The organism is Thalassovita autumnalis, from assembly GCF_001458255.1.
Taxonomy (GTDB): domain Bacteria; phylum Pseudomonadota; class Alphaproteobacteria; order Rhodobacterales; family Rhodobacteraceae; genus Thalassobius; species Thalassobius autumnalis.
In genome coordinates, this window is the sequence record NZ_CYSB01000026.1 from 111,297 (window position 1) to 168,372 (window position 57,076).

The window sequence follows — 57,076 nt, forward strand, 5'->3', positions numbered from 1 at the left end:
CCGCTTTGCCAGTAAAGGCGTTGGAGTTGCCTGAATTGACGATGATCGCCGCGCCAGCGTCACTGTCAGCGCCGATTTTGGCCTGACAGTCGAGCACATTGGCCGACCGCGTGGCGGAGCGGGTGAAAACGCCCGCCATTGTGGTGCCGGGCTGCAAAAGCGCCAGCATCACATCGGTGCGGCCCTGATATTTCACACCCGCTGCGGTGGCGGCAAATGTCGCCCCCGCCACAACCGGCAGCTCAGGGAAGCTGGCAGGGGCCAGCGGCGAAACCGGGATCGTTCCAGCCATGGGTTATTCCGCCTCAAACGACAGGGTGTTCAGGATCGCGGGGTCCAGACCATCGGCCACACCACGCTCAATAGCCGCAGCGGTGGTCAGTTCGGCGATCTTGGCTTCTACCGCTTCCTGCTGCACCTGACCGGCCAGTTCGCCAGCAACCTCTTCAAAGGTGGGGGCGGCAACATCACGGGTTTCGTTCAGCTTGATGACGTGCCAGCCAAACTGGGTTTGTACCGGATCGGAAATGGCCCCAACCTCCAGCGCGAAAGTGGCTTCTTCGAAGGGGGGCACCATCATGCCGGCACCGAACCAACCCAGCGAACCACCGTTGGGGCCGGACGGGCCGGTGGAGTTTGCCTTGGCCAGCTCCGCGAAATCTGCGCCACCACGGGCCTCAGCCACCAGTTCATTCGCTTTCTCTTCGGTTTCCACCAGAATGTGGGCGGCGTTGTATTCCTTGGTCGGCTCAACGTTGCTGTAGGCCGCGTCATAAGCGGCGCGCAGGGCCTCTTCGGTGGTTGCGCTGTCGACCACACCTTCGAGGGTGATGTTGGCCATCAGGGCGCGCTGCTGGTTTTCAACGGCAATCGCCACGGCTTTCGGTTCGTCACCTGCGGCTTCGGCCAGCACGGTCTGCTGGATCAGCTGGTCCAGAATGCCAGGAAACAGGGTTTCAGCGGGCAGCTGCTGATATTGCGCGGGCAGGGCGTCCCGAGTGGCCAGCATGTGGCCCAGGGTGATCTCCACACCATTCACCGTGGCAACTACGGTATCGATGCCCGGGGCCTCCTCAGCCTGAGCCGGCATCATCAAAGTGAGCGAAAGCGCGGCGGCTGACAGGAAAGTGAGGCGTTTTGACACGAGATTTGCCATGGGAATGGTCCTTTGGAGGCGCGCAAATGGTGCGCGACGTTGACACTGCACCAGCCGCCCCTTACATCGCTTTGAGGCCATTAAATTGCTGGGTTTCGCAATTGTTTTATGCGTTGCAAGAAGAACCGGCAAGCAAATGCCACACACGTTATAGTCAACGACCGGATCGGAAAGAAAATGTTGGGTTTCGGAACGCTTACCAAGAAGATCTTCGGCACGCCGAATGACCGCAAGATCAAGGCAACCCGCCCGTTGGTGGAGCAGATCAACGCGCTGGAACCCGAGTTTGAAAAACTGTCCGACGAGGCCCTGATCGAAAAGACGGCCGAGTTCAAAAAGCGCGTCGAAGCCGGTGAAGATCTGGACAAGCTGCTGCCCGAGGCGTTTGCGAACTGTCGCGAAGCGGCCAAGCGGTCGCTGGGGCTGCGGGCGTTTGACACCCAGCTGATGGGCGGCATCTTCCTGCATCAGGGCAATATCTCGGAAATGAAAACCGGTGAGGGTAAAACCCTCGTCGCGACCTTCCCGGCCTATCTGAACGCACTGACCGGTCGTGGCGTTCATATTGTGACCGTGAACGACTATCTGGCCAAACGTGACGCCGAATGGATGAGCAAGGTCTACGGTGCTCTGGGCATGACCACCGGTGTGGTCTACCCGCAGCAGCCCGAAGATGAGAAGAAACAGGCCTACGCCTGTGACGTGACCTACGCCACCAACAATGAGCTGGGCTTTGACTACCTGCGCGACAACATGAAGTCGGAACTGACCGACATGGCGCAGCGTGATCACTATTTCGCGGTTGTCGATGAAGTTGACTCGATCCTGATCGATGAGGCGCGGACGCCGCTGATCATCTCGGGCCCTGCCGAGGACCGGACCGAACTCTACGTCTCGATCGACCAGATCATCCCGCAGCTGCAGGACGATCACTATACGCTGGACGAAAAAACCAAGAACGTGTCCTTCACCGATGAGGGCAACGAATACTTGGAGCAGCTGCTGCAGAAGGCGGAAATCCTGCCCGAAGAGCAGAGCCTTTATGACCCCGAAAGCACCACCATCGTGCACCACGTGAACCAGGGTCTGCGGGCGCATAAGCTGTTCACCAAAGACAAAGATTACATCGTGCGCGACGGCAATGTTGTGCTGATCGATGAATTCACCGGCCGTATGATGGCCGGGCGCCGTCTGTCCGAAGGTCTGCATCAGGCGATTGAAGCCAAAGAAGGCTGCCAAATTCAGCCCGAAAACGTGACGCTGGCGCAGGTGACCTTCCAGAACTACTTCCGCCTCTATGACAAACTGGGCGGCATGACCGGCACCGCGGCAACTGAAGCCGAAGAATTCGCCGAGATTTACGGTCTGGGCGTGGTCGAAGTGCCCACCAACCGCCCGGTGGCCCGGAAAGACGAGGACGATCAGGTCTACCGCACCGCGCGCGAAAAATTCGACGCTGTGGTCAAATCGATCAAAGAGGCCCATGAGGCCGGTCAGCCGGTTCTGGTCGGCACCACCTCGATTGAGAAGTCCGAATTCCTCAGCCAGCTGCTGACCGCTGCGGATGTGCCGCACAATGTTCTGAACGCGCGTCAGCACGAACAGGAAGCGCAGATCGTTGCGGATGCCGGTAAGCTGGGCGCGGTGACCATTGCCACCAATATGGCGGGCCGCGGCACCGATATTAAGCTGGGCGGCAACGTCGAGTTCAAGATCATGGAAGCCATCGCCGCCAACCCCGAAGGCGATCACAGCGCCATTCGCGATCAGATCGAAGAATCGCACAAGGCTGATGAGCAGGCGGTCAAAGACGCCGGCGGTCTGTTTGTTCTGGCCACAGAACGTCACGAAAGCCGCCGCATCGACAACCAGCTGCGCGGCCGTTCTGGCCGTCAGGGCGATCCCGGTCGCTCGGTCTTCTTCCTGTCGCTGGAAGATGATCTGATGCGCATCTTCGGCTCGGAACGTCTGGATGCTGTTCTGTCCAAACTGGGCATGAAAGAAGGCGAAGCGATTGTGCACCCCTGGGTCAACAAATCGCTGGAGCGGGCACAGGCCAAGGTCGAAGGGCGCAACTTCGACATTCGTAAACAGCTGCTGAAATTCGATGACGTGATGAACGAGCAGCGGAAGGTGATCTTCAGCCAGCGTCGCGAAATCATGGAAGCGGAGGATCTGTCGGAAATCGCCAAGGACATGCGCGATCAGGTGATCGACGATCTGGTGGACCTGCACATTCCGCCGAAATCCTACGCTGACCAGTGGGATACCGAAGGGCTCTATGCTGCGGCGATTGAGAAGCTGAACCTGGATGTGCCTGTGATCACCTGGGGTGATGAGGAAGGCGTCGACGGTGACGTGATTGCCGAACGTATGGAAGAGGCCGCCGATAAGGCGATGGCTGAAAAAGCCGAAGCCTTTGGCCCGGAAAACATGCGCAACATCGAAAAGCAGATCCTGCTGCAGACCATCGACGCCAAGTGGCGCGAACATCTGCTGAAGCTGGAACACCTGCGGTCGGTTGTGGGCTTCCGTGGTTATGCGCAGCGCGACCCGCTGAACGAATATAAGACCGAGAGCTTCCAGCTGTTTGAATCGCTGCTGGATGGTCTGCGTGAAGATGTTTCGCAGAAGCTGGGCCAGGTGCGCCCGATGACCGAGGATGAGCAGCGCGCCATCATGGAACAGATGATGGCCCAGCAGGCGCAGATGCAGCAACAGGCCGCCGCTGCTAGCGCACCCGCAGCTGAGCCTGCAGGCGACCCGATCGAAGGCTTTGACGAAAACGATCCGTCGACCTGGGGCAATCCCAGCCGCAACGATCAGTGCCCCTGTGGTTCGGGCAAGAAGTTCAAACACTGCCACGGTCGTCTGGCCTAACGGCACCTGACATCTAGAAATTTGGCGCAGGCGCGGGGTCCCCAAAGACTCCGCGCCTGCGCCCTTTTTCTGCCCCTTTTCAACGGTCAAATCAGCCTTGGGTACATCTATGACCGGAGGCCGTGACTATGGCTCTGACAAACCGATTTCTGATGGGATGCGCATCCCTTTCGATGGTTTTCGCCATTGGATTTGTGATGCAGAACGGGGCTGAGGTTCCGGGCAAACGCACGGCACAGGCGCCCCGTCTGGCCGCTGATGCGCCTGTGGCTGCACAGGATGACCGGTTTGAACTGTCCGGGATCACCCTGACCGTCGGCAGCCCAGAAAGTGCGCCGGATTTGCCTGCCTCAACCCTGGTTGAGGGCGACCTGGGCGAAGCGCCGGTTGAACGCCTGGCCGCCGCGCCGCAGCTGGATGGTCCGGGATTTGAGGTGCCAGTGCTTGAAGTGCCGTCGCGCGCCTGTGATCCGGTGATGCAGCTTAGCCCGCAGCCGGGTGCGATGGTTCTGATTTCTATCGATGCGCCCTGTCTGCCGGAACAGCGGGTGACCCTTCATCACAACGGGCTGATGTTCACCCATATCAGCGATGCGGAGGGTCAATTGGTTGTGACAGCCCCTGCATTGGCCGAGTCCGCTGTGTTCATCGCAGATTTCAGCAATGGTGACGGCGCTGTGGGCCATATCATGGTGCCCGATATGCCGCTCTACCAGCGTGCTGCCGCGCAGTGGCGGGGCGATCTGGGGATCGAATTGCACGCCCGTGAATTTGGCGCCGGCTACGGCGATGCTGGCCACGTCTGGAGTGGGGCGCTTGATGCCACACAGGCCGCCGCCAGCTTTGTCCTGCTGGGCGACCGGTCGCTGCCCGAAAGCTACCGCGCGGAGGTCTATACCGTCGCGGCCGCAACAGCGCAGGGCGGCGACATCCAGCTGTCGATTGAGGCTGAGGTGACCGAGGCCAACTGCAACCGTGATATTCAGGCCGAAGCGATCCAATGGTCCCCGAGCGGCCGCTTGGATGTGCGCGAACTGTCGCTGGCGGTTCCGGGCTGTGAAACGGTTGGTGACTTTCTGTTGTTGAAAAACCTGTTACAAGACCTGAAAATCGCCGCCAAGTAAGCGGCGCAGATCAGATCGGGCAGGGCACAGCAATGATCATTTTGCGTGCGGCGACACTCGCCGCACTTTTTCTTGTCAGCATGACCGCTGGAGTGTGGGCGCAGGACGTGACCCTGACCTCCACCGATGGCACGGTTGAAATCTCAGGCGACCTCCTGGGGTTTGATGGTGAGTTTTATCGGGTCCAGACCATCTATGGTGAGCTGACCGTCGATGGCTCAGGCGTGCTGTGTGAGGGGCCTGCCTGCCCGAATCTGGAAGATTACGTGGCCGAGCTGACCCTGGCCGGATCCGACACCATGGGCCGGGTGCTGATGCCCGCGCTGGTGCAGGCCTTTGCCGAACGCAGCGGCTACCGGGTGCGCCGGGCGCATCCTGAGGAGGGCCAGCTGCAGATGACCCTGAGTGAGCGGACAACCGGCCGGGTTGTGGGCATCCTGACGCTGAAACTCAGCAACACCGACGAAGGCTTCTTTGATCTGATGGCCAATGAGGCCGACATCGTCATGGCGCTGCGCGAAGTGCGGCCCGCGGAACAGACCCGTGCCAAAGAGGCCGGTCTGGGCGATCTGAGCGACCCGCGCCGGGGCCGTGTGCTGGCGCTGGATGCGCTGGTGCCCGTGGTGGCGCCGGACAATCCGCTGCTGAAAATCTCAACCCCGGATCTGGCCCGGGTGATCGCCGGTGAGATCACCAATTGGAACCAGCTGGGCGGCCCTGACGCGCCGATCACCCTGCATCTGCGGCAGCAGGGATCGGGTCTGTGGCAGGTGGTGGAGGATCGCCTGCTGTCCCCAGCCGGTGTTGCCGTGGCAGAGGGTGCCCTGCGCTATGACAGTGATCCGGCCCTGTCTGAGGCGGTGCTGCGCGATCCCTTTGGTCTGGGTCTGACCAGTGTCAGTGGCCATGGCCAGACCAAACAGGTGGCGCTGAGCGGCGCCTGTGGCTTTAGCCTGAAGGCGGACCGGTTGAGCCTGAAGACCGAGGATTATCCGCTGTCCGCGCCGATGTTCCTGTACCTGCCTGCGCGCCGTCTGCCCAAGCTGGGGCGGGATTTCATCGCCTTCACCCGCTCAGACACGGCGCAACTGGTCATTCGCCGCGCAGGGCTGACAGATCAGGCGCCGGAAGAAATCGCCATCAACGCGCAGGGCAACCGCTTTGCCAATGCCATTGCGCAGGCCGGTGAGGAGATCGGGCTGGAGGTGCTGCAGGACATGGTGACGGTGCTGTCTGACAAGCGCCGCCTGTCGCTGTCCTTCCGGTTTGAGGCGGGATCGGCCCGGTTGGATGCGCAGTCACGGTCTAACGTGGAGCTGCTGGCGCAGGCTTTGGAAGCTGGCCTCTATGACACCCGCGACATGGTGTTTGCCGGGTTCAGTGATGGCGACGGCGGGGCTGCAGCCAACCAGCGCATCGCGCAAAAACGGGCCGAAACGGTGCTGGCGGCGGTGCGCAAAGCGGCGGAGACCGCCAGTTTTGAGCGTGTGACCCTCAGCGCCGAAGGGTTTGGCGAGGCAATGCCGATGGCCTGTGATGACAGCGCCTGGGGCCGTCAGGTGAACCGGCGGGTTGAGGTTTGGCTGCGCTGATCAGCTATAGCAGACCCTCCGCACGGAATGAGATTTCCTGCGATTTTCCGATGATCAGATGATCATGTAGCGTGACGCTCAGCGCCTCAGCCGCGCGGTGGATCTGCTGTGTCATGCTGATGTCCGCCTCTGACGGGGTGGGATCGCCTGAGGGGTGGTTGTGCACCAGGATGAGGGCCGAGGCGTTAAGCTCCAGCGCCCGTTTCACCACCTCACGCGGGTAGACAGGGACGTGATCCACCGTGCCGCGCGCCTGCGCCTCATCCGCGATCAGGGTGTTTTTGCGGTCCAGATATAGCACGCGAAACTGCTCAATGTCCTGATGCGCCATCGCGGTGTGGCAGTAATCCAGTAAGGCGTCCCAGCTGCTGACCACGGGGCGCTGCATCACTCGGGCCCGCGACAGGCGGTGCGCCGCGGCCTCCACCAGTTTCAGCTCACAGATCACGGCATCGCCCACCCCCGATACCTTCGCCAGGCGCGGGATCGGGGCGGAAAGGGTGCGGTTGAAGTCCCCAAAGGTGTCCAGCAGCAGCCGGGCCAAGGGTTTCACATCCTGCCGCGGAATGGCGCGAAACAGCACCAGTTCCAAGAGTTCGTAATCCGGCAGAGCATCCGCGCCCCCGGCGAGAAATCTTTCGCGCAGCCGCTTGCGATGGTCGCGGATGTAGCTGGGGAGTTTTTGGGCGGTTTTACGTGGGCGGGACGCAGGGACAGGTGCCGCGTCATCAAACAGAGGCAACGGGGATTCGCGGAAATGGCTCATGGTCCCAGCGTTGCGCAGATTGGTTAGCAAAGGGTTAAGGGCGCTGCCCTCTGCGGTCAAATCTGCGATTTGCCCCCATTCACCCGGAGTATTTTGGGAACGTTGAAAAGAGGCTGCAATACGCGCTGCAACGAGAGGGGAGCCAATAAAAAAGGGCGCCGGAGCGCCCTTTTGCCGGATCAGCCTTTCATGCTGTCCCAGAAGTTTTTCACCGAAGAGAAGAAGCTGGAGCTTTCGGGGTTGTTGTCCTCGGACAGTTCCTCAAACTCTTTCAGCAGCTCTTTCTGGCGGGCGGTCAGGTTGACCGGTGTTTCCACCGCCAGCTCGATGAACATGTCACCAGTGTGGTTGCCACGCAGGGCGGGCATGCCCTTGCCGCGCAGGCGCATCTGGCGGCCGGATTGGCTGCCTGCGGGGATCTTCACGCGTGAGCGGCCCCCGTCGATGGTGGGCACTTCGATGTCGCCGCCCATGGCCGCCACGGTCATCGAGACCGGCACACGGCAGAACAGATCGCTGTCCTCACGTTCAAAGATGTCGTGTTTGCCGACCTCAATGAAGATGTAGAGATCGCCCGCCGGCCCGCCGCGCATGCCAGCTTCGCCTTCGCCAGCCAGACGGATGCGGGTGCCGGTTTCCACACCTGCAGGGATGTTCACGCTGAGGGAGCGATCCTTTTCAACACGGCCCTGACCGCCACAGCCCTTACAGGGGTTCTGGATGATCTGACCCAGACCGGAACAGGTTGGGCAGGTGCGTTCAACGGTAAAGAAACCCTGCTGCGCCCGCACCTTACCGATGCCGGAACAGGTTGGGCATACCTGCGGTTCTGCGCCACCTTCGGCGCCGGAGCCGTCACAGGAGCCACAGGCAACCGAAGTCGGCACCTTGATGGTTTTCTGCTGACCGTTAAACGCCTCTTCGAGCGAGATTCGCAGATTGTAGCGCAGGTCTGCGCCACGGGCCGCGCGGGAGCGTCCACCGCCACCGCGGCCGCCACCCATCATATCGCCAAAGAGATCGTCAAACACATCCGAGAAGGCCGAGGCGAAATCGCCCTGGCCACCGCCACGGTGGAAGCCACCGCCGCCGCCACCGCCCATGCCACCTTCGAAGGCAGCATGACCAAAGCGGTCGTAGGCGGCTTTCTTCTCGGCGTCTTTCAGGACGTCATAGGCTTCGTTGACTTCTTTGAACTGCGCTTCCGCGTCCGGGTTGTCCTTGTTGCGGTCCGGGTGCAGTTCTTTGGCCTTCTTGCGATAGGCCTTTTTCAACTCATCGGCCGAGGCCCCTTTGGCCGCGCCCAGTGTTTCGTAATAATCCCGTTTTGCCATTGGGTTACCCCTTCTTGCGGAACGTCGAAGGCCGGCCCGGAAAGGCCGGCCCCCGAATTGTTCCTAGGAAAACGCGGATTACGCGCGCTTGTCGTCGTCCAGATCCTCGAAGTCGGCGTCAACGATATCGTCGTCACCGGCCGGACCTGCGGCTTCGTCCACATCCACCGGACCTTCTTCGGCGTCGCCCTCTTCCTGGGCGGCCTTGTAGATGGCTTCACCCAGTTTCATGGCCGATTCGGTCACGTTCTGGATGCCGGACTGGATCTTCTCAGCCTTGACGTCGTCTTTGGCCAGGTCGTCCTTCAGGGCGGCGATGGCCAGTTCGATGGCTTCGATGGTGGTCGGATCCACTTTGTCAGCGTGCTCTTCCATCGACTTTTCGGTCGACAGGATCAGGCTTTCGGCCTGGTTGCGCGCTTCGACCAGCTCACGACGTTCCTTATCGGCTTCGGCGTTCTCTTCCGCGTCTTTGACCATCTGTTCGATGTCATCCTCGCTGAGGCCGCCCGAGGCCTGGATGGTGATCTGCTGTTCTTTGCCGGTGGCCTTGTCTTTGGCGCCTACGGAAACGATGCCGTTTGCGTCAATGTCGAAGGTCACTTCGATCTGCGGCATGCCACGCGGTGCCGGCGGGATATCCTCGAGGTTGAACTGGCCGAGGATCTTGTTGTCCGCTGCCATTTCACGTTCACCCTGGAAGACCCGGATGGTCACGGCCGACTGGTTGTCTTCGGCGGTCGAGAAGACCTGAGACTTCTTGGTCGGGATGGTGGTGTTGCGGTCGATCAGACGGGTGAAGACACCGCCCAGGGTTTCGATGCCCAGGGACAGCGGGGTCACGTCCAGAAGAACAACGTCTTTCACGTCGCCCTGCAGAACACCGGCCTGAATGGCGGCGCCCATGGCCACAACTTCGTCCGGGTTCACACCTTTGTGGGGCTCTTTGCCGAAGAATTTGGTCACTTCTTCGATGACCTTCGGCATACGGGTCATACCGCCAACCAGAACAACTTCGTCGATGTCGCTTGTGGTCAGACCGGCGTCTTTCAGCGCGGCCTGGCACGGCTTGATCGAGTTTTTGATCAGGTCACCCACCAGGCTTTCCAGCTTGGCGCGGGTCAGTTTGACAACCAGGTGCAGCGGCTGACCGGTGGCAGCGTCCATCGAGATGAACGGCTGGTTGATTTCGGTCTGCTGCGCCGAAGACAGTTCGATTTTGGCTTTTTCAGCAGCTTCTTTCAGACGCTGCAGGGCCATCTTGTCTTTGGTCAGGTCAACGCCATGCTCTTTTTTGAACTCATCGGCCAGGTAGCTGACGATGCGCATGTCGAAGTCTTCACCACCCAGGAAGGTGTCACCGTTGGTCGACTTCACCTCAAACAGGCCTTCGTCGATTTCCAGGATGGTCACGTCGAAGGTACCGCCGCCAAGGTCATAAACGGCGATGGTTTGGGTTTCTTCTTTGTCCAGACCGTAGGCCAGCGCGGCGGCGGTCGGTTCGTTGATGATGCGCAGCACTTCGAGGCCAGCGATCTTGCCGGCGTCTTTGGTGGCCTGACGCTGAGCGTCGTTGAAGTAGGCAGGAACCGTGATCACCGCCTGGGAAACTTCCTCACCCAGGTAGGACTCTGCGGTTTCTTTCATTTTGCCCAGGATGAAGGCCGAGATCTGCGACGGGGAGTACTGCTCACCCTTGGCTTCGACCCATGCATCACCGTTGCCGCCGTTTACGACTTCGAAGGGCAGGTTTTTCTTGTCTTTGGCCAGATGTGCGTCATCTGCGCGACGGCCGATCAGACGTTTTACACCGAAAATGGTGTTGGCGGGGTTGGTGACGGCCTGACGTTTTGCCGGCTGGCCCACCAGGCGCTCATCGTCGGTGAAGGCGACGATCGACGGGGTGGTGCGTGCCCCTTCCGCGTTTTCGATTACTTTGGCTTGCGAGCCATCCATCAGCGCAACGCAGCTGTTGGTGGTCCCCAGGTCAATACCGATGACTTTCGACATGTTTTGATCCCTTTTTACTTCAAGGCGATTGCACGAGGCGATGGACCCATTGCGGCATCCTGCCCCGATCTGGTTTGTGCAGGGTCCGGAGTGGATCCCTACGCTTCCCGGCGTATATAGGGAGGGCGGAGGCACCCTGCAAGCACTGCAAAAGGAGGGAATCAGCGATTCCGATGGGATTCTTTCAGCTTTGGCCGTCTGACGGCGAAAAGGGCCGTAGATGAGCCGTGGATCCGCCCCAACCGCGGGCCCCGCGATCAACTTGCGCGGGGTGCAGATCTACCCCGGGTATCTGGATCCAGAGGCGCAGGCTGAATTAGTGGCCGCCTTGCGGGATTGCGCTAAACAGGCGCCGTTTTTCGCCCCTGTTACGGCACGGGGCAAACCGATGTCGGTGCGCATGACCTCAGCCGGTCGGCTGGGTTGGGTCAGTGACCGCAAGGGCTATCGCTATGAACCCCGCCATCCTGGTGGCGCGGCATGGCCCGCGATCCCGCAACAGGTGCTGGATCTGTGGCGCGCCCTTGGCAGCGATCAGCGCGATCCCGATTGCTGCCTGATCAATTTCTACGGCGAAGGCACCCGGATGGGGATGCATCAGGATCGCGACGAAGGTGATTTTAGCTGGCCGGTCCTGTCGGTGTCACTCGGGGATGAGGCGCTGTTTCGCGTCGGCAATCTGGACCGCGGCGGCAGCACCGAATCGATCTGGCTGCGCTCAGGCGATGTGCTGGTGATGGGCGGCGAGGCCCGGTTGCTGCATCACGGCGTCGATAAGATCCGCTTCGGCTCCTCCACCTTGTTGCCACAGGGGGGGCGTATCAACCTGACCTGTCGGGTGGTGGGATAGCGGTGCTGAGCGGTCTGCGCTGGCGCGCAGGCAGGATACCTCGGGCCCCGAAGGGCCCTCAGGCAATGCCATGTCTAGCGCCGTGCGCCCCAGCTGAGTGAGGAATGGCGGCGGGTGTAAAATTCGCCAATCAGGCCCAGCATCAAGATCACACCGTAACAGATCAGCGCATATTTGATTGAGGAATAGCGCGGCACATAGTTGATGAAAACAAAGCCCCGGGCCTGATCGATGGCGTGGAACAACGGGTTCCAGTCAAACATCGCCAGCATGAAGCCGGGTAGGGAGTTTGCCAGGAACATCTTGCCCGATGCGATCATATTGGCCCGCTGGTAGATCAGCGTGATGATCTGCACCGCGGCGGGAAACCAGGGTTTCAGGGCCAAAAGCACCGTGCCAATGGCCAGACCGCCAAACCAGGCCAGCAGCAACATGCCAAAGGCACCGGCGGCATCTTCGATCACGAACTTATTGAAGCCCATGTAGTAGATGAACAGGATCAGCGACAGGGCCAGCACCTGCAGATAGAGCGCGCTGAGCGCAGAGGACATGATGGCGATGATGGTGTTCATCGGGGCATGCAGCATCATTGCTGAGGTTGGCCCTTCGGAGCCGACCACCGCGCCAAGGGTTTTGGCGTGGGTCATGTAGAGGAAGATCCCCGACATCAGGTAGAGCATGAAGTCACCGCGCACGGCGACGCTGCGCAGGCCCAGCAGGGTGAACATCGCATAAAAGGCGATCACCATGATCATCAGCTGCATCAGGTTCACAAGGATCGACAGCACCGCATTACCATGGGTGTTGCGGATCTTTCGCGCAATCGAGTGGTAGGTCAGCTCGGCCATCATGACCGCCGCTTCCAGCCCCGTTTCTTTGCGACTCTTGTAAAACATTTGCGCCTGCTCCCGCTTGCTGCGGTTATTACAACGGTCAATCCTTGCCGTTTGCTTAGCCTAAGACCATAAGAGGGTGGCGTATTTATGGCAATAATCGCCCGGGGGTCGGCCTGTGACCCTATTTGGGTGGCTCCTCTGAAAGGAATACAGGTTTGGATTACCAAAAGCTGAGTGAAGTGATGCGCCGTCTCGCGCTTGAGGCCGGTGACAAGATTATGGAAATCTACAATTCCGACAGTTTCGAAGTGAAAGTGAAGTCGGACGAAAGCCCGGTGACCGAAGCGGATGAAGCGGCGGATGCGCTGATCTCGGCCGGGCTGCGCGCGGCGTTCCCTGATGTGTTGCTGGTGACCGAGGAGCAGGCCGAGTCGCATAGCGAAAAAGCGGATACATTTCTGATTGTTGACCCGCTGGACGGCACCAAGGAATTTGTCCACCGTCGTGGCGATTTCACCGTCAATATCGCCTATGTGGAAAACGGTGTGCCGACCCGTGGCGTGGTCTTCGCCCCGGCGCGCAACCGGATGTTCTACACCCTGGCAGATGGCGCCGCGGTGGAAGAAACAGGCGCATTGGAAAAGGATCAGATCGGTGAGACCAAAACGATCAAGGTTTCGGATGCGGACAATGAGGCGCTGCTGGTTGTGGCGTCGAAATCGCACCGGGATCAGGCGACTGATGATTACATCAACAAATATAGCGTTGCAGACAGCAAAAGCGCGGGTTCGTCGCTGAAATTCTGTCTGGTGGCGACGGGTGAAGCCGATATTTACCCCCGCGTTGGCCGGACGATGGAATGGGACACCGCTGCAGGCCATGCTGTGCTGCATGGGGCAGGGGGCAAAGTGGTGCGCTTTGATGATCACAGCCCCTTGGCCTATGGCAAAGACGGCTACGCCAACCCGTTCTTCATCGCCTATTCGCCCAGCGTTGTGCTGAAAGAGGCGTGATGACGCCGCCCACCATGACAGTTTCGCAGACGGCGGCACAGACGGGCGGTCGCCCGTCTGTTTCCGTTGTTGTGGTGAGTCGTGGTCGAGCAGAGGATCTGGCGCGCTGCCTCTCCGGGCTCAGCCGGCTCTATTATGACGCCTATGAGATTGTGGTGGTCACGGACCCTGAGGGCGAGGCCGCAGTTGCTGCGGCAGGTCTGGCGGATATGGTGACATTGGTTGGCTTCGATCAGCCCAATATCTCTGCCGCACGCAATCTGGGCATCGCGGCCTCAGCTGGGGAGGTTGTGGCCTTCATCGATGATGATGCGGTGCCTGAACCGACATGGCTCTGCCATCTGGTGGGGCCTTTTGCCGGGTCTGGGGTGGCGGTCACCGGCGGATATGTGCGCGGGCGCAACGGGATCAGCTACCAATGGCGGGCCCGGGTGATTGATCCTCAGGGCAAAGCACACCCGATTTCTGTTGAGGGGGAGGCGCCGCAGATCATCACGCCACCGCCGGGGCATGTGGTGAAGACCGAAGGCACCAATATGGCGGTGCGGCGGGATTGGCTGCAGCGTTTGGGTGGGTTTGATGAGGCGTTTCATTTCTATCAGGATGAAACCGACCTAAACCTGCGGTTGGCAGCAGCTGGCGGGCAGGTGGCTTTGGTGCCGCTGGCAGAGGTGCATCATGCCTATGCGCCCAGCCCGCGCCGCAAGCAAAACCGGGCGGTGACCGATCTGTTTGATGTGGGTGCTAGCAGCATGGTGTTCCTGCGCAAACATGATCCCGACGGTGATCATGAGCGGGCCCTGACCGAATTGCGACAGGAACAATGGGACCGGCTGCAGCGGCAGGTGCGTCAGAAGCTGATCAGCCGCAGTGATCTTGCCGATGTTCTGGAAACCCTGGAGGCCGGGATCGCCGCGGGGGCCACGCGCGCCGTAGATCAGCAGGCCGAGGCGCTGGAGCCGCGCGGTACGTTCCGCGCGTTTGAGAGCAAGGCCAATGGGGACCATTTGGTGCTGAGCGGCTGGATCTGGCGGCGCCGTACGCTCTGGGCAGAGGCCGAGGCGGCCGCGGCGCGGGGCACCACGGTTTCGCTTTATCTGTTTTCGCCAACCTCACGGTTCCACCGACTGGGCTATCATCTGCCGGGCATATGGCTGCAGCGGGGTGGCTTGTTTGGCAGAAGCGTTCGAAATCAGAGACTTGTGCGCCTGATCCGGTTTCAAAACCGCGTTGCGGAAGAGGCACAGCGCGTGGGTGAGCGGCGCGAAGTGAATTGAATTTTGGGTGAAAATCGGGTTCTTCCGGTTGCAGTGTTTAGGCCACTGTGCGCCAGTGTGAACCGATTTCGGACCTTAGCTTTATTTCGGGTTTGAATAAGTCTATTTTGATTTTGCAGTTATGAGGTCGGCATGAAACAAAAAATAACCAAAGCAATTTTCCCGGTCGCCGGTTTGGGCACGCGATTCCTGCCTGCAACCAAATCCGTTCCGAAGGAAATTATGACCTTGGTGGATCGCCCGCTGATCCAATATGCGATTGATGAGGCGCGCGAGGCAGGGATCAAAGAGTTCATCTTTGTGACCTCGCGCGGGAAATCCGCGTTGGAAGATTATTTCGATCATGCCCATCAGCTGGAACATGATCTGGCCAGCAAAGGCAAAACCGAGCTGCTGGACATCCTGAAAGCCACCAATATGGACAGCGGGCAGATCGCCTATCTGCGCCAGCACAAGGCGCTGGGCCTCGGCCATGCCGTCTGGTGTGCCCGCCGTATGATCCATGATGAGCCTTTCGCGGTTATCCTGCCCGATGATGTGATCGCGGCGGAAAAGCCCTGCCTGAAGCAGATGGTCGAAGCCTATGAGGAGACCGGCGGCTCCATGGTGGCCACGATGGAAGTGCCGCCAGAGAAAGCCCATGCTTACGGTGTGCTGGACGTTGCCGATGATCGTGGCGCCGTGGTCAAAGCAAAGGGTATGGTGGAAAAGCCTGCACCGGGCACCGAGCCGTCCAATCTGGCGGTGATCGGCCGTTACATCCTGCATCCGAATGTGCTGACCTCCCTGAACTCGAAGGAGGCCGGTGCTGGTGGTGAGATTCAGCTGACTGATGCCATCGCCAAAGAGATCGGCACCGACCGTGGCGTTTATGGCTACCGGTTCAACGGTCAACGGTTTGATTGTGGCTCCAAGGCGGGGTTCCTGCAGGCAACGGTTTCCTTTGGCCTGTCGCGTCCTGAGTTGCGTGATGAATTGCGTGACTACCTGCAAGAGGTGCTGACCCTTGATAAGGCAGCTCAGTAAGCGCTTGTCATTTAAACAGGTTCTGCGGATCATGGCCCGGCATTTGTCCGGGCCTTTTCTTTGCCCGCTGACCCAGGATGGACCCAACAGCTGATGACGCCGCAGCCTCTTGCCGACAGCCCCACTGCCAGCGCCTATCTGCTGGATGTGACGCGCAGCCTGCGCCGGGCTGGGCGGTTGCCCACCGGTGTCGACCGGGTGGAACGGGCCTATCTGCGGGCGTTGCTGGATCAGGATCGGCTGGTGTTTGGTCTTGTCCGCACCCGCTTGGGGTATCTCCTGCTGGATCGGGCGGGCTTGCAGCGATTTCAGGACCGGTTGGAGGGGCAGTTGCCCTGGGGCCGGCTGGGGGCGCTGGCCCTGATCGGACGGGGTGACAGCGAGCGGCGGCGGGCCGAAAGCAGCCTGAGGCGTGATGCAATTGCCCGTGGTGTGCCGCGCCGATTGCCTGCAATGCTGGCCCGCCACCTGCCTCAGGGGGTGAGCTACGTGAACGTCGGGCATTCCAACCTGACCGATCGTGTGCTGCAGGCCGTCGAGGCGCAGGGCGCGCGGGTGGTGGTGATGCTGCACGATCTGATCCCGCTGACCCACCCCGAAACCCAACGACCCGAGACAGCGGAGCGCTTTGCCAACAAGGTTGAACGGGTGCGTAAACACAGCGATCTGATCCTCTGCAATTCTATCGCGACGGAGGCTGAGGTTGTCACCCATATGGCCAAGGTGGGGGCTGTGCCGCCCTGTCTGGTGGCGCCGCTGGGGGTGGAGATGCAGGATGTGGTGCCCGAACCGTTTGAGATGCCAGACGGGTTTGATCCGGCCATCCCTCATGTGATTATCCTGGGCACCATTGAGCCGCGTAAAAACCATGTCATGCTGCTGGACATCTGGGATCAGCTGATCGCCGAGGGGGTGCCGTTGCAGCTGGTCATCTGCGGGCAGCGCGGCTGGATCAGTGCGGCGGTGATGGATCGCTTGGATCAAGCGCGGGACCGTGGGTTTCCCGTGTTTGAACTATCGGGGCTCATCGATGGTGAAATCGCACATGTGATGGAAGGCGCGGCAGCCTTGCTGTTTCCCTCATTGGCTGAGGGCTATGGCCTGCCCGCGATTGAGGCGCGGGCGCGGGGCTGTCCTGTGATCTGCAGTGATTTGCCGGTGTTTAGGGAAGTTCTTGGAAACAATGCCGTTTACCTGCCGGTGAATGATCAGTATTCTTGGACAATCAAGATGACCGAACTGGCACGATTCGTGCCCCCGTCCTGGCAGGAGCATTTCAACGTGGTGTTAAGACGGCTGTGACAGGGTAGACCCCCGCCGGTCCCGGCATCACCGTGACGGACATGTGAGGAGTGGGTTTGGGCGTCTGGACAGCATATCGGCTACGGCTACGGCGCAAACGGTTTTTGATCCGCGCCTTTCGCAAACGGCGGGAGCTGCGCCCGATCGCCAATCGCACCTCAGCGATCAAACCGGGTGACATCCTGCTGTTCTGCACCCAACGAAATGAGGCGGTGCGCCTGCCGTATTTCCTGCAGTATTACCGTGACATGGGGGTGAACCACTTCCTGATCGTGGACAATGACAGCGATGATGGCTCAGTCTCTTACCTGCAGGATCAGCCGGATGTGTCGCTGTGGCATACCCGTGCCAGCTACAAGCGGTCGCGTTTTGGCGTCGATTGGCTGAACCATCTGCAGCGCCGCTATGGTCACGGCCATTGGACGCTGGTTGTCGATCCCGATGAATTCCTGGTTTACCCGTTCTGTGACACCCGGCCGCTCAGGGCGTTGACCGACTGGCTGGATGCGTCATCGATCAAATCCTTCAGCTCGATGCTGCTGGATATGTACCCCAAGGGGAGGATTGATCAGCAACCCTATCGCGCCGGTCAGGATCCGTTGGAAATTGCCAATTGGTTCGACAGCGGCAATTACGCGATTGAGCGGAACTGGAAATTTGGCAATCTCTGGATCCAGGGGGGACCGCGCCAACGCGTCTTTTTCCCTGAGGCGCCGGAAAAGGCCCCGGCCCTCAACAAAATCCCACTGGTGAAGTGGGATAGGAAATACGTCTACGCCAGCTCAACTCATATGCTGCTGCCGCGCGGTTTAAACTCGGTCTACGATGAATGGGGGGGTGAGAAGGCCAGCGGTGTGTTGCTGCACACCAAGTTTCTGGACACCTTCAATGCCAAAGCGCAGGAGGAGCTGGCGCGCAAACAGCACTATGCCGCCAGTGTGGAATACAAGGCCTATGCCGCCACGCTGGACGAAAACCCGGACCTTTGGTGCAAATGGTCTGAAAAATACATCAACTGGCGCCAGTTAGAGATCCTTGGATTGATGTCCAAGGGCAACTGGGCCTGAACGGGGCGACGCCTATGGGAAGTGTCGGAATCATCATGCTGGTGCACACCGCGCTGGGTCGGGCCGAACAGGTGGCGCGGCACTGGTCTGCGGCGGGCTGTCCGGTGGTGATTCACGTCGACCGCAATGTGGACCACCGCACCTACAACGCCTTTGTTGAGGCCGTGTCGGACCTGCCGGATGTCCGGTTCAGCCCACGCCATCGCTGTGAATGGGGCACCTGGGGCATCGTCGCTGCGTCGCAAAGCGCGTCGGAGATGATGCTGGGCCACTTCGCGGATGTGCGTCACGTCTATCTGGCCTCAGGCTCCTGCCTGCCGCTGCGCCCGGTAGAGCAGCTGATCGACTATCTGGCGGAACGTCCGCGCACCGACTTTATCGAAAGCGCCACCACAGCCGATGTGCCCTGGACGGTGGGTGGCCTGGACGAAGAACGGTTTACGCTGTCTTTTCCGTTCAGCTGGAAAAAGAACCGCTACCTCTTTGATCGCTGGGTGGGCCTGCAGCGGCTTGTTGGGCGTAAACGGCATCTGCCCAACGGCATCGTGCCCCATATGGGCAGCCAGTGGTGGTGCCTGACCCGGCAGACCTTGTCAGCCATCCTGCAGGATCCCGACCGTGAGCTATATGACAGTTTCTTCAAACGGGTCTGGATCCCGGATGAAAGCTATTTCCAGTCGTTGGCGCGGCTCTATTCCACCAGTATCGAAAGCCGGTCGCTGACGCTGTCGAAGTTCGACTTCCAGGGCAAACCGCATATTTTCTACGACGATCACCTGCAGCTGTTGCGCCGCTCGGACTGTTTTGTGGCGCGCAAGATCTGGCCCCATGCCAACCGACTGTATGAGGCGTTCCTCGGCGATCCGGCGGGGATGATGAAAGGGGCCGAACCCAACCCCGGCAAGATCGACCGGATTTTTGCCAAAGCGGTGGATCGCCGGACACGCGGCCGCCCCGGCCTATATATGCAAAGCCGCTTCCCGCATGACGGCTGGGAAAACGGCGTGACCTCGGCGCGGTATTCGGTGTTCCAGGGTTTTGGCGACCTGTTTGAGGATTTTGACGGCTGGTTGACCAAGGCCACCGGCGTGCGCATGCATGGCCACCTGTTTGCGGAGGAGAGGGCAGAATACGCGGATGGTCAGACGGTGATGAATGGCGCGCTGAGCGACAGCGCGGCGATCCGTGACTATAATCCGCAGGCCTACCTCACCAGCCTGATCTGGAACTCCCGCGGGGAACGGCAGTGTTTCCGCTTTGGCCCGCGCGATGTGCAGGACATTGGCTGGATCTTTGCCAAGGATCCTAACGCGCAGGTTTCAGTCATTTCGGGCGCCTGGGCGGTGCCGCTGTTCCTGTCCAACCGCAATTTCGCTGATCTGCGGCGCGAAGCGGCTGAGCTGCAAAAGGTGGAGGCCGAGCATCTGAAGATCCTGCGATCCCCCTACGCCTCGGCGCGGATCCGGATCTGGACCATGGCCGAATTTATTGAGGCCCCGATGGAGCCGTTGCAGACCATTATCGATGAGATCGGCAGCCGCTCGGGCCGCCGTCTGGCGGAAGCGCCGAAAATGGTAGACTTGACCGGCTTTGGTCAGTTCCTGCAAAACCTGAAAAACCAGGGCATGCACCCCTATCTGATGGGGGATTTTGCGGTGGAGCGGGGCATGGCCAAAGACACCCGCCCAAAACGAAAACCATATTTGGTAAGATAGGCTTAGATGCAGGACAGGTTTGACTATTTTGTGGTCTTTGCAGAGATGCGGACCGGATCGAATTTCCTTGAGGCAAACCTGAACGCGTTCCCCGGTCTGGTCTGCCATGGTGAGGCGTTTAACCCCCATTTTATTGGCTACCCCAACTCGACTGAGATCTTGGGCGTCACCCAGCCGATGCGCGAAGAGGATCCAACGCGGCTGTTGGAAACCATCAAGCGCCATAGCGATGGGATGGGCGGCTTTCGCTACTTCCACGACCATGATCCGCGGGTGTTGGAAACTCTGCTGGCGGATCCGCGTTGCGCCAAGATTGTGCTGACCCGCAATCCGGTGGACAGCTATGTCAGCTGGAAGATTGCGCAGGCCACCGGCCAGTGGAAGCTGACCAATGTGAAGAAGCGCCGCGACAGCAAGGCGTTGTTTGACCGGGCTGAGTTTGAGGCCCATCTGGCCAGCCTGCAGGCGTTTCAGGTGCAGCTGCTGAACGCACTTCAGACCAGCGGTCAGACGGCGTTCTATGTCGCCTATGAGGACCTGCAGGATCTGGATGTGATGAACGGTCTGGCGCAGTGGCTGGGTCAGTCTGACCAGCTGGAAGAGCTGGACGGTAAGCTGAAGAAACAGAACCCGGCGCCGCTGTCGGAGAAGGTGGAAAACTTCGCCGCGATGGAAGAGGCGCTGGCCCATCTGGATCAGTTCAACCTGACGCGCACCCCCAATTTTGAACCCCGGCGTGGGGCGGTGGTGCCCTCTTATGTGGCCGGGGCCAAAGCGCCCTTGTTGTTCATGCCGCTGCGCAATGGGTCCGATGCGGCTGTGGCGCGCTGGTTGGCGGCGCTGGATGGTGCTGAGGTTGAGGAACTGGTCAGCCAGTTTTCGCAGAAAACCCTGCGGATCTGGAAGAAGGATCACCCGGGCTTCCGCAGCTTTTCGGTTCTGCGCCACCCGGTGGAACGGGTGCATGATGCGTTTTGTTCCAAGATTCTGGCGACCGGCGGCGGCACCTATCCCAAGATCCGTAAAACGCTGAACCGGCGCTTCGGGCTGGAACTGCCGGATGAGGTGGGGCCGGATTATAGCGCTGCGGATCACCGGGCGGCCTTCCTGGGGTTCTTGGATTTCCTCAAGGTGAACCTGTCGGGGCAATCCGGCATCCGGGTAGATGCCACCTGGTGCAGTCAAAGCCAGACCTTGCAGGGGTTTGCCGATCTGGCGCAGCCCGACATGATCCTGCGCGAAGATGAGCTGCCTGATATGCTGACGCTGCTGGCGCGGCGGGCAGGCTATGACGCGCCGCCTGCCTATGCACGCCCACCTGAAATGGCACCGGTACCCCTGCAGGCGATTTATGACGCGGACATTGAGGCGCGGGTGGCAGCGCTTTACCAGAAAGACTACGTCAGCTTCGGCTTTGGCAGCTGGGCCTAAAGCAAAAGCCGCCCTTTTGGGGGCGGCCTGCAGTCGTGATCCAACGCTTGTAAGCGGTTAAGCCGCTTGCTGGCCCTGGCCTTCGGTCAGGATGGTGTAGAGCGTTGCAGGATCAGCATTGGCGCGCAGCTTGGTGCAAAGCGAGGCTTCGCGCAGCGAACGTGATACCAGCGCCAGCGCTTTCAGGTGCTCAACACCTGCGTCTTCCGGCGCAAACAGCGCAAAGACCACATCCACCGGCTGACGGTCCACCGCTTCGAAGTCGATCGGCTTTTCCAACAGGATAAAGGCACCCACCACACGGTCGATATCGGCCAGCCGGGCATGGGGCAGGGCCACACCGTGGCCCACGCCCGTTGGGCCCAAAGTTTCGCGTTCCAGCAGAGCCTCAACGGCCGCCTGCGGGTTTACCCCATAGGCAGACGCGGCAAGGTCACCGAGATCGTGCAGCAAACGTTTCTTGCTGGAGGTCGCGCCAATAACCTTGACGGCCTCCTGTTTGAGGATGCTCGAAAGTTCCATGTCAGTCTTCAGTGCTCCGCTGGTCGGGACCTTGGGCCCGGCCGTTGATTACTGCGGGTCGATCCAGCCGATATTGCCGTCATCGCGGCGATATACGACGTTTAGCCCGTCTTTCCCCTCGTTCCGGAAAACAAGAACCGGAGCCCCGGCCAATTCCATTTGCATCACGGCTTCACCTACCGAGAGCGATGGAATCTTGGTTTCCATTTCTGCGACGATCATCGGTTGCAACCCTTCGGGTTCCGATTCCATTTCGTCGTTGTCAGAGGCGAGGATATAGGACGAAGCGCCAAATTGTTCAACCGGCTCGGAGCGCGAGCTGTGATGGTCCTTCAGACGCCGCTTGTAGCGCCGCAGCTGCTTTTCCATTTTTTCGCAGCATTTTTCAAAAGCGGCATAGATTTCATGATCGTGGGCTTTGGCCTGTGCGGTCAGGCCGGTGGATAGATGCACGGTGGCTTCACAAACAAACTCGCTGGCTGATTTTGAGAAAATGACATTGGCGTCAGTAGGCCGCTCTGCATATTTCTGAACGGCAGCCCCCAGGCCGTCCTGAACATGGGTTTGCAGCGCTTCGCCGATATCAATCTGTTTTCCAGTGATTTGATAGCGCATCAGGTCTCCTTTACGTGACACTTCGAATAAACAGCACCCTCATCCCGCAGCGGCGGAGGTATGGCAGTGTTAAATTCGATCGTGGGATTGTTGCATGACACCGGCTTGCCCGCAGGGTGGCCTTGTCATCAAGACCACCTCATCCATCGGTGCAAAAGCCAGAAATGTCATGCCCCCATTTGGACTGAGTCGGTGCCTCTCTGTCAATCAACCTGTGAAAGTTTTTTGACACATCCCAGATGGCAGATCCGGCGCGGCGGTGTTAAATCTATGAAAATCAGGTGATTTTGAAGTTGTCGCCTAGATAGACGCGGCGGACGTTTTCATTCTCCACCACCTCTTCGGGGGTGCCGGACATCAGCACCTTGCCGTCATGTAGGATATAGGCGCGGTCCACGATCTCCAGCGTTTCGCGGACGTTGTGGTCGGTGATCAGCACGCCAATGCCGCGTTTCTTCAGATCGGCGACCAGATGACGGATGTCCCCAACGCTGATCGGATCCACCCCGGCAAAGGGTTCGTCCAGCAGCAGATACTTGGGGTTTGCCGCCAGACAGCGTGCAATCTCCACCCGGCGCCGTTCACCGCCTGACAGGGCCAGCGCAGGGGCGCGGCGCAGGTGTTCGATGGAAAATTCGGACAGCAGCTCCTCCAGCCGCTCGCGGCGCTTGTGGCGGCTTTTTTCCGAGATATCGAGGATCGAGGCGATGTTGTCTTCGACGCTGAGGCCGCGGAAGATCGACATTTCCTGTGGCAGATACCCGATGCCCAGCTTGGCGCGGCGGTACATCGGCAGGCCGGTCACATCGCGGCCGTCAATTTTCACGTGACCGCCTTCGGGGTACACGAGGCCAGCGATGGAATAGAAGGTGGTCGACTTCCCGCAGCCGTTTGGACCCAGCAGCGCCACAACCTCACCCCGGTTCAACGACATGGAAAAGTCGCGGATCACCACGCGGGTCTTGTAGCTTTTGCGCAGGTTTTCGACCTCTAGGCCCTGGCTGCCCTCGGTCACGGAAAGATCCGGCGTCGACATGTGGTTCAGTTCCCGGTCTGCAACGTGGTGCGCACACGGCCGCCCGCCTGCGCGGTGCCGGCGTTCAGATCGATGGTGATCCGGTCCCCCGACATCACATTGTCGCCCTGGCTCAGCAGCACCTGACCGGTCAACAGGACGGTGCCTGCATCAATGTCATACTGGGCGTTTTGCGCTTCGGCGGCGTCTTCACCGCTGACCATCGTCACCCCGCCCGTCGCGTCGAGCGAGGCGATCTTCTGACTGTCTTCTTTATAGACCACCAGAACGGTTTCTGCAGACAGCACCATATCACCCTGGGTGATCACCACATTGCCGGTAAAGGTGGCTGTGCCATCCTCCTGGTTCACGGCCAGCGCATCCGCCTCAACCGCGACCGGTTCATCCGGATCTGGGCGCGAGGTGCCAAAGGCAAGGTCCTGTGCCAAAACAGGGGCGGCAACTGCAATAAGGGCCGCAAAGGCAAGGGAAATCACACGGGTCATATGTACCAATCCTAATCCTGCGGTTGATATACCAGCTTTACGCCATTTGTGAAAAGCAAATGGACATCTCCGGTTTCTGGATTTTCGCTGAGCAGCATTTTGCCGGCGTCGATGCGCCCGGCCGGGCCCTCACCGCTGACCGGGCCCTTGGTTTCTGCGCCAACACCGGCCATTTGGGTGGTCAGATGATCGGTGCGGATCGTGTAGCCGGTGGAGCTGGTGATCACCACATCACCGCTCAACTCCGCCAGCTGATCGCGGGTGTTCAGCAGACCGCTGCCTGAAGAAAAGGTCACCACCGTGCCGCTGGTCAAGTCGATCTGGGCGTTCAGCGTGGTGGCATGGGCCAAATGGGCGGCATCCGCATCGGGTTGGGCTGTTTCCGCCTCAAAGGCAATCAAATCGCCCGAAGTGCTGGCACCGGCAAACCGCGGTTCTGAGATCAGCTCATCCCGGGCGCGTTCCTGCAGGTCAGTCATTGTAAAGGGCAGCCCGGTGGCAGTGTCCCGGCTGCGCGACAGCAGGAACAGCGTGGACAGCAGGACCAGCGCGGCCAGCGGCAGCAGGATTTTCATCCAGGCCACAAAGATCGAATAGAACCCGTCGCGCGCTGCCATGATTTGTTCCTAAACCGCCTTGCTGGGTGCGTTAATGAGAGAAGATATCGACATCAGGCCAGCCCGCCAGATCCAGCTTGGCCCGGGTTGGCAGGAACTCAAAACAGGCCTGCGCCACCTCGCTGCGGCCTTCGCGCTGCAGCATCCGGTCCAGTTCCGCCTTGAGCTTGTGCAGATAAAGAACATCCGAGGCCGCGTAGTCCAGTTGCGCCTTGGTCAGTTCCGGCGCGCCCCAGTCGCTGCTTTGCTGCTGCTTGGAGATATCCTGTTGGATCAGCTCCTGCAGCAGGTTCTTCAGCCCATGACGGTCAGTGTAGGTGCGCACCAGCTTGCTGGCGATCTTGGTGCAATAGACCGGTGCCGTGAGGGCGCCAAAGGCGTTGTACATCGCCGCGATGTCAAACCGGCCGTAATGAAACAGCTTCAGCACATCGGGGTCTTCCAGCAGTTTGCACAGGTTTGGCGCCGCGGTCTGATCTTTGGCAATCTGCACGATATGGGCATGGCCATCCCCACCAGACAGCTGCACCACACACAGGCGATCGCGATGTGGGTTCAGACCCATGGTTTCGCAGTCGATGGCCACCATCGGGCCAAGGTCCAGCCCGTCGGGCAGATCGTTTTGATAGAGGTAGTTCGTCATACAAGGTGTCCTGCGGGCAAGAATCAGCCGCGCCGATTGGTGCGATGCTTTGGTTTTGTCCCTGCGGTTCTAGGTTTTTGCGTCGGATTTGCCAAGTTGGGCGGGCGCTGGGACTGCAAAGAACCGCCCAAAGTCAGTCGAATCTGTGGATAACTTGCCGGACTAGGCCGTTTTGCCGGGGCGATGCGGTTTTTCCGATCCGACGTCCGATTTGTTAAGGCTTTGGAAATGTTTTGAAAATAGGACTAAGGGCGACTTTGGAAAAGCGGCGCCCTTACCAAAGTATGTATGCCCATACCAATACCCGGATATTCGGGTGCGGGTACAATGGGTTAAAACCAATACCAAGGTACTGGTGATGAGTTCCAAAGTTCTAAGTGACCTGTATCGAGTACAGTAACGAGTAAAAAGGAGCGCGAGAGTTAGAAAACACGTTAAGGCAGTCAACCGTTGTTTTCGATGTCCCCCCCCCTCACTCGCGCTCCTAATTTATCAGTTCCTTATCTCTCCCCTGATCAAGTCCCAAATCCCGGTCCAACAGACCGGGATTTCTTGTTGTCATATTAGGGGGCCAATGCGGCGTCGAGCGCGGCCTGGCAATGGATCAGCGTCGTATCGAATACAGGTAGGGGGCTGTTGGTCTCGGACAGAAGCAGGCCAACCTCAGTGCAGCCCAGGATCAGGCAGTCCGCGCCCGCGTCCCTCAGACGTTTGGCGATTTCTTCATATTGCTCGCGACTGGCTGACGTTGTGATGTCCTTGCAAAGCTCCTGGTAAATGATGCGATGGGTTTCTGCGCGATCATCTGTTTCCGGAACGATAGGGCTGAGCCCTGCCACCTCCAACCGGTCCAAGTAGAATCGCTGTTCCATCGTGAAGGCGGTGGCCATCAATCCCGGACGTGTCCAACCGGCTTTGGTGATCGCAGCGGCGGTTGCGTCGGCAATGTGGATCAACGGCAGGTCGACGCCGCTCATCATCTCATCTGCGAGTTTGTGCATCGTGTTGGTCGCTAGCAACAACACCTCGGCCCCACCTGCGCGCAGGGCGCGGGCTTCCTTGTTCAGGATCTCACCCGCTGCGTCCCAGTCCCCGGCGGTTTGCAATGCTTCAATTGGGGCGAAGTCTAAGGACCGGATGAGCAGTTCAGGGGAATGCAGCCCACCCAAACGTGCTTGGGTTAGCCGGCAGAGTTCGCGGTAATATGTCTGGGTAGACGCGGCCGACATGCCGCCAAGAATGCCGATGGTTTTCATTTCTTTGCCCTCAATACCTGTCTGAATGTTGCGCCGAGACTGGCGTTGCGAGGTATGGCTTACAATAAAAAAATCCCGGCGCTGAGAGGGGACGCTCAGGCCGGGGAGGGTAGGGACGCTTGAATGTAAATGAGGGTCAGACCAGCCCGTAATCCCGCGCCAGCAGCGCGGCCTGGGTGCGGTTCTGGACGTTGAGCTTTTTGTTGATCAGCGTGACGAACTGTTTCACCGTCGTCTCACGAATGCCCAGCTCATAGGCGATGTTCTTGTTTGTTTTGCCGGTAGCGATTTCGCGCAGGATTTCCGTTTCGCGCCGCGACAGCTGTTCAAAAAACGGGTTCTGGGGCTCATCAACGCCAACGAATTCTTCCGGCATGTGTTTGCCGCCCATGGCCAGATACTTCAGCGTCTGGACAAAGTAGTTGGCGGACACTGATTTGGCGATCACACCGACCGCGCCCAGGCGGAAGGCTTCGCGGGCCTCGGTTGCGGGGATCTGGCCGGACATCACCGCCACATGTTTGACGTTCTCGGCGGCCATCACCTGTTTCATACCAGACAGGCCGTTCATACCGGGCATCTGGTAATCCAGCACCACAAGGTCATAGAATTTGCCGGTGGCCAGCAGCTGCAAGGCTGCGGGCAGAGTGGCCGCTTTGTCGACGGTCACGGAATCGTCTTGGCCCAGATAGGTTGCGATCATCTCAATCAAGAGCAGATGATCATCGGCGAGGAGTATACGCATATGCTGCTTTACCTGCCTTTCTCGAATACCATGAAAACTGACTAAACTTCCCCATCAGTATAGGCTGGCACGGCGCTTGCATGAACCGCTCGGGGCCGTGGCAAAGGTCCATTTGGCGTCGTAAAAGGCGGGTGGAGGCCCCCCTTTGGGATAGGATATCCCCCCTTCGGGCGCGCCAAAGCGGCTGCGCTGTCGTGAAACAGACGTCAGGCGACCGACGTGATTCCACCGCTCTGGTTAACTGGATTCGGGGGGCTTGCCGCCCAGAACCTCGGTCAATTCTGCCGCCAAACGCTGCACGGTTGCGCCGGTCTGGGTCACCTTTTCCGGGGTCATGCGCGCCGCTAGACCTGAAACTGAGATGGCGCAGGCGGGTTCACCTGCCGGTCCCCAGACCACCGCAGCGACACAGCGCAGGCCGATCACAAACTCCTCATCATCCAGCGCATAGCCGCGCTGACGGATATTGGCGATTTCGGCATGGACCGCTTTGGGGCTGGTGAGGGACCTCTTGGTCAGCGCCCGCAGCCCGTGACGTTCAATGGCCCGGTCAATCGCGGCGTCTTCCCAGGTGGCCAGGATCGCTTTGCCCATGCCGGAACACATCACCGGCACACGGCCACCGGGCGGGGAAATGGCGCGCATGATTTCGCGGCTTTCGACCTGGCTCAGTGTCACCACCTCACCATCCTCGATCACGCCAAGGTTGGCGGTTTCCCGTGTGGTGTCCCGCAGACGTTTCAGGAAGGGCAGGGCAGGCGCCACAAAGCTGCGCTGTTTGGTATAGGCGGCACCAACGGCAAAGGCGCGTTGGCCCACATGCCAGCGACCGGAGGCGGCATCGGCATGGACGAACCCGCTCTGCTCCAGCGTGGTCAGCAACCGGTGCACGGTCGAGGCCGCCAGCCCTGCATCCCGCGCCAGATCGGTGAGGCGCGCGCCGCACTGTGCCTCGGCCACCCGTTCCAAAAGGGCCAGGGCACGCTGAACAGACTGCACTCCGTTGGTTTGACGCTCTGCCATTTTTGTTTAATTCCCAAAGCCTGGCCCAAAGTGAAAGGCGCATTTCCACAATGTGGAATTTTTTGCCGCCACACAAGACGCTGCACCGCGGCAGGTATACAATGGTGCGCAAAGAATTCTAGGAGTGACGAGATGAGCGCATATGTAACCCGCGCTGGGCTGGACGTAGCCCAGGATCTGGCAGACCTGATGGAAACCCAAGTTTTGCCTGGGCTGGGCCTGGAGGCCGATGCGGTCTGGCAGGGCTATGCTGACATGCTGGCAGAGCTGGCCCCGGAAAACCGCCGCCTGCTGGCGGTGCGTGACGAAATGCAGGGTCAGATCGACACCTGGCTGAAAGCCCGCAAAGGCCAGCCGTGGGATTCGGTGGCCTATGAAACCTTCCTGCGGGGCATCGGCTATCTGGTCGAAGAAGGTGACGATTTCGAAATCGACACTGGCAACGTGGATCCTGAGATTGCCACCATCGCAGGCCCGCAGCTGGTGGTGCCGGTGATGAACGCACGCTTTGCCCTGAACGCGGCCAATGCCCGCTGGGGGTCGCTCTATGATGCGCTTTACGGCACCGATGCGCTGCCCGGTGCGCCGGAAGGCAAAGGCTATGATCCCAAACGTGGCGCGCAGGCCGTAGCTTGGTCTGCCGATTTCCTGGACAAGGCTGTACCGCTGGCTTCGGGCAGCCACGCTGATGTGACGGCCTACCGCCGTGATGGCGCAGCGCTTGTGGCTGAGGTTGCGGGCGAAACCACTGGCTTTGCCGATGCAGGTGCCTTTGTGGGTTACACCGAAGAGGGTGATAAAGCCTCTTACGTGCTGGTCCACAACGGGATGCATATTGAACTGCTGATCGATCCTAGCCACCCGGTGGGTGCGACCCATGCCGCTGGTCTGCGCGATGTGGTGCTGGAAAGCGCCCTGACCGCCATTCAGGACTGCGAAGATTCGGTCGCCGCAGTCGACGCCGAAGATAAGGTCACCGTTTACAAAAACTGGCTGGGCCTGATGAAGGGTGATCTGGCGGAAACCTTCACCAAAGGTGGTCAGGAAATGACCCGCCGCCTGAACGCCGACAAGGTGCTGACCGGACCTGAGGGTGGCGAAGTGGTGCTGCCCGGCCGAGCGGTTCTGCTGGTGCGCAACGTGGGTCACCTGATGACCACCGATGCGGTGAAGCTGGACGGCGCCGAAACCCCCGAGGGCATGCTGGACGCGCTGGTCACCGTGGCCTGCGCCATGCACGACCTGCAGAAAGACGCGGGCGCCCGAAACTCGCGCGCCGGGTCGGTCTATGTAGTGAAACCCAAGATGCACGGGCCGGAAGAGGTGGCCTTTGCCAACACCATGTATGCCCGTGTGGAACAGATCCTGGGTCTGGCGGAAAACACCGTCAAACTGGGTGTGATGGACGAAGAGCGCCGCACTTCGGCTAACCTGCGTGAATGTATCCGCGCGGTGAAGGACCGTCTTGTCTTCATCAACACCGGTTTCCTGGATCGCACCGGCGATGAGATCCACACCTCAATGCAGGCGGGTGCCTTCATCCCGAAGGATGAGATGAAAACCGCGCTGTGGCTCAGCACCTATGAAAACGGCAACGTGGACGCAGGTCTGGCGACCGGGATGCAGGGCAAAGGTCAGATCGGCAAAGGTATGTGGGCCAAGCCTGACATGATGGCTGAGATGCTGGCGGCCAAGATCGGCCACCCGAAATCCGGTGCCAACACGGCTTGGGTGCCCTCACCCACCGCAGCGACGATGCATGCGACCCACTATCATCAGGTGGATGTCTTTGCTGAACAGGACAGCCTGAAGTCGCGCGAAGCCGCCAGCCTGACCGATCTGCTGACCCCGCCGCTGCTGGCTGGTCGCAACCTGACCGAGGACGAGGTGCGCCGCGATCTGGACAACAACTGCCAGGGGATCCTGGGCTATGTTGTGCGCTGGATCGATCAGGGTGTGGGCTGTTCCAAAGTGCCGGACATCAACGATGTGGGCCTGATGGAAGACCGCGCCACCCTGCGGATTTCCTCGCAGTATCTGGCCAACTGGCTGGTGCATGGTCTGGTGACCGAAGATCAGGTGATGGACAGCCTGAAACGTATGGCCGTTGAGGTGGATCGTCAGAACGCCGGCGATGCTGGTTACACGCCGATGGCGCCGGGCTATGACGGTGTGGCCTTTGCCGCAGCCTGCGATCTGATCTTCAAGGGTGTTGAGCAACCTTCGGGCTACACTGAGCCGGTGCTGCACGCCCGCCGTCGTGAAGCCAAAGCGGTCTGATCTGCGGTTAAGGGAGGAGAACCATGCTTACGATCCAACGTCTGGATATTGCGGACGCCCGCGTGATGATCGCCGGCGCCCGCGCCAAAGCCGAGGAGATCGGGGTGCCAATGTGCATCGCGATCACCGATGAGGGCGGCAATCTGGTGGCCTTTGAACGGATGGACGGGGGGAAAGTGACCTCCTCAACCATCGCGGTTGATAAGGCCTTCACGGCTGCCGGTGCCAAAAAGGCGACCCATGACTATGGCGAGGTCAGCCAGCCGGGCAAACCGGCCTATGGCATCGCCTCGGCCATAGGCGGCCGCCTGATGGTGGTCGGCGGTGGCCTGCCGGTGGAGGTTGATGGCGCGGTTGTTGGCGGCATCGGCGTGTCCTCGGGCACCCCGGCGCAGGACCGTGACGTGGCTGAGGCTGGGATCGCGGCCTTTATGGCAACGCTCTAAGCGCGCTGTGAGTTGACGTAATAGAAACGGCGCCTCCCGGGGCGCCGTTTTTCATTTGGGTTGAGTATTTAGGGCTTTGCCCTCTTGGCCTGACGGCCAATTCACCCAGAGTATTTATGAAACGTTGAAAGCGATTAGGGATCGAAAGGTTTTTCTTCCAGCGCGGCGGCGATGTCATCATCCAGCGGGGTTTCGCAGGAGTTCAGGATATAGCCAAGCGTTGAGTAGAAGCCGACGGTGGCGATGACATCAAACATCCCCTCCTTGCCCACCAGATCCACCAGCGCCTGCTGGGTGTGGGGGGACAGGCGTTTTTCGTAGAACAATTCATCCACGGCGCGGGCGACGGTGGCGTCGTCCTTGCGCATGCCTTCCAGCGGGCCGCGTACCTTGTTGATGCGGGAATCGCTCATCCCGCAGGCGCGGGCGCGGTGCACGTGCTGCCCCCATTCGTAAGGTGAGCCCAAGCGGTGGCCGGTGCGCAGGATGGCCACTTCGGACAGTTCCTGCCCCAGCGCATTGTCAATCACCACATGTTGGCGCAGCGGCGCCCAGGCGGTCAGCAGCGCGGGGTTATGGGCCATGGTGCGGTAAACGTTAAGCTGGGTGGCAAAGCCGCCCTTCATCTCCTCGGCCGACTGCGGCCAGGCGTCATCCTGAATCGGGGGGAGGGGGAGCTCTGTCATGGGACCGTCTTTCTATCTGCCGTCCTAGGCGACATGCGGGGTGGGCGGTGGCGTGTCAAGACGCGAAACCGCTGCCATGCCAGAAAGCGCTGCGGGTTATGCGATCCGTTTACCAATTGTTAGCTTTTCTACTTGCACAGTGAGGCAAGAGGTGAGGCGGTGTTGTTGCCTCAAGTTTTAGTCGAATTTTGAGCTTTTAGAGGGAACTATGGCTAAGAGGCGGTTGCTGAGTGTTCTGGCTGTTCTGACGGCCCCCATTGTGTGGGCGCAGGAGGCTTCGGTGGATTTTGATCAACTGCTCACGGCCTGCAACGCCGATCCGCCGGGTTGCCAGCTGGTGCTGACAGGGGCCATTCAGCAGATTTCCACGATGGCTGACGTGCCGCAGGCGACGGTCAACGGGTACCTGGCTACATTGGCGACCATTGCGGTCAGCACGGCGCAATCTCACAGTGGGGTGCAGCAGCAAATGGCAGATGTTGTGGCTGAGGTGGCGGGCAGTGTTGCAGCTTCAGATTCGCAGGCGGCGCAGGATCTGCGGGCGGTTGCAACGCAGCTGGGTAGTGGACAGGAGGTGGATCTGACGCAAATCGCTGGCAGCCCGACCTGAGAGTTGGTTAACGGGGTGTGCTTGCCGAATAGTACTGACTTAGGTGCAGCGGGTGACACCCATGTTGATTAGCTGTTCCCCGCTGAGCGTGATCAGGGTGGTGGAGTGGCGGGCGGTGCTGAGGAACCAGCGTCGTAGGGCGGGCGGATAGTGATCGGCCATGGTCTGTGACCAGCGTTCGAAGTCTGTGGGCAGCATTTTCAGGCCTCGGGTGGCCAGCTGCGGCCCGTGAAAGCCAAAGCGCGCGTGGACCGAGATGCAGGTGTCAGGCAAACCAAGGTACAGCGTGCAGGCCGAATTGCAGTAACCGCGGCGGATTTCCACCCGCTGGCCGGACTGTCGCAGGCGCTGTAGGTCCTGAAGGCGGGCGGGCAGGCTGCCACCGGGATCGTTGTGAATGTGCAGGACTGTGGGCGCCGCACTGACTGGTGTCACCGAGGAAAGGATGAAGAAGGACAGGCACAGCAAGAGCACAGCCGCAAAGCGCAATTGCGCTGGATGCTTGCTGGGATTGAAACTGCCGCCTTTTGTCATCGCGAACGCACACCGGGTTGAACTGACCTACACCCTGTAAAGACGGCGCATGTCTGGGAACTTAAAGCGCCGCGCGGCAGGGCCTTGTTGGGCCGGAGGAGGTCGCTTTATCCGAGGCGCGGAGTGATGGCGGGCAGCCTCACCGGGAATGCGGGCAGAAATGGGGTGGCCGAATGGGGCGCGCGTGCTGAATGCAAAAAATTTAAGTCAATTGCTGCGTAGGCTTAGCGCATTTGACGGTTCTTAAAGACGGCTTTGGTTAAGGGATTTGAGTGATGCAGACACCGGGTTTAATGCCACTGGCCCTGAGTGCGGGGTTTGGCGGGATCTTTGTGGTCGCGCTGTGGCTTTTGCCTGCGGAACTTGCTGGCCAACGGCAGGTCGGGCGGGGGGCGACATCGATTTATCTGCAGGCGCTGGGCAGCGTTCCGGAGTTTGCTGCCGTACGGTCATGGCGGGTGCAACAGGCGCAATTGACGGGCTGTGACGATCTGCTGGCCGGCCCTTCTGCCAAAATTGCGGACCCTCAGGCGATGCATCGTGTGGCGGGGGCCTGTTTGAAACGGGCCGATGAGGTTCTGCGGTCATCACCCACGGCCGCCATAGCGCATTTGGTCCGCGCACAAGCGCTGGCGTTCTTGGGGCGGTCAGTTGACGCTGAATCTGCGTTGCTGTTGGCGCAAAAGACGGCACCGCATGAAGGCTGGCTGGCGGCGCGGCGGTTGCGATTTGTTCTGCTGAACAACGGGTTAGATGTGCCCCTAACCGGGGGCACGGCACCTGCCTCGGAAATTGATCTGGCGCTGCGGGCGGATGTGCTGACGGTGTTGCAGATCGATGACTACCTGCCGCTGCTGGTGCAGCTCTATCAGCGCCAAACTGACAGGCGGGCATGGTTGTTGGCGGCGGTTGAGAAGGCGCCGATTGCCCGTAAACGAGCGTTTTTGGCGCTGCTGCGCGGTGCCCTGCGAGGCGCATCGAATGGGGGCAGGGGATGATCGAATCTGATCGCGAAACCCCGCTGTTAGTCCAGATGGCGGGCGGGTTAAAATACGCGTCACGGTCAGCGCTGGCGTTAGTGCGCCCTGGTTCCAAACAGATGGACGTGCTGACGGACGCGCTTTCCTGGGGGCTACCAGCATTCGTCATCCTGATCGCTGTCCCACAGGGTGCAACCTCTGCGCTTACTTGGATCGGCGCGACATTGGTGCTGTCGATGATCAGCATTGCCTATTTTCTCATGCGGGCCGTCTGTGTGCCACACCGCCCCATGGAATTGCGCCATCATAGAGGCATTGCTTGCCTGGGTGGCGCGATACTGATTGCTGCGACCTGGTGCGTGTTGCCCGTTTCGGCGCCCCCTCTGTCAGGCCTGCCCAATGATGTGCACCCCAATCACATCAGTCTGGCAGTTGGGGCGGGGCAGCTGGCCCTGCTGCGGCTGGCGTCCTACGCGATGCTGTTTGTGCTGATGGCAGAGGTCAGCGCCAACCCGCACCGGGCCGAGCGGATGCTGACGTTGCTATACGTTGGGTTTGTGGCCCATGCGGCCTGGGCGCTGCTGTCGCTGCATGTGCTAGGGGACACGCTGTTGCTGGGGGAAAAATCGGCCTACCATGGGGTCGCAACGGGAACCTTTGTGAACCGCAATTCCTTTGCCAGCTTTTTGGCGATGGGGGCGGTGATCGGAACCGCACGTCTGGTGGCGTTGACGTTGGGTGCGGAGCGGGCTTTCCTGCCCGTGAGGCGCGCCAGCGGTGGGCCCGTGGTGCTACAGGCGCTGGGTCTCCTGCTGATCCTGAGCGCGCTTGCTGCGACGGGATCACGGATGGGGGTGTTTTCTGCCCTGATCGCGCTGAGTGGCGTGATCAGCTTCCTTGCGATTAAAGCAGGGGCGCCAGGCCGCAGAACCGGGCTGGTCCTGTGCCTTGGTGCGTTTGTTTTGGTCACTTTTGCCCTCAGCACCTTTGGGCAGGCCATGCTGGAACGGTTGGTATTTGCGCCCGCCGATTGGGAGGAGCGGCTGGCGCTTTACCGGCAAACCTGGGCGATGATCATGGCGCGCCCTTGGACGGGCTATGGCGTGGATGGGTTCCATGTGGCGTTTGAGCTGTTTCATCAGCCTGACCTGCGTATGGATCGGACGTGGCAGCTGCCCCACAACACCTACCTCAGCCTTTGGGTGGACTATGGGATCCCGTTGGGCAGTTTGACCCTGGCTCTGGTGGGGGCGGTTTTTGTCAAATTGCTGCTTGCCCTGCGCCAGCGGCGGCACGGCTATGGACCCGCGGTGATTGGCTGCGCGGTGATCATTCTGGCCGCGGTGCATTCGCTTGCCGATTTCAGTTTTGAGATTGCTGCAAATGTCTATGTGTTCATCGCTTTAGTCTGCCTTGGCCTCGCGCCTGGGCGTGGGGCGGAAGGCACACAAAGAAAGCCCAATGACATGGGACGCATAGAGACCGGGAGAGGCATGTGAGGTTGAGCATTTCATTTGGGGCGTATGGGACAGGGTAACATGCACAGATCTCATGCGGCGTTTCTGGACCTGCGCGATATCCTCCTCATTCTGCGGCGTCAGAGGTGGCTGGTTGCGCTGACCTGTCTGGTCATGCTGACCGTTGCCGGGGCCTATCTGCTGCGTACAACGGTGCTGTTTACGGCAACCGCGCTGGTGCAGATCGATCCGCAGGAAACCAATTTGCTGGATCCTTCTGCAGGCCACAGTGGCACCCCGGGCGCCGAGGACGTGCGAATTGAAACTGAGGTTGAGATCCTTAAATCACCCCGGTTGGCGTTGCAGACGATCAAGACGGCTGACCTATCTAATTCTGCGGCGTTTGGCCCCCGGGTTGGCCTGTTGGATCAGATGCGTCTGGCGCTGGGCGTGACGCTGCCGACCCCGTCCGCCACCGCGCTGGTGAATGAGACAATCGCCAATTTCTCAGAGGCGTTGGCGGTGCAGCGCAGGGGGCAGACCTATCTGGTCAGTGTTCAGATCACCAGTGAGGATCCCGATCTGGCGGCGCACCTCGCCAACACCCATGCTCGCATCTACATCGGGGATCAGCTGACCAGCCGCAGGCGATCGGTTGCGGCCTCGGGTGAGGTGCTGCGCGCAGAATTGGGCAAAGCGGCGGAGCGGTTAGCGGAAAGCAATACGGCCCTGCGCGGGTATGTATTGGAAAACATAGACCGGTTAAGTGCGGAGGTGGACAGCGCGGAGCTGCGGCAGCTCAGCATCCAACTGACCGAGGGGCAGGCGCAGCTGGCGCGGGTCGAAGATCAGTTGCAGCTTGCAGATCAAGGGTTTGAACAGGGGGACTGGCAGGATCTTGCGGCCCAGGTGGGCGATCAGTCGCTTGCCGCGCTGGCGCAGCAGCGTGCGGCGCTTGCCACCCGTTTGATTGGTGCGGAGCTGACCCCGCAGGACAATTTTGATCTGACCGCTGAGGTCCGGGCGCTTGAGGCGGAACTGCGGTCGCAGGGGCGTGCGGCAGTGACCGGGTTGCGCCGGGACTATCAGCAGGCGCTACGGGCGCAGGATCGCACCCTGGGTGAGGTGCAGCGTGCCCTTACGGGCGTGGATCTGAGCCCGCAAACGCTGACCGATATCTATGCGCTGAACCAGAATGCGCTGACCTCGCAGCGCCAATTTGATCAGTTGAACACGCGTCTGCGCGATGTGGAGGCGCTGGCGGTGATGCAGGTTGCGGGCAGCCGCCTTGTGTCCGAAGCGCTGCCCCCCAGTGAGCCCTCATTTCCCAATGCAGGATTGGTTTTGGGGGTGGCGCTGGTGTTTGCAGTGGCGCTGGGCATCGGTTTGGCACTGCTGAAGGAGTTTTATTACGGCGGGATCACATCGGCCAGTCAGCTGGGCAATGTGCTGCCTGAAAAACCCGCCGCTGCCGTGCCGAAAACCACGATGCAACCGGGCTGGCACACTTTGGCGGATAAAGTCGTGGCCGAGCCGATGACACAATTTGCTGAGGCGTTTCGCGCGCTAAGGGCCAGCGTTGACCGCAGTTTGGGCAAGTGGGGCAAGGCCTCAGGCGCGGTTGTTTTGGTGACCTCCGCCAATCCGGCGGAGGGTAAGTCCACCACTGCGCTGGCATTGGCGCGCACCTATGCGTTGGCCGGGCAACGCACATTGCTGATCGATGCGGATCTGCGCAGCCCAAATATTCAGGCCTTCATCGGGGCGGAGCCAAACGTGGGCCTGCTGGAATACCTGCAATCCAATGGCGCACTGTGTCAGGAACAGGCGGGGGCTGGCCGGGATGACAGCGATGCGCCGGTGGAACAGTTTTATCTGCGCGAGCCCCGCAGCCCCTTGGCGATCATCCTTGGCAGCCGGCGCGCGGATGTGCCGACAGATGCGCCGCTGCAATCCATGGCCTTCAAGGCGCTTTTGGACAATGCGCGCAGCGCCTTTGACGTTGTGATTGTGGATTCCGCCCCATTGGCGCCGGTGGTGGACACGCAGTATATCGCGCCGCTGGTGGATGTGGCGGTGCTCTGCGTCCGCTTTGGTCAGGCAACCCAGGTTGAGCTGCGCAGCGCCTACACCAGCCTGCGGGAAACCCTGCCGGAAGATGCAGCGATCATCGGGATCCTGAATGGGGTGGAGGGGCGCAGTCAGGGCTACAGCTATGGCGCCTATTTTGACTGAGAATGCAAAAACGCCCTGCGGTTGGAACCAGCAGGGCGTTTGTCACTGCGAACCTGGGGCGTTTAGAAATCCAGGTTTTCCACGCTCAGCGCGTTTTGCTGGATGAATTCGCGGCGGGGTTCCACCACATCGCCCATAAGCTTGGTAAAGATATCGTCCGCCTCGGTCATATCCTCGACCTGAACCTGCAGCAGGGTGCGGGCTTCGGGGTCCAGCGTGGTTTCCCACAGCTGATCCGGGTTCATCTCCCCCAGACCTTTGTAGCGCTGCAGCGACAGGCCTTTTTCACCCTCTTTCAGGATCGCGTTCAGCAGATCCAGCGGGCCGTGGATCAGCACCGACCGGTCCTTGCGCATCAGGGTTGCGGGCAGGGTGTAAATCTCCTGCAGGCTTTGGGTGAAGCTGCCGGTTTTGCGGGCTTCGCCCGAGCGCAGCATCGGGCCATCCAGCGTGCGCACCTCTTCGACGCCGCGCAGAATACGGGCCAGACGGATGCCGTGATCCTGGGTGATCCGGCCCTGCCAACCGCGCTCATATTCCAGCGCGATATCGTCCAGACGTTTGGCAACCTTATCGGCCACGCCTTGCAGGTCCGCATCCACCGCACCCGGGACAAAGGCGCCGGCAATGGCGGCCTGTTCCAGAATGTGGCGCGGGTAATGGGTGGGGAAGGCATCCAGCAGACGTTTCAGGCTGCGGGCCTCTTCGACGACACGCTTCAAATCGGCGCCAGCGATTTCCATGCCAGAGCCTAGTTTCAGCACGGTGTCCTGAATGCCCTGATCGATCAGATATTCGTCCATCGCGGCCTGATCTTTCAGATAGACCTCAGACTTGCCGCGGCTGACCTTGTAAAGCGGCGGCTGCGCAATGAACAGGTGGCCTGCCTCAATCAGCTCGGGCATCTGACGGTAGAAGAAGGTCAAAAGCAGGGTCCGGATGTGGGCACCGTCGACGTCCGCATCGGTCATGATGACGATTTTGTGGTAGCGCAGCTTGTCCAGATTGAACTCATCCCGGCCAATGCCGGTGCCAAGCGCCATCACGAGGTTGCCGATCTCCTGGCTGGAGAGCATCCGGTCAAAACGTGCGCGTTCGACGTTCAGGATCTTACCTTTCAGGGGCAGGATCGCCTGAGTCTGACGGTCACGTCCGGTCTGCGCCGAACCGCCGGCCGAGTCACCCTCGACCAGGAAGACTTCGGTTTTGGATGGATCTTTTTCCGAACAGTCTTTCAGCTTACCGGCCAGGAAGTTCACATCCATCGCGGTTTTGCGGCGGGTCAGCTCGCGCGCTTTGCGGGCGGCTTCGCGGGCCAGTGCGGCCTCAATGATCTTGGAAACGATCATCTTGGCGGTGTTTGGATTTTCCTCAAACCACTCGGCCAGCTTTTCGCCAGCAAGGGATTCCACCGCCGGGCGCACCTCAGACGAAACCAGCTTGTCCTTGGTCTGGGAGGAGAATTTGGGATCCGGCACTTTCACCGACAGGACACAGGTTAGGCCTTCGCGGGCGTCATCGCCGGTGAAGCTGACCTTTTCCTTCTTGCCGATGCCGTTGTCCTGCGCGTATTTCGACAGGGTCCGGGTCAGCGCACCGCGGAAGCCCGCCAGATGGGTGCCGCCGTCGCGCTGCGGGATGTTGTTGGTGAAGGGCAGAACGGTTTCGTGGTAGCTGTCATTCCACCACATCGCCAGTTCAACGCCGATATCGTCCTTCTCACCGCGCACATAGATCGGATCCTCCATCAGGGAGGTCTTGGAGCGGTCGAGGTATTTCACGAACTCTTTCACACCGCCGTCGTAATACAGCTCAGTGCGCAGCGCTTCGGCGGGGCGCTCATCTTCCAGGATGATCCGCACGCCGGAGTTCAGGAACGCCAGTTCGCGCAGACGCTTTTCCAGCGTCTCAAACGAATATTCGAGGTTTGAGAAGGTATCGGTGGAGGCAAGGAAGCGCACCTCGGTGCCCTTCTGGCCATCCGCATCGCCAACAACACGCAGATGTTCGGTGCATTCGCCGTGTTCGAACTTGGCCCAATGTTCTTTGCCGTTGCGCCAGATGCGCAGTTCCAGCCAGACCGACAGCGCGTTTACAACCGAAACGCCCACGCCGTGCAGACCGCCGGACACCTTGTAGGAGTTGCTGTCAAACTTACCACCAGCGTGCAGCTGGGTCATGATGACCTCGGCCGCTGAAACGCCTTCTTCTTCGTGGATATCCACCGGAATCCCACGGCCGTTGTCGCGCACGGAAACCGAACTGTCGGCGTGGATTTTCACATGGACAAAGTCCGCGTGTTTGGCCAGCGCCTCATCAATGCCGTTGTCCACGACCTCATAAACCATGTGGTGCAGGCCCGAACCGTCATCGGTGTCCCCGATGTACATGCCGGGGCGTTTGCGCACTGCTTCCAAGCCCTTGAGAACCTTGATGGAATCTGCGCCGTATTCCTGCGAATTTTGCTCGGTGTCGGACATGCCGGCCTTCCTACGTTTTTGGTCCAAAACATATACGAAACCTGACAGGGGATGTCACGCCCTGCGGGGCATTTTGGTGGTCTCAGGTAGGGGGGATCAGGCGGGTGCTCGGCGGGATGCCTTGCGCGGCGTGTTACGGCGCGTTGGTGGTGCCTTCGCGGTCGGCTTCTTCCTGCGTTTCCACCCAGCGTTTGATCACGTCACGCGCCGCAGAAGCATCGTTTTCCTCAATCGCCAAACGCAGATCCTTCAGCGCGGTGGCAATCTCGATCTCGGACAGCAACCCTTCCTGGGCACGCAGGATTTTCGGGTGCGGTGTGGTCAGCATATCGGGGCTGATCAGCAGCTCTTCTATCAGCTTCTCGCCGGGGCGCAGACCGGTGACCTTGATTTCAACATCACCGTCCGGATTGCCCTCATCGCGGACTTCAAAACCGGCGCCTTCGATCATCTGACGGGCCAGTCGGCGGATCGGGACCAGATCCCCCATATCCAGAACAAAGACATCCCCACCACGCGAAAAGGTGCCGGCCAGCAGCACCAGGCGCGCGGCCTCGGAAATGGTCATGAAATAGCGCGCAACATCATTGTGGGTCAGCGTCACCGGGCCGCCGCGCGCGATCTGTTCCTCAAACAGCGGGATAACCGAGCCGGAGGACCCCATCACATTGCCGAAACGCACCATGGAGAACATGGTGCCATCGCTGCGGGTGGCCAGATCCTGCACCGCCATTTCCGCCAACCGTTTGGAGGCGCCCATGATGTTTGTCGGCCGCACAGCCTTGTCCGAACTGACAAGAATGAAACGTTCGACGCCCGCCAGACGCGCCGCATCTGCAAGGGTTTTGGTGCCAATCACGTTGTTCTGCAGGCCGGCGATTTCGTTCTTTTCCACCATCGGCACGTGTTTGTACGCGGCGGCGTGCAGGACCACTTCGATCTGGTTCTGCTGCAGCAGGCTTTCCATCATCTTGCGATCACAGACGGAGCCCAAAATGGCGGTGATCGGCAGATCCGGGGCGATCGACTGCAGCTCTTTCTCAATCGAATAAAGCGCCAGTTCTGAGTGATCCAGCAGCACCAGATGGGACGGGCGGCAGGCCACCAGTTGGCGGCACAGTTCAGACCCGATTGATCCGCCTGCACCGGTGACCAGCAGGCGGTGGCCTTGATAGGCGTGCGACACGGCGGGCAGATCTTCATCCAGCCCGGTACGACCCAGCAACTCATCAATCGGGACGGGGCTGTAGCGTTTGGACAGATCCACGTCGGTCAGAAGATCCGCAAAGGACGGCAGCGTGTGCACCTCACAGCCGTAACGGCGCAGGCGCATGGCGATTTTGGCGTGGGTCGATGGGGTGGCCGAGGGCATGGCCAGCACCACGCGGTTGACCTCCTTGCGGTTGACCAGGTCTTCAATCCGGCTGGACGCGTAAACCGCGGCCCCCATCAGGGTCAGGCTCTGCAGTTTTGGATTGTCGTCGACAAAGGCCACCAGCTCCACATCATCGCCCGCGCGTAGGGCTGCAGCCAGCTGCAGACCAGTTTGACCCGCACCGTAGATGATCAGGCGCGTACGGCCGGGCCCGGTGCGATAGATGGCAAGGACCAGCTGGCGCAACAACAGACGGCTCATCGCGATCCCGATGAGCAATACCATAGCAAAAACAGCAAAAAGCGCGGTCGGCAGGCCGGTGTTTGTGACAAAACTCAGGCTTGAGCAGGCCACGGCGACAAGTGCGGCCACCAAACAGCTGCGCAGAATGCCTGAAGATTCATAAGCATTCAGGCTGAGCCGGTGCAGACCAAGAACATTGGCGGTGCTGGCGCAAAAGAGCGAGGCAAAAACCAACAATGTCAGCAACGCAACGGGTTGCTGGATCATTTGGCTCAAAGACTGAAGCAGGAAAAGGGTAAGCAGCAGAGAGAGCGGCGCGACCAAAAGGTCAATCGCCATAAAAAACAATCGCTTATTCTGGTCTCCTAAATGAGAGACAAACGAATAGAGCGTCATTTTGTCCTCCTAATAACACCAATTGGCGGTCGCTTTCTGTAGCTCTAATCTTGGAAAGTAACCAAGCCGCTAACAAATGGTTTTACCACAGTATTGGATTTTGCTTGCACGGCGCAAGATCTGGTGCCTCGCGTTGCGTGCATGTGGCAATTCTGACGCCGATTTTTATTTCTTAAGCGTACGTTTTAGGACGTAGAGATCCAACCAGAGTGAGACATGTGCCTGATAGATCAGGTCCAGCCGGGCTTTGCGTGGCACGCAGCGTCGGCAATAGAGGGCCTCGGTCTCTTCGGCGCTGGTTGAGGTCGCAAGGATGCGTTCTTCGTGCTGATGAAAAACAGCGGTGGCCAAACCGGTCACGCCAGGGCGGTTTTGCAGAACTTTGGCGTAAAGATCCGGATAAAGCTCGACATAGCGACGCAGCGGAGGGCGGGGGCCGACAAAGGACATGTCCCCACGCAGAATGTTCAACAGTTGCGGCAGTTCATCCAACCGGCTGCGGCGCAGAAACTGACCGGTGGCAGTGATGCGTGTGTCTTTGTCTTGGCCTGTCACGCCGCGGTCTTCGGCATCGGGCTGCATGGTGCGGAATTTCCACAGCCAGAACGGCAATTTTTCCGTGCGCATCCGTTCTGAGACGTAAAAAACTGGCCGCCCGTCGCGCAGCAAGATCCACAGCGCAACGCCGATCAGCACCGGCGACAGCAGGAGCGCCAGAAAGAGGGCAAAGAAGATGTCAAACAGACGTTTCCAGATCGGCAGGCGCGGTGACATTACATCACCCCAAGCCGGTGCAGGTCGGCAACAATTGCGGCGGGATCAGCGCTGTTGGGGGCAAGCGGAACCAATGACTGCAGCAGGCTGGTGTCCAAGATTGCGGTTTCGCGGGCGGTGTCCGGGGCGGGTGACCAGTGAAAGGCACGGTTTGCGGTTGCCAACAGCGCCTCCATCCGGACGGGATGTGGTGCACCGACGTTCAACGCCTGTGGCAAGTCGTTAAGGGGCAGGTGTACCAGACCCAAAATCACCTTGGCCAGATCAGCAGGCGCGATATAGCTGCGCAACGGGCCGTGGCCTGAGGCAAACTGATCCAGCCGGATCAAATTGTCCTCGACCAGTGCGCGGGCCAGGCTTTCGGCGCCGGCGACAGATCCAAGCCGCAGGCAACAGCGCCGCGGGCCGGGGGCCACTTGCACCGCCTGTTCCATTTCGGTTTTGGCCATCCCATAGGCGTTTGAATTGCCCAGCGGATCTTCTTCACGCAACGCGTTGGTTTGCGGCAGATAGGCCGCAATCGAGGAGGCGTGCAAAACCCGATCAGCGCCGGTTTCCGCGCCGATGCGCTGTGCTTCGATCGCAAGGGTGCGATTGGCGGGCAGGTCCGTCGGCCCGCCCCAAAGCGACAGCACCGTATCTACCTTGCCAAAGACATCCGTCGCCGCACCAGGGCGAAACGGGATCATACCGGGCTGTGCGGTGCGGGCCTGCCAGATGACCTGCGTGTGTTCAGGCGGATCAATCGACCAGACCCGACGCAACAATGTGCCAACAGCCCCGGTTGCCCCCAGAACCAACAGACGTTTTTGAGGATCTGTGTTCACTTAGGCCCCTCCGCTTGCATCAGCTCTGACAGGCCGGCGTCATCGCGCACCTCAAGGTACTGCGCGCGGGCGCCGAGGCTTGTAAACAGCTCGGGCCCGGTGCCGGTCATCCAGGCCTGCGCACCAAAGCCACAGATTTCATCGTAAAGCGCGGCCATCCGGGTGGCATCCAGATGCGCTGCGACCTCATCCAGCAGCAGGATCGGCGGCATGCCAATCTGTGCCGCCAGCGCCCGCGCATTGGCTAGGATCAATGAGACCAGCAAGGCCTTTTGTTCCCCGGTGGAACAGTCACGCGCCGGCACGCCCTTGGCTGCAAAGACACCATAAAGATCGGTGCGATGTGGTCCAACAAGGGACCGTCCGGCAGCGATGTCACGGAAACGGCTTTCTTCAAAGGCGGCGATCAGGTCTGCCTCTGTTTCAGGCATTTCGCCTTCACTTTGGGTGAGTTCCAGATCGGCCGTTGGGAAAGCAGTTTCTGCCTGTGCCTGTGCATCCGCGATAAAGGATAGCGTTTTCAGACGATTGGCGTGAATGGCCGCGCCATGTTCGGCCATCTGCGCCTCAAGCGCCTTGTACCAGAAAGCATCGCGCTGCTGATCTTTCAGAAGCCGGTTGCGTTCGCGCATGGCCTTTTCATAGGCCAGCGTTGCCTCACCATGGCTGGGAAAGAAAGACAGCGCCATCCGGTCCAGAAACCGCCGGCGCCCCTCCGCCCCTTCGATCCAGAGGCGATCCATCGAAGGGATCAGCCAGAGGATCCGGGCCTGTTTGGCCAGTTCCAATTGCGGATGGGATTTGCCGTCGATCTTCAGCTGACGTGCTGCGCCGCCTTCTGACCAGATCTCAATCTCTGAGTGCTGGTCGCCGCGTTGCAACAGGCCGGTCAGCTTCCATCCCAGTGCTTCGGGGCGGCGGGTCATATCCTCGGCCGAGGCGCGGCGCAGGCCGCGACCGGGGGAAAACAGCGAAACCGCTTCGAGGATGTTGGTCTTGCCGGATCCGTTGGCGCCGTAAATCGCCACGGGGCGGCCATCACAGGTAATCTCCGCCCGTTTGTGCGAGCGAAAGTGCGATAGCGTCAGGGATCGGAGTGCAAGATCAGCCATGGGGGCGTTTTCTGGGGCAGAAAACGCCAGCGGAGTTTGGATCAAACCCCGCCAGCGGGACCGTCAGGTCAGACGCGCATCGGCATGACGACATAGACGGCGGAGGTGTCACTGCCTTCACGCATCAGGGTCGGGTCACCGGAGGAGTTGAACATGAAGACAGCGTTTTCACGGTCAACCTGGCTGGCGATTTCCAGCAGGTACTTGGCGTTGAAGCCAATCTCCAGACGTTCGTCATTATAGGCAACGGCCAGCTCTTCTTCGGCGGCGCCGCTGTCTGGTGCGTTGACCGACAGGATCAGGCGATCCTCTTCCAGCGACATTTTCACAGCGCGCGAGCGTTCCGAGGAAACGGTGGCCACCCGGTCCACGGCCGAGGCAAATTCCGAAGCGTCCACTTCCATCTTGCGGGTGTTGCCCACTGGGATCACACGGCTGTAATCGGGGAAGGTGCCATCGATGACCTTGGAGGTCAGGGTGATGTTTGGCGTGGCAAAGCGGATTTTGGTTTCGCTGACCGACACGGCAATCAGCATCTCATCATCGTCCAGCAGCTTGCGCAGTTCACCCACGGTTTTGCGCGGCACGATCACACCGGGCATGTCGCCCGCTTCCATCGGCAGATCGGCGTCAATGCGGGCCAGACGGTGACCGTCGGTGGCCACAGCGCGCAGCACCTTGCCGTTTTCGCTGTCCGAGACATGCAGGTAAACACCGTTCAGGTAATACCGGGTTTCTTCGGTCGAGATGGCGAATTTCGATTTGTCGAACAGGCGGCGCAGCACCGGCGCGGGCGCGGTGAAGTTGCTGGCGTATTCGGCGCTGGCCATGACCGGGAAATCTTCCTTGGGCAGAGTAGCCAGATTGAAGTTAGAACGGCCCGCCTCAACGGTCAGACGACCGGCAACGCCATCTTCGGTCAGGGTGACCAGCGCGCCATCGGGCAGTTTGCGGACAATTTCGTGCAGGGTAACAGCCGACACCGTGGTTGAGCCTGCTTTTTCAACCTGTGCTGTGGCCTTGTCGACCACTTCGATGTCCAGGTCGGTGGCGCGAAACTGCACCGTGTCGCCTTCGGCTTCGATCAAGACGTTTGCCAGGATCGGAATGGTGTTGCGCCGTTCCACAACCGACTGCGCCTGAGAGACGGCCTTCAGAAGCGTCCCGCGTTCGATGCTGAATTTCATTCCCTCGCTCCTATCCCTGTTCGGCCCGTCTTGGGGGAGTGCAAGGTAACGCATTCCCGAAGGGCCTCAAGCCTTTTCTTGGTTTCTCTGATGCTTTGACGGGGGCGTCAAGGGCCGTCAAGACAATGGGCGCCGCCAGCGGATGCAGCGACGCCCAAATGTGCGGTTCTGGTGACGCTTTTTGGCGTCTAATGATGTGACTTACGCTTCCAACGCGCGGCGCAGCAGTTCCAGATCTTCGGCGATCTGACCGTCCTGCTGGCGCAGTTCCTCAATGCGTTTCACCCCGTGCATGACGGTGGTGTGGTCCCGGCCCCCGAAACGACGGCCGATTTCCGGCAAGCTGCGGCTGGTCAGCTGTTTGCACAGATACATGGCGATCTGACGCGGACGGGCGTAGGTGCGCACTCGTTTCGGGCCGATCATGTCGCTGAGGCGGATGTTGTAATGTTCGGAGACTTTGCGCTGGATCTCTTCAACGGTGATCTTGCGCTCAGACGCACGCAGTACGTCGGCCAGACAATCCTGCGTCAATTCCATGGTGATCGGGCGACCAACCAGCGAGGCAAAGGCAAACAGACGGGTCAGCGCACCTTCCAGCACACGGACGTTGGTGCTGATGCGATGGGCCAGGAATTCTAGAACGCCAGGCGCCAGTTCCAGACCGGGATATTGGGCGGAGTGCTGTTCGACCTTGGACTGCAGAATGCCGAGGCGCAGCTCATAGTCGGTTGGGTGCAGGTCCACGACCAGACCACATTGCAGACGCGACTTGATGCGTTCTTCCAGGTCTTTGATTTCACCCGGGGCACGATCGGCCGAGATGATGATCTGCTTATTCTGATCCACCAGCGCGTTGAAGGTGTGGAAGAACTCTTCCTGGGTGCTGTCTTTGCCAGCAATGAACTGCACATCGTCCACCATCAGCACGTCGACCGAGCGGAACAGCTGTTTGAAGTCCATCATCTTGCGGTCGCGCAGTGCCTGCACGAAACGGTACATGAACTGTTCCGCCGACAGGTAGACCACGTTCAGGTCCGGGCGTTTGGTTTGCAGTTCCCATGCGATGGCGTGCATCAGGTGGGTCTTACCAAGGCCAACACCGCCATAAAGGAACAGCGGGTTGAAGGTAACGGGGCCACCTTCGGCAACACGGCGGGCGGCGGCATGGGCCAGTTCGTTCGGTTTGCCGACAAAAAAGGTGTCAAAGGTAAAGCGCGAATCCAGCGGCGCGCCTGGCAGGAGCTCTTCGCGCAGGGCCTGACTGGTGGCGGCACTGTCGGTGGCTTCAAATACGGAATGGGTCTGTGCAGAGGTGGGGGCGGCATCATCGGATTCGGCCAGTCGCGGCTGGGCCACGGGCTGCGCGGCGCTGGCGGGGCTTGCCGAATGGTTGGCGGCTTGGGTGGCGGCAACACGGGGACGCGGGGCGGAGGTGCCAACACGGAAATGGATCCGTCGCACGTCTTCGCCGGCTTCGCTGAGCTTATGCAGAATCAGGTCGCCGAAGTTCTGCGACACGTAATTCCCCAAGAAGGTCGTCGGGACCTGAAAGGTTGCAACACCATCGGTGATCTCGAGGAACTCGAGCGGTTCGATCCAGGTTGCGAAGTTATTTTTTCCCACTGTCTTCAAAAGGTTGTTTTGAAGTTGGCCCCACTGTTCTTGCGTCATGTTCCCCATTCCAGCCTGTCGTTTCTTCCTTCACTCAGCGCCTGCACCTGCGCCGCAAAACTCGTACCAACCTGGCCACAGAAAAAAACAATCCTTGCCGCTGCAGCATAGTTGCAACGGTTGAATCGTCCAAATCTGGACCGAACTTCGCGCCACGCACCGCGGCCTTCTGGCAACATCCGTCCCCCAACGGCTGTGCCTGCGGTGCACGCTGTGACGCGTTCTTATGTAGGACGGGCGAGGCAGTAGCCTAGACTTCCGCGGCATCTATCGTTCACTGCAAGAACGCTATGCGCAGAGTTCATCAGTCCCATGAAACGCCATTCGGAACCGAATGGAATCACGTGGGCGCCTGTCCCCCCAGGGCGATGTTGAATCGCTGTGAAGGGAAGCTAGCAAGTTGGCCGGTCGAGTCGCAACTGAACTTCTGGGCTTGACTCAGAGATTCCCAAAAAGAATCTCTCGCGCCGAATTTTTCTGCAACACATGGCTGAAATTACGTGCAGGTAAACGAAAAAAGGCGCCACCGAATCGGGGCGCCTTTTCTCAATATTTCAAGGGGTTCGCAGGTGCGATTAGCCCAGTGCCTTCACGCGTGCGGCGAGGCGGGACATTTTGCGTGCTGCGGTGTTCTTGTGGAAGACACCTTTGGTGACGCCGCGCATCAGCTCAGGCTGGCACGCGCGCAGAGCGGCGGTTGCGGCTTCTTTGTCACCGGAAGCAATGGCTTCCTCAACTTTACGCAGGAAGGTGCGGATGCGCGAACGACGTGCTTTGTTTACAGCAAAACGGGTTTCGTTCTGACGGGCGCGTTTTTTTGCCTGAGGCGAATTTGCCATTTCGAATGTTCCCTAAGGTTCGGGGTTATATGTCAATCAGCACGTGCCCCCACCTGACAGCTTCCTGTCGGGAATCATTCTAGCCAGAGCGGGCTTCACGCGCATGTCTGGCGGCCCTTTTACGCAAGAATCCCAGAGATGCAATAGAAAAACGGGCCGCAAGGCAGCCCGTTTCCCTTATTTCTATGATTCTCGACGTTTGCGCGCTTACTTGTCGCGAAACTGCGGGGTGCGCTTGTCGATGAAGGCGGCCATGCCTTCGGATTGATCTTCGGTGGCAAACATCGAATGGAACAGGCGACGTTCAAACAGCAGGCCATCGGCCAGCGGCACTTCGAACGATTGGTTCACCGATTCTTTGATCGCCATCACCGAAATCATCGACTTCTCAGCGATCTTGGCGGCGGCGCCCATCGCTTCGTCCATCAGCTTCTTGGCGGGCACGATGCGGCTTACCAGCCCAGAACGCTCTGCCTCTTCCGCATCCATGAAGCGGCCGGTCAGGTTCATGTCCATCGCCTTGGCCTTGCCAATGGCACGGGTCAGACGCTGGGTGCCACCGATGCCGGCCATCACGCCCAGGTTCACCTCGGGCTGGCCAAACTTGGCGGTGTCCGAACAGATGATGAAGTCGCACATCATCGCCAGTTCACAGCCGCCGCCCAGCGCATAGCCGGACACAGCTGCAATCACCGGTTTGCGAACCTTGGTCACCTCAGCACATTCGGGACCAAACAGATCCTCGGTGAAGACATCGGTGTAGGTCTTTTCGCTCATCATTTTGATGTCGGCACCGGCTGCGAAAGCCTTCTCATTGCCGGTCAGCACGATGCAGCGCACCTTGTCGTTGGCTTGGGCCGATTTCATCGCGTCGGCAAGCTCGCTCAGCAACTGCGCGTTCAGCGCATTCATTGCATCGGGGCGATTCAGTTTCACCAGCGCGATGTGGTCTTCTACTTCGACGATGATCGTCTCATAGGCCATGTATTCAGCTTTCATTATTCCAGTCAGTCCCGATTACTGGACAATCCCGGCGGCTGGATCAAGCTATCTTTGACAACGGGGGCAGTAAAAACTCGACCGGCCCGATTGTACGATGCGCGACACCACACCGTCGCAGCCCTCGCGTTTGCAGGGGTCACCTTCGCGGTCGTAGACGTCAAAACGGTGTTGAAAATAACCAAGTTCCCCGCCTGCGCTGCGGAAGTCCTTGAGGCTGGAACCGCCCGCTTCGATGGCGTCTGACAGCACGTCGCGGATGATCGGAACCAAAGTTGCGACCTTGCGTCCTGCAATTTGTTTTGCCCGCCTCTTTGGGCTGATCCCGGCACGGTAGAGCGTTTCACACACGTAAATGTTGCCCAACCCGGCAATGATTCCCTGATCCAGCAGCGCCGATTTCACCGGGGTGTTTTTGTCTTTGAAGGCCGCAATCAGGTAGTCCTCAGAGAAGCTGTTGCCGAAGGGTTCAGGCCCCAGAACCGACAGCAGTTTGCTGTCCTCAGCCGTGGCCGTGTCCAACAGATCCATCGCCCCAAATCGGCGCGGATCGTTGAAGGTGATGCGGGCGCCATTGTCCATGTCCAAAACCACATGGTCATGTTTTTCAGCCTGCGGATGGTCATGTACAAACTGACCCAACGGATCGCCTGAAACCAACATCCGCCCCGACATGCCCAGATGGATCAATAGGGTTTCGCCCGAGGCCAGATCGGCCAGAATATACTTGGACCGCCGCCGCAGCCGTTCCACCCGCTGCCCGGTCAACCGCTCAGACATCCGCTCCGGGAAGGGCCAGCGCAGATCCGGGCGATTGATCTGCGCCTTGGCAATCACCGCCCCCTCCATCGACGGCATCAACCCACGCATCACGGTCTCAACTTCGGGCAATTCGGGCATTCATAACTCCAATGACATATAGGCGCATTGCAGCGCCCTGTGAGCGCTCTATAAGAAAGGCGAGAACAACGGACTGGCAAGGCCTATGACCCAGAACAGTGAAAACACCACCCACTTCGGCTTTGAAACCGTGCCCGAGTCTGAAAAGGCGGGGCGGGTTCAGGGGGTCTTTGGCTCGGTTGCGTCGAAATATGACGTGATGAACGATGCCATGAGCATGGGCATCCACCGCATCTGGAAAGATGCGATGATGGATTGGATTGCGCCGCGTCCGGGAACGAAACTGCTGGATGTGGCAGGCGGCACTGGCGACATTTCCTTCCGTTATCTGAAACGTGCGGGCTATGGCCACGCAACGGTTTGCGACCTGACAGAACCGATGCTGGTTGAGGGGCGCAAACGGGCAGAAGCGGCGCAGATGGCTGACAGTCTGGATTGGGTCACGGGCGATGCCATGGCGCTGCCGTTTCCTGACAACAGCTTTGACACCTACACCATCAGCTTTGGCATCCGGAACGTGACCCGTCCGCAGGAAGCCCTGAATGAGGCCTACCGCGTGCTGAAACCCGGTGGCCGTCTGATGGTGCTGGAGTTCAGCCAGATCCCCAATGACATGATGCAGAAGGCCTATGACCTTTATTCCTTCAACGTCATTCCGAAGATGGGACAGGTGATCGCCAACGATCGTGACAGCTACCAGTATCTGGTCGAATCGATCCGCAAGTTCCCCGATCAGGAGACCTTCCTGAACATGGTGAAACAGGCTGGGTTTGAGAATGCGAAATACCGCAACCTGACCATGGGCATTGCCTGCCTGCATTCGGGGTGGAAGATCTAAGCGATGCGTGGACCTCACAACATCTGGCGTCTGATCCGTACAGGCGCCACGTTTGAACGCACCGGTGCCATGGGGCAGGCGCTGGACGCCATGCAGGCGCCGCGCGCCATTCGTGTGGCCGCCCGTGTGCTGGCCTGGCCGTTCCGGTGGCTGGGATACAAAGGCGATCCGGATATGCCGCCAGTGACCCGCGCGATCACCGCGCTGGGGCCGGCCTATATCAAATTTGGCCAGATCCTTTCGACCCGCCCGGATGTGGTGGGCGAGGAAATGGCGCTGCAACTGCGGGTGCTGCAGGACAAGCTGCCGCCGTTTTCCATTGCCGAAGCCCAAAAGAGCATCGCGGATGAGCTGGGCCGCCCTGTGGATGAGGTGTTTTCCGAGTTCAGTGATCCGGTGGCCGCGGCGTCCATCGCGCAGGTGCATCGGGCCCGTCGGGCGGACACCGGCGAAGAGGTTGCCGTCAAAGTGCTGCGCCCCGGCATTGAACGGGCGTTCCAGCGTGACATCGATGCCTTCTACTTTGCGGCCGATGTGATCGAATTCCTCTCCCCCGCCTCGCGCCGGTTGCGGCCGCGCGATGTGATCGAACATTTCGAAGGCGTGGTGAAAGGTGAACTGGACCTGCGTCTTGAAAGCGCCTCAGCCTCGGAATTTGCCGCCAATACGGTCAGCGACGAAGGTTTCCAGCTGCCGCAGGTCCGCTGGGGGCTGTCAGGGCGTCGGGTGATGACGATGGATTGGGCCGATGGCCTGCCATTGGGTGACAATGATGCGCTGGATGCGGCGGGACATGACCGCCGGGCCTTGGGCGAACGGGTGCTGCAGCTGTTTCTCAGCCACGCGCTGCGCGATGGGTTTTTCCACGCTGACATGCATCAGGGCAACCTGAAGGTTCACGCCAACGGCAATATCATCGCCTATGACTTTGGCATCATGGGCCACATCGATGAATACACCCGCCGGGTCTATGCCGAGATCCTGTTTGGCTTCATTCGGCGCGATTACAAGCGGGTGGCCGAGGTGCATTTTGAGGCGGGCTATGTGCCCGCCACACAGGATGTCGATGAATTTGCCCGCGCCCTGCGCGCGGTGGGAGAGCCGATCTTTGGCATGGATGCCAGCCACATCTCAATGGGGCGGTTGCTGAACTATCTGTTTGAGGTGACTGAACGTTTTGGCATGGAAACCCGGACCGAGCTGATCCTGTTGCAGCGCACCATGGTGGTGGTCGAAGGGGTTGCCCGGTCGCTGCATCCTGAGGTCAACATCTGGGAAGTCGCCAAGCCGGTGGTCGAAGATTACATCAAGGTCAGCATCGGCCCGCGGGCTGTCTTGGGTGATCTGGCCAAAACCGCCAAGGTTCTGGGCCGCTTTGGGCCCCGTCTGCCGGGGTTGGTTGAGGCCGCGCTGATCCGTCAGTCCGAGGTTCCCGATGAGGTGCAGCCGCGTCGCTGGATGGGCCGGGTGGCTTGGCTCTCCTCGGGTGTCGTGCTGGGCGGGGTGATCAGCTACCTGCTGGCGCACGGCTTCTGATCAGCGCCTCCATTTCCAAGGGCAGGGCGGCCGCATAGGCGGCGCTGCCCTGCTTCGCCTTCCAACCGCAATAGGCCACCATACGCCAATGGTGCCACGGTGCCATCGCCGCAAGCCTACCTACGATTTCCGCCTCGCCATAAGCGTCCAGAAAGCGCGCGTGCTCGGCCGGGCTGAGGGGCTGGCCGCGGTAGATCTGTTGCATGGCCGGGGACCGGAACAGCGCCAGATCTTCTGTCACATCGCCCAAAGCCGGGCATTGCCAGTCAATCAGCATATCCTGTGCCGCCGTGGCCCCGATTAGCAGATTGCCCGGCACCGGGTCACCATGCAGCAGCGCGGTTTTTCGGCTGGCGCTGACGGGCGTTTGCGGTTTCAGTCGGGTCAGCTCCTGTTGAAGGGCGGGCGTCAGGCTGTCCCACATGGTGGCCACTTGCCCCTCAACCATATCCGATCCACCCGGCATATGGCGCAGGCCATCGGGTATCGGTTGGATGTGCAGCCGCCGTAGAAGCTTTGCCGCGCGGGCTGGATCCTTTGTCCATAATGCGCCCGGCTGGTGGTCATAGATCAGCACAGTACCAAGGGCGCAGCTGCCCTGATGGCTCAGCACCGGGGCCAGGCCGGAAGGGGCCAGTGCGGTCAGCATTCTGGCCTCACAATTGGGGTCATTTGGAAACAGAGGTGTATCGCTGTTTGGGCGGAACAGCTTGATGACCTTGGCCCCTTTGGCGGTATAGACCTGCCACAGCTGATTGGTCTGCCCCCCTTGCAGGGCGCGCCAGCCTGTTTCGGGCAGCTCCAGGCCCAGGCCGGTGGCATAGGCGATCAATTCCAGTGGGGGCAGGGACATTGGCACCAATTGAGCAGGACGCCACGCGGGAGGTGGCAACAATTGGCGCGACGCTAGGCGCTTTGCCCTGAGGGGGCAAGGGGCCTGGGCCCCAGTGTGTTGGCCCCAGCATCCAGCGATGCAGGGGCTTGATCGTATTTGGCGCCTTAGGCGACGCGGTTGCCCTGCACCCAGGTTCCCCGCACCACTGGTGCATCGGCGATCCGGGCCACGCGGATCAGATCGGCCCGCTGACCAGCAGCCAGCGCACCGCGATCCTCCAGCCCCGCCGCCCGCGCCGGGGTTTTGGTGATGGTGGCAATGCCGCGCGCGGTATCGCCCCACATATCGCCCAGCAGCAAACCCGCCGACAGCAGCGCCGCCGGCACATAGTCGGATGACACGATATCCAGCAGGTTCATTTCAGCCAGTTCACCCGCCGCCACATTGCCCGAATGTGATCCGCCACGGATCAGGTTGGGCGCCCCCATCATCACCGCGATGCCCTGATCACGGCAAGCCTGTGCGGCCTCAACTGTGGTGGGGAATTCCGCCAGGTGAATGCCCAGATCCGAGGACGTGGCAACGTGATCTGCGGTGGTATCGTCATGGCTGGCCAGAACCGCGCCGTAACGCGTGGCCTCGGCTACGGCGACGGCCTCATGACGATCGCCATTGCGTTCCCGCAGCCCCTGCAGATTGGCGACGTGATCGGCAAATTCCTCTTCGTTGAGGTTGTTCTTGCCCATCACATAGGCCTTGAGTTTGCTCAGATCACGGAACTGCCGCTGCCCCGGTGTGTGATCCATCAGGCTGACGATGCCGACGCGATCTTCGGGGCCAAACTCGGCCATTTCCTCTTCCAGCGTTTCGGAACAGACCTCTGCCCGCAGGTGCAGGTAATGGCTGATCTTCAACGCCCCGGCAGCCCGCATCGCCAGCAACTCGCGGGCCAGATCGCGGGCATACTTACTGTAGCGGCTTTTGGAGCTGGGGATGGAGCCCACCCGCATCGCATCAAACACCGTTGTGATGCCAACGCTGGCCAGTTCAGCGTCATGGGCCACCAGCGCGGCGGCATGGGGCCAGTCGACGCCGGGGCGTGGCTGAATGTGGCGTTCAAGATTGTCGGTGTGCAGCTCAACAAGGCCGGGGCACAACAGGTCACTGCCAAAGTCCTCGGCGCCGTCAGGCACCGATGTTCCGGGTTCAATTGCGGTGATCACACCGTCTGCCACATGCAGGGCGCCGCGGATGACCTCATCTTCCAAAACGATGTTGGCATTTGCGAAGATCTGCTCTTTTGTCATGGTTCCGTTACCTTTGCGCGGCATCACCGGCCGCTATTGTGAGAGCTGTTGAGAAAGTCGAGGCCAACGCGTGACCCAATTCAAGAGATTTGCCGTTTACTACGCCCCAGAACCCGGTCCATTGGCGGATTTTGGCGCAAACTGGCTGGGTTGGGATCTGGCCAAAGGCTGCGCTGCCCCCCATCCCGATGTGTCGGGGCTGGATGTGACTGCGCTGACCGATGTGCCGCGCAAATACGGGCTGCATGGCACCGTGAAGCCGCCGTTTCGACTGGCCGATGGGGCCAGTTTTGAGGACCTGTCGGCCGCGGTGCAGGCCTTCTGCGCCACGCAGGCGCCGGTCACGCTCGACGGGCTGCAGTTGACCCCGCTGGGCCGGTTTCTGGCGCTGACGGTTGAGGGCGATGCCACACCGCTCAGCGATCTGGCCGGGGCAACCGTGGCGGCGCTGGATCCCTTCCGCGCGCCCTTGAACGACGCGGAGCTGGCCAAACGCCGCAAGTCCCGCCTCAGCGACCGGCAGGAGGAACTGCTGGCGCAATGGGGCTACCCCTACGTGATGGAGGAGTTCCGGTTTCACCTGACCCTCACTGGAAAACTGCCCAAAGCCGAGGTTGAAACGGTTAGGCAGCGGCTGCAGCCCTTGCTGGACCCGGTTCTGCCGCAGCCCTTTGTCATCCGTGACCTCTGTCTGGTGGGCGAGGATCAGGCGGGACTGTTCCATCTGATCCACCGTTACGCCCTTTCCGGCTGAAGCGCCGCTTCGATGCCAGCGACAGCCTCAGCCAGGGTGCCTTCGTTCTGGATCACGATGGGGTCCAGACCCTCGGCCAGCTGGAATTGCGCCCGTTTCAAACGGCGGGCCTGTTCCTCGGGCGTTTCCCGGCCCCGCGCCGCCAGCCGCATCGCCAGAACCTCAGCCGGGGCGGTGATCAACACGATGGCGGACCGGGCAAACTGGTCCTGCAGCAGGGGCAGCACCGAACGTGACAGGTTGGCCATGACATCGCGCCCCTCAGCCAGCGCCGCATCGATGCTGGCCGGGATGCCATAGCTCAAGCCATGTGCCTGCCAGTGCAGGACAAACCCACCGTCGGCTGCCAGCGCATCAAACTCGGCAGGGCTGACGCCATCGGCCTCTTCGCCAACGGCCTCTGCAGATCGGGTGATGACCCGGCGCGCCCGCACCACATCGGGATGGGCGGCGCAATAGGCCTCCATCACGCTGTCTTTGCCAGCGCCCGAGGGCCCGACAACGGCGATGAACCGCCCCGGTGGCACTGTGCGGCTCATGCCGCCCTCACCGGGGTGAAGCCGGTGACATCCACCACACGATCACAGACCCGGTCGCGCGCCGCCTCATCGTGGAAGATCCCGATGATGGCTGCGCCGCCGGCTTTGGCGTCTTCGATAAGGGACAGCACCACTTCACGGTTTTTCGCATCCAGGCTGGCGGTCGGCTCATCCAGCAGCAGTGCCGGATAGCGATGGGCAAAGCCGCGTGCGATGTTGACCCGCTGCTGTTCCCCGCCGGAAAAGGTTGTGGGGGACAGTGACCACAGCCGTTCCGGGATATTGAGCTGAGACAGCAGCTCCTTCGCCCGGGCCTCAGCCTCGGCCACCGGGGTGCCCAGCGCCAACAGGGGTTCCGCCACAACGGTCAGTGTCGGCACCCGTGGCACCACCCGCAGGAACTGGCTGACATAGCCCAGAACCTCACGGCGCAGCGTCAGGATTTCGCGCGGCTCCGCCCGGGCCACGTCCACTTCACCCACTTTGATCGATCCGCCATTGGCCAGATAGTTGCCATAGATCATCCGCATCAGGGTGGATTTGCCAGCGCCCGACACGCCGGTCAGCCCAACACATTCACCAGCCGCCACATCCAGATGCGCCCCTGCCATCACCGGGATCACCGCAGCGCCCTGATTGTGCAGGATAAAGCTTTTCTCAAGGTCACGAATTTCAATCATCGTCTCACCTTTCATCGTTCCAAAAATACTCCGGGGGTGCGGGGGCAGCGCCCCCGCCTCCGTTCTCAGACCTGCAGGACCGAGCTGACCAGCAGCTGGGTGTAGCCATGCTGCGGATCATCCAGCACCTGATCGGTCAGACCCTGTTCCACCACATGGCCGGATTTCATCACCATCAGGCGATCGGCCAGCAGCCGCACAACGGCCAGATCGTGGGTCACGATGATGGCGC

Annotated in this window: 52 protein-coding genes (2 of these 52 only partly in view); 20 read left to right on the plus strand and 32 right to left on the minus strand. The window is 60.2% G+C overall.

Features of this window, described 5'->3' with window-relative positions; all coding sequences use genetic code 11:
- Positions 1-292, minus strand: the start of a protein-coding gene (gene argJ, locus TL5118_RS08660) for a bifunctional glutamate N-acetyltransferase/amino-acid acetyltransferase ArgJ (protein ID WP_058242522.1). It extends 935 nt beyond the left edge of the window; 292 of the gene's 1,227 nt are visible here — the first part of the coding sequence; it begins with the start codon at positions 290-292; its stop codon lies beyond the left edge, outside the window.
- A gap of 3 nt (positions 293-295) precedes the next feature.
- Positions 296-1,156: a peptidylprolyl isomerase gene (locus tag TL5118_RS08665; RefSeq protein WP_306345404.1), complete on the minus strand. Its 861-nt coding sequence runs from the start codon at positions 1,154-1,156 to the stop codon at positions 296-298.
- A 177-nt stretch (positions 1,157-1,333) separates the two neighbouring features.
- Here TL5118_RS08665 and secA point away from each other — a divergent pair, with 177 nt between their 5' ends.
- The 3 genes from secA (at position 1,334) to TL5118_RS08680 (ending at position 6,752) form a co-directional block, all read left to right on the plus strand.
- Positions 1,334-4,036: a preprotein translocase subunit SecA gene (gene secA / locus TL5118_RS08670; RefSeq protein WP_058242523.1), complete on the plus strand. Its 2,703-nt coding sequence runs from the start codon at positions 1,334-1,336 to the stop codon at positions 4,034-4,036.
- Positions 4,037-4,164: 128 nt separating this feature from the next.
- Positions 4,165-5,160, plus strand: coding sequence for a hypothetical protein (locus TL5118_RS08675; RefSeq protein ID WP_058242524.1), 996 nt, complete (start codon positions 4,165-4,167; stop codon positions 5,158-5,160).
- A gap of 32 nt (positions 5,161-5,192) precedes the next feature.
- The gene (locus tag TL5118_RS08680; RefSeq protein ID WP_058242525.1) at positions 5,193-6,752 is read left to right on the plus strand and encodes a phosphate ABC transporter substrate-binding/OmpA family protein; all 1,560 of its coding nucleotides are present in this window, start codon (positions 5,193-5,195) and stop codon (positions 6,750-6,752) included.
- Positions 6,753-6,756: 4 nt separating this feature from the next.
- Here TL5118_RS08680 and radC read toward each other — a convergent pair whose 3' ends face one another.
- From radC to dnaK, 3 genes are all read right to left on the minus strand, one after another.
- Positions 6,757-7,518, minus strand: coding sequence for a RadC family protein (gene radC / locus TL5118_RS08685; protein ID WP_058242634.1), 762 nt, complete (start codon positions 7,516-7,518; stop codon positions 6,757-6,759).
- A gap of 179 nt (positions 7,519-7,697) precedes the next feature.
- Positions 7,698-8,852 (minus strand): molecular chaperone DnaJ, encoded by a 1,155-nt coding sequence (gene dnaJ, locus TL5118_RS08690; protein WP_058242526.1) that lies wholly within the window; start codon positions 8,850-8,852, stop codon positions 7,698-7,700.
- Between the two features lie 78 nt (positions 8,853-8,930).
- Positions 8,931-10,862: a molecular chaperone DnaK gene (gene dnaK, locus TL5118_RS08695; RefSeq protein ID WP_058242527.1), complete on the minus strand. Its 1,932-nt coding sequence runs from the start codon at positions 10,860-10,862 to the stop codon at positions 8,931-8,933.
- A gap of 220 nt (positions 10,863-11,082) precedes the next feature.
- On the opposite strand from dnaK, the gene TL5118_RS08700 reads away from it, so the two are divergent.
- Positions 11,083-11,712 (plus strand): alpha-ketoglutarate-dependent dioxygenase AlkB family protein, encoded by a 630-nt coding sequence (locus TL5118_RS08700; protein ID WP_058242528.1) that lies wholly within the window; start codon positions 11,083-11,085, stop codon positions 11,710-11,712.
- 74 nt (positions 11,713-11,786) lie between these two features.
- Here the strand turns inward: TL5118_RS08700 and TL5118_RS08705 are convergent, their stop codons facing one another.
- Complete coding sequence (locus TL5118_RS08705; RefSeq protein ID WP_058242529.1) at positions 11,787-12,608, minus strand: ABC transporter permease; 822 nt, start codon at positions 12,606-12,608, stop codon at positions 11,787-11,789.
- Positions 12,609-12,763: 155 nt separating this feature from the next.
- On the opposite strand from TL5118_RS08705, the gene cysQ reads away from it, so the two are divergent.
- The 7 genes from cysQ to TL5118_RS08740 all read left to right on the plus strand — a co-directional run bounded on the left by cysQ (position 12,764) and on the right by TL5118_RS08740 (position 21,379).
- Positions 12,764-13,561: a 3'(2'),5'-bisphosphate nucleotidase CysQ gene (cysQ, locus tag TL5118_RS08710; RefSeq protein WP_058242530.1), complete on the plus strand. Its 798-nt coding sequence runs from the start codon at positions 12,764-12,766 to the stop codon at positions 13,559-13,561.
- Positions 13,561-14,838 (plus strand): glycosyltransferase family 2 protein, encoded by a 1,278-nt coding sequence (locus tag TL5118_RS08715; RefSeq protein WP_058242531.1) that lies wholly within the window; start codon positions 13,561-13,563, stop codon positions 14,836-14,838. The genes cysQ and TL5118_RS08715 overlap by 1 nt, the downstream gene beginning before the upstream one ends.
- A gap of 132 nt (positions 14,839-14,970) precedes the next feature.
- The gene (galU, locus tag TL5118_RS08720; RefSeq protein ID WP_058242532.1) at positions 14,971-15,864 is read left to right on the plus strand and encodes a UTP--glucose-1-phosphate uridylyltransferase GalU; all 894 of its coding nucleotides are present in this window, start codon (positions 14,971-14,973) and stop codon (positions 15,862-15,864) included.
- 93 nt (positions 15,865-15,957) lie between these two features.
- Complete coding sequence (locus tag TL5118_RS08725) at positions 15,958-17,166, plus strand: glycosyltransferase family 4 protein (protein ID WP_058242533.1); 1,209 nt, start codon at positions 15,958-15,960, stop codon at positions 17,164-17,166.
- A 56-nt stretch (positions 17,167-17,222) separates the two neighbouring features.
- Positions 17,223-18,233, plus strand: a complete 1,011-nt coding sequence (locus tag TL5118_RS08730) for a glycosyltransferase family 2 protein (RefSeq protein WP_058242534.1) — start codon at positions 17,223-17,225, stop codon at positions 18,231-18,233.
- A gap of 14 nt (positions 18,234-18,247) precedes the next feature.
- On the plus strand, positions 18,248-19,948 hold the full coding sequence (locus TL5118_RS08735) for a DUF5927 domain-containing protein (protein ID WP_058242535.1): 1,701 nt from the start codon (positions 18,248-18,250) through the stop codon (positions 19,946-19,948).
- Positions 19,949-19,954: 6 nt separating this feature from the next.
- Entirely contained in the window at positions 19,955-21,379 is a 1,425-nt protein-coding gene (locus TL5118_RS08740; RefSeq protein WP_058242536.1) for a hypothetical protein, read from the plus strand.
- 57 nt (positions 21,380-21,436) lie between these two features.
- Here the strand turns inward: TL5118_RS08740 and TL5118_RS08745 are convergent, their stop codons facing one another.
- From TL5118_RS08745 to TL5118_RS08785, 9 genes are all read right to left on the minus strand, one after another.
- Complete coding sequence (locus tag TL5118_RS08745) at positions 21,437-21,901, minus strand: PTS sugar transporter subunit IIA (protein WP_058242537.1); 465 nt, start codon at positions 21,899-21,901, stop codon at positions 21,437-21,439.
- A 48-nt stretch (positions 21,902-21,949) separates the two neighbouring features.
- Positions 21,950-22,516: a ribosome hibernation-promoting factor, HPF/YfiA family gene (gene hpf, locus TL5118_RS08750; protein ID WP_058242538.1), complete on the minus strand. Its 567-nt coding sequence runs from the start codon at positions 22,514-22,516 to the stop codon at positions 21,950-21,952.
- 277 nt (positions 22,517-22,793) lie between these two features.
- Positions 22,794-23,552 (minus strand): LPS export ABC transporter ATP-binding protein, encoded by a 759-nt coding sequence (gene lptB, locus TL5118_RS08755; RefSeq protein ID WP_058242539.1) that lies wholly within the window; start codon positions 23,550-23,552, stop codon positions 22,794-22,796.
- Positions 23,553-23,557: 5 nt separating this feature from the next.
- Positions 23,558-24,037, minus strand: coding sequence for a lipopolysaccharide transport periplasmic protein LptA (gene lptA, locus TL5118_RS08760; RefSeq protein ID WP_106404199.1), 480 nt, complete (start codon positions 24,035-24,037; stop codon positions 23,558-23,560).
- An 11-nt stretch (positions 24,038-24,048) separates the two neighbouring features.
- On the minus strand, positions 24,049-24,654 hold the full coding sequence (lptC, locus tag TL5118_RS08765; RefSeq protein ID WP_058242541.1) for an LPS export ABC transporter periplasmic protein LptC: 606 nt from the start codon (positions 24,652-24,654) through the stop codon (positions 24,049-24,051).
- A 31-nt stretch (positions 24,655-24,685) separates the two neighbouring features.
- On the minus strand, positions 24,686-25,297 hold the full coding sequence (locus TL5118_RS08770) for a ribonuclease D (RefSeq protein ID WP_058242542.1): 612 nt from the start codon (positions 25,295-25,297) through the stop codon (positions 24,686-24,688).
- Between the two features lie 563 nt (positions 25,298-25,860).
- A complete protein-coding gene (locus TL5118_RS08775; protein ID WP_058242543.1) occupies positions 25,861-26,553 on the minus strand; it encodes an aspartate/glutamate racemase family protein in 693 nt (230 codons plus the stop codon).
- Between the two features lie 136 nt (positions 26,554-26,689).
- Positions 26,690-27,298, minus strand: a complete 609-nt coding sequence (locus TL5118_RS08780) for a response regulator transcription factor (protein WP_058242544.1) — start codon at positions 27,296-27,298, stop codon at positions 26,690-26,692.
- Positions 27,299-27,535: 237 nt separating this feature from the next.
- Complete coding sequence (locus TL5118_RS08785) at positions 27,536-28,321, minus strand: IclR family transcriptional regulator (RefSeq protein WP_058242545.1); 786 nt, start codon at positions 28,319-28,321, stop codon at positions 27,536-27,538.
- A gap of 132 nt (positions 28,322-28,453) precedes the next feature.
- Between TL5118_RS08785 and TL5118_RS08790 the strand changes: the two genes are divergently transcribed.
- Positions 28,454-30,601 (plus strand): malate synthase G, encoded by a 2,148-nt coding sequence (locus TL5118_RS08790; RefSeq protein WP_058242546.1) that lies wholly within the window; start codon positions 28,454-28,456, stop codon positions 30,599-30,601.
- A gap of 23 nt (positions 30,602-30,624) precedes the next feature.
- Positions 30,625-31,047 (plus strand): GlcG/HbpS family heme-binding protein, encoded by a 423-nt coding sequence (locus TL5118_RS08795; RefSeq protein ID WP_058242547.1) that lies wholly within the window; start codon positions 30,625-30,627, stop codon positions 31,045-31,047.
- Positions 31,048-31,181: 134 nt separating this feature from the next.
- On the opposite strand, the gene TL5118_RS08800 is transcribed toward TL5118_RS08795, so the two are convergent.
- Positions 31,182-31,733 (minus strand): carboxymuconolactone decarboxylase family protein, encoded by a 552-nt coding sequence (locus TL5118_RS08800; protein WP_058242548.1) that lies wholly within the window; start codon positions 31,731-31,733, stop codon positions 31,182-31,184.
- A 208-nt stretch (positions 31,734-31,941) separates the two neighbouring features.
- On the opposite strand from TL5118_RS08800, the gene TL5118_RS08805 reads away from it, so the two are divergent.
- Positions 31,942-32,343, plus strand: coding sequence for a hypothetical protein (locus TL5118_RS08805; RefSeq protein WP_131727427.1), 402 nt, complete (start codon positions 31,942-31,944; stop codon positions 32,341-32,343).
- A gap of 39 nt (positions 32,344-32,382) precedes the next feature.
- Here TL5118_RS08805 and TL5118_RS08810 read toward each other — a convergent pair whose 3' ends face one another.
- Positions 32,383-32,877 carry a hypothetical protein gene (locus TL5118_RS08810; RefSeq protein WP_058242550.1) on the minus strand — a complete coding sequence of 165 codons (495 nt, stop codon included), beginning with the start codon at positions 32,875-32,877 and terminating at the stop codon, positions 32,383-32,385.
- A gap of 272 nt (positions 32,878-33,149) precedes the next feature.
- Between TL5118_RS08810 and TL5118_RS08815 the strand changes: the two genes are divergently transcribed.
- Genes TL5118_RS08815 through TL5118_RS08825 form a run of 3 tightly spaced genes read left to right on the plus strand, consistent with a single transcriptional unit; the run spans position 33,150 to position 37,549 of the window.
- Entirely contained in the window at positions 33,150-33,875 is a 726-nt protein-coding gene (locus TL5118_RS08815) for a hypothetical protein (RefSeq protein WP_131727428.1), read from the plus strand.
- Positions 33,872-35,356 (plus strand): O-antigen ligase family protein, encoded by a 1,485-nt coding sequence (locus TL5118_RS08820; protein ID WP_058242552.1) that lies wholly within the window; start codon positions 33,872-33,874, stop codon positions 35,354-35,356. The genes TL5118_RS08815 and TL5118_RS08820 overlap by 4 nt, the downstream gene beginning before the upstream one ends.
- 39 nt (positions 35,357-35,395) lie before the next feature.
- A complete protein-coding gene (locus TL5118_RS08825) occupies positions 35,396-37,549 on the plus strand; it encodes a GumC family protein (RefSeq protein ID WP_058260780.1) in 2,154 nt (717 codons plus the stop codon).
- 62 nt (positions 37,550-37,611) lie between these two features.
- On the opposite strand, the gene gyrB is transcribed toward TL5118_RS08825, so the two are convergent.
- From gyrB to mutM, 10 genes are all read right to left on the minus strand, one after another.
- On the minus strand, positions 37,612-40,029 hold the full coding sequence (gene gyrB, locus TL5118_RS08830; RefSeq protein WP_058242554.1) for a DNA topoisomerase (ATP-hydrolyzing) subunit B: 2,418 nt from the start codon (positions 40,027-40,029) through the stop codon (positions 37,612-37,614).
- A 133-nt stretch (positions 40,030-40,162) separates the two neighbouring features.
- Complete coding sequence (locus TL5118_RS08835) at positions 40,163-42,043, minus strand: polysaccharide biosynthesis protein (RefSeq protein ID WP_058242555.1); 1,881 nt, start codon at positions 42,041-42,043, stop codon at positions 40,163-40,165.
- Positions 42,044-42,208: 165 nt separating this feature from the next.
- A complete protein-coding gene (locus tag TL5118_RS08840; RefSeq protein ID WP_058242556.1) occupies positions 42,209-42,817 on the minus strand; it encodes a sugar transferase in 609 nt (202 codons plus the stop codon).
- Positions 42,817-43,644, minus strand: a complete 828-nt coding sequence (locus tag TL5118_RS08845; protein ID WP_058242557.1) for an NAD-dependent epimerase/dehydratase family protein — start codon at positions 43,642-43,644, stop codon at positions 42,817-42,819. The genes TL5118_RS08840 and TL5118_RS08845 overlap by 1 nt, the downstream gene beginning before the upstream one ends.
- Entirely contained in the window at positions 43,641-44,756 is a 1,116-nt protein-coding gene (gene recF / locus TL5118_RS08850; RefSeq protein ID WP_058242558.1) for a DNA replication/repair protein RecF, read from the minus strand. Before recF ends, TL5118_RS08845 begins: the two co-directional genes overlap by 4 nt.
- A gap of 68 nt (positions 44,757-44,824) precedes the next feature.
- Positions 44,825-45,943 (minus strand): DNA polymerase III subunit beta, encoded by a 1,119-nt coding sequence (dnaN, locus tag TL5118_RS08855; protein WP_058242559.1) that lies wholly within the window; start codon positions 45,941-45,943, stop codon positions 44,825-44,827.
- Between the two features lie 201 nt (positions 45,944-46,144).
- The gene (dnaA, locus tag TL5118_RS08860; RefSeq protein ID WP_058242635.1) at positions 46,145-47,617 is read right to left on the minus strand and encodes a chromosomal replication initiator protein DnaA; all 1,473 of its coding nucleotides are present in this window, start codon (positions 47,615-47,617) and stop codon (positions 46,145-46,147) included.
- 575 nt (positions 47,618-48,192) lie between these two features.
- On the minus strand, positions 48,193-48,456 hold the full coding sequence (gene rpsT, locus TL5118_RS08865; protein WP_058242560.1) for a 30S ribosomal protein S20: 264 nt from the start codon (positions 48,454-48,456) through the stop codon (positions 48,193-48,195).
- 207 nt (positions 48,457-48,663) lie between these two features.
- On the minus strand, positions 48,664-49,440 hold the full coding sequence (locus TL5118_RS08870; RefSeq protein ID WP_058242636.1) for an enoyl-CoA hydratase: 777 nt from the start codon (positions 49,438-49,440) through the stop codon (positions 48,664-48,666).
- A 63-nt stretch (positions 49,441-49,503) separates the two neighbouring features.
- Positions 49,504-50,355, minus strand: a complete 852-nt coding sequence (gene mutM / locus TL5118_RS08875) for a bifunctional DNA-formamidopyrimidine glycosylase/DNA-(apurinic or apyrimidinic site) lyase (protein ID WP_058242561.1) — start codon at positions 50,353-50,355, stop codon at positions 49,504-49,506.
- Between the two features lie 85 nt (positions 50,356-50,440).
- On the opposite strand from mutM, the gene ubiE reads away from it, so the two are divergent.
- Both ubiE and ubiB read left to right on the plus strand, forming a co-directional pair.
- Positions 50,441-51,193, plus strand: a complete 753-nt coding sequence (gene ubiE, locus TL5118_RS08880) for a bifunctional demethylmenaquinone methyltransferase/2-methoxy-6-polyprenyl-1,4-benzoquinol methylase UbiE (RefSeq protein ID WP_058242562.1) — start codon at positions 50,441-50,443, stop codon at positions 51,191-51,193.
- A 3-nt stretch (positions 51,194-51,196) separates the two neighbouring features.
- Positions 51,197-52,729, plus strand: coding sequence for a 2-polyprenylphenol 6-hydroxylase (gene ubiB, locus TL5118_RS08885; protein ID WP_058242563.1), 1,533 nt, complete (start codon positions 51,197-51,199; stop codon positions 52,727-52,729).
- Here ubiB and TL5118_RS08890 read toward each other — a convergent pair.
- Complete coding sequence (locus tag TL5118_RS08890; protein ID WP_058242564.1) at positions 52,701-53,582, minus strand: aminoglycoside phosphotransferase family protein; 882 nt, start codon at positions 53,580-53,582, stop codon at positions 52,701-52,703. The genes ubiB and TL5118_RS08890 overlap by 29 nt on opposite strands.
- Before the next feature lie 146 nt (positions 53,583-53,728).
- Positions 53,729-54,871 (minus strand): alpha-D-ribose 1-methylphosphonate 5-triphosphate diphosphatase, encoded by a 1,143-nt coding sequence (locus TL5118_RS08895; RefSeq protein ID WP_082626180.1) that lies wholly within the window; start codon positions 54,869-54,871, stop codon positions 53,729-53,731.
- Between the two features lie 70 nt (positions 54,872-54,941).
- Here TL5118_RS08895 and TL5118_RS08900 point away from each other — a divergent pair, with 70 nt between their 5' ends.
- Positions 54,942-55,625, plus strand: a complete 684-nt coding sequence (locus TL5118_RS08900) for a DUF1045 domain-containing protein (protein WP_058242566.1) — start codon at positions 54,942-54,944, stop codon at positions 55,623-55,625.
- On the opposite strand, the gene phnN is transcribed toward TL5118_RS08900, so the two are convergent.
- From phnN to phnK, 3 genes are all read right to left on the minus strand, one after another.
- Positions 55,607-56,164, minus strand: coding sequence for a phosphonate metabolism protein/1,5-bisphosphokinase (PRPP-forming) PhnN (phnN, locus tag TL5118_RS08905; RefSeq protein ID WP_058242567.1), 558 nt, complete (start codon positions 56,162-56,164; stop codon positions 55,607-55,609). The two genes, TL5118_RS08900 and phnN, sit on opposite strands and share 19 nt — an antisense overlap.
- Positions 56,161-56,844 (minus strand): phosphonate C-P lyase system protein PhnL, encoded by a 684-nt coding sequence (phnL, locus tag TL5118_RS08910; protein WP_058242568.1) that lies wholly within the window; start codon positions 56,842-56,844, stop codon positions 56,161-56,163. The genes phnN and phnL overlap by 4 nt, the downstream gene beginning before the upstream one ends.
- A gap of 65 nt (positions 56,845-56,909) precedes the next feature.
- A protein-coding gene (gene phnK, locus TL5118_RS08915; protein WP_058242569.1) for a phosphonate C-P lyase system protein PhnK crosses the window boundary here: on the minus strand, positions 56,910-57,076 show its 3' portion. It continues 604 nt past the right edge of the window; the window shows 167 of its 771 coding nt (coding positions 605-771); its start codon lies beyond the right edge, outside the window; the stop codon is at positions 56,910-56,912.

Excerpts from the sequence above, each read along its gene's own strand:
- TL5118_RS08870 (WP_058242636.1), bottom strand. The coding sequence starts at position 49,440 with ATGGCCTATGAGACGATCATCGTCGAAGTAGAAGACCACATCGCGCTG.
- TL5118_RS08780 (WP_058242544.1), bottom strand. The coding sequence starts at position 27,298 with ATGCGTATACTCCTCGCCGATGATCATCTGCTCTTGATTGAGATGATC.
- TL5118_RS08835 (WP_058242555.1), bottom strand. The coding sequence starts at position 42,043 with ATGACGCTCTATTCGTTTGTCTCTCATTTAGGAGACCAGAATAAGCGA.
- TL5118_RS08675 (WP_058242524.1), top strand. The coding sequence starts at position 4,165 with ATGGCTCTGACAAACCGATTTCTGATGGGATGCGCATCCCTTTCGATG.
- recF (WP_058242558.1), bottom strand. The coding sequence starts at position 44,756 with ATGGCTGATCTTGCACTCCGATCCCTGACGCTATCGCACTTTCGCTCG.
- TL5118_RS08665 (WP_306345404.1), bottom strand. The coding sequence starts at position 1,156 with ATGGCAAATCTCGTGTCAAAACGCCTCACTTTCCTGTCAGCCGCCGCG.
- TL5118_RS08680 (WP_058242525.1), top strand. The coding sequence starts at position 5,193 with ATGATCATTTTGCGTGCGGCGACACTCGCCGCACTTTTTCTTGTCAGC.
- lptB (WP_058242539.1), bottom strand. The coding sequence starts at position 23,552 with ATGTCGACGCCGGATCTTTCCGTGACCGAGGGCAGCCAGGGCCTAGAG.
- TL5118_RS08725 (WP_058242533.1), top strand. The coding sequence starts at position 15,958 with ATGACGCCGCAGCCTCTTGCCGACAGCCCCACTGCCAGCGCCTATCTG.
- TL5118_RS08795 (WP_058242547.1), top strand. The coding sequence starts at position 30,625 with ATGCTTACGATCCAACGTCTGGATATTGCGGACGCCCGCGTGATGATC.
- dnaJ (WP_058242526.1), bottom strand. The coding sequence starts at position 8,852 with ATGGCAAAACGGGATTATTACGAAACACTGGGCGCGGCCAAAGGGGCC.
- TL5118_RS08775 (WP_058242543.1), bottom strand. The coding sequence starts at position 26,553 with ATGAAAACCATCGGCATTCTTGGCGGCATGTCGGCCGCGTCTACCCAG.
- mutM (WP_058242561.1), bottom strand. The coding sequence starts at position 50,355 with ATGCCCGAATTGCCCGAAGTTGAGACCGTGATGCGTGGGTTGATGCCG.
- TL5118_RS08735 (WP_058242535.1), top strand. The coding sequence starts at position 18,248 with ATGGGAAGTGTCGGAATCATCATGCTGGTGCACACCGCGCTGGGTCGG.
- galU (WP_058242532.1), top strand. The coding sequence starts at position 14,971 with ATGAAACAAAAAATAACCAAAGCAATTTTCCCGGTCGCCGGTTTGGGC.
- TL5118_RS08805 (WP_131727427.1), top strand. The coding sequence starts at position 31,942 with ATGGCTAAGAGGCGGTTGCTGAGTGTTCTGGCTGTTCTGACGGCCCCC.
- TL5118_RS08715 (WP_058242531.1), top strand. The coding sequence starts at position 13,561 with ATGACGCCGCCCACCATGACAGTTTCGCAGACGGCGGCACAGACGGGC.
- TL5118_RS08790 (WP_058242546.1), top strand. The coding sequence starts at position 28,454 with ATGAGCGCATATGTAACCCGCGCTGGGCTGGACGTAGCCCAGGATCTG.
- TL5118_RS08740 (WP_058242536.1), top strand. The coding sequence starts at position 19,955 with ATGCAGGACAGGTTTGACTATTTTGTGGTCTTTGCAGAGATGCGGACC.
- TL5118_RS08890 (WP_058242564.1), bottom strand. The coding sequence starts at position 53,582 with ATGTCCCTGCCCCCACTGGAATTGATCGCCTATGCCACCGGCCTGGGC.
- hpf (WP_058242538.1), bottom strand. The coding sequence starts at position 22,516 with ATGCGCTATCAAATCACTGGAAAACAGATTGATATCGGCGAAGCGCTG.
- ubiE (WP_058242562.1), top strand. The coding sequence starts at position 50,441 with ATGACCCAGAACAGTGAAAACACCACCCACTTCGGCTTTGAAACCGTG.
- phnN (WP_058242567.1), bottom strand. The coding sequence starts at position 56,164 with ATGAGCCGCACAGTGCCACCGGGGCGGTTCATCGCCGTTGTCGGGCCC.
- secA (WP_058242523.1), top strand. The coding sequence starts at position 1,334 with ATGTTGGGTTTCGGAACGCTTACCAAGAAGATCTTCGGCACGCCGAAT.
- dnaA (WP_058242635.1), bottom strand. The coding sequence starts at position 47,617 with ATGACGCAAGAACAGTGGGGCCAACTTCAAAACAACCTTTTGAAGACA.
- dnaN (WP_058242559.1), bottom strand. The coding sequence starts at position 45,943 with ATGAAATTCAGCATCGAACGCGGGACGCTTCTGAAGGCCGTCTCTCAG.
- TL5118_RS08810 (WP_058242550.1), bottom strand. The coding sequence starts at position 32,877 with ATGACAAAAGGCGGCAGTTTCAATCCCAGCAAGCATCCAGCGCAATTG.
- TL5118_RS08785 (WP_058242545.1), bottom strand. The coding sequence starts at position 28,321 with ATGGCAGAGCGTCAAACCAACGGAGTGCAGTCTGTTCAGCGTGCCCTG.
- TL5118_RS08825 (WP_058260780.1), top strand. The coding sequence starts at position 35,396 with ATGCACAGATCTCATGCGGCGTTTCTGGACCTGCGCGATATCCTCCTC.
- TL5118_RS08705 (WP_058242529.1), bottom strand. The coding sequence starts at position 12,608 with ATGTTTTACAAGAGTCGCAAAGAAACGGGGCTGGAAGCGGCGGTCATG.
- TL5118_RS08770 (WP_058242542.1), bottom strand. The coding sequence starts at position 25,297 with ATGACGAACTACCTCTATCAAAACGATCTGCCCGACGGGCTGGACCTT.
- dnaK (WP_058242527.1), bottom strand. The coding sequence starts at position 10,862 with ATGTCGAAAGTCATCGGTATTGACCTGGGGACCACCAACAGCTGCGTT.
- phnL (WP_058242568.1), bottom strand. The coding sequence starts at position 56,844 with ATGATTGAAATTCGTGACCTTGAGAAAAGCTTTATCCTGCACAATCAG.
- radC (WP_058242634.1), bottom strand. The coding sequence starts at position 7,518 with ATGAGCCATTTCCGCGAATCCCCGTTGCCTCTGTTTGATGACGCGGCA.
- ubiB (WP_058242563.1), top strand. The coding sequence starts at position 51,197 with ATGCGTGGACCTCACAACATCTGGCGTCTGATCCGTACAGGCGCCACG.
- TL5118_RS08745 (WP_058242537.1), bottom strand. The coding sequence starts at position 21,901 with ATGGAACTTTCGAGCATCCTCAAACAGGAGGCCGTCAAGGTTATTGGC.
- TL5118_RS08800 (WP_058242548.1), bottom strand. The coding sequence starts at position 31,733 with ATGACAGAGCTCCCCCTCCCCCCGATTCAGGATGACGCCTGGCCGCAG.
- TL5118_RS08820 (WP_058242552.1), top strand. The coding sequence starts at position 33,872 with ATGATCGAATCTGATCGCGAAACCCCGCTGTTAGTCCAGATGGCGGGC.
- lptC (WP_058242541.1), bottom strand. The coding sequence starts at position 24,654 with ATGGCAGCGCGCGACGGGTTCTATTCGATCTTTGTGGCCTGGATGAAA.
- TL5118_RS08895 (WP_082626180.1), bottom strand. The coding sequence starts at position 54,871 with ATGACAAAAGAGCAGATCTTCGCAAATGCCAACATCGTTTTGGAAGAT.
- lptA (WP_106404199.1), bottom strand. The coding sequence starts at position 24,037 with ATGACCCGTGTGATTTCCCTTGCCTTTGCGGCCCTTATTGCAGTTGCC.
- TL5118_RS08700 (WP_058242528.1), top strand. The coding sequence starts at position 11,083 with ATGAGCCGTGGATCCGCCCCAACCGCGGGCCCCGCGATCAACTTGCGC.
- TL5118_RS08840 (WP_058242556.1), bottom strand. The coding sequence starts at position 42,817 with ATGTCACCGCGCCTGCCGATCTGGAAACGTCTGTTTGACATCTTCTTT.
- gyrB (WP_058242554.1), bottom strand. The coding sequence starts at position 40,029 with ATGTCCGACACCGAGCAAAATTCGCAGGAATACGGCGCAGATTCCATC.
- rpsT (WP_058242560.1), bottom strand. The coding sequence starts at position 48,456 with ATGGCAAATTCGCCTCAGGCAAAAAAACGCGCCCGTCAGAACGAAACC.